Here is a 57,671-nt window from a genome sequence, read left to right as displayed (position 1 = left end):
GCAGGTCCTCCGCAAAACCCCGGCTCGACCGAGCTGCCGGTGACGATAATTTCGAAAAAGAATTCCTCGAATATGTCGACAGTGCTCTTCGCCAAGTTTCAGGCGTGCGATTCGTTCGCGGAACTGGCGCAAGCCGCGATTCCGCGGCGATGTCACCCGTCGACCCGACCTGCGCAAACCCGTCAGAATCGGTTGAAACGCCCATAACATCACGAACGACACATTCTTCGTCCATTGTAGAGATACGGTGACTCTGCGCTGATTAAGCCGGTTGGACTATTTCCGCTGGTGGATCGATTTGACAGGGTGATCTCGGGTTCGTCGGGGGCCTGGCCGGGTGAGGGCTGCTCTTGTACGAGGGGGATCACGTGAGTGTGTTCGGTGCGCCTTGGCGCGCGCTTTTCCTGGCTGCCGTCGTCGGCGCCGCCGGTCTGCCGGTGCTGGCGGCACCGGCCGCGTCGGCCGCGGTTTCGGTGCCTGACCAGGCGCAGGACGAGGCGACGGCGTCGGCGTGGGCGCGGGCGGCCGGCAAGCAGATCTTGGTCACGTCGAAGACCACCGAGACGTCCCAGACCGTGGCGAACCCGGACGGTTCGTGGACGCTGACCGAGTACGCGCACCCCGTGCGGGTCAAACAGGGTCCTGAGTGGACAGCGATCGACACGACGCTCGTGCGCAACGCCGACGGGTCGGTGACGCCGAAGGCGACGGTGCTGGACCTCGCGCTGAACGCGGGTGGCACCGGCTCCGCGGCCAAGCCCATCGTGCAGGCCGGCGAGGCGGGCAACGAGGTCGGTCTCAAGTGGACGAACGACCTTCCGGAACCCTCCCTGTCCGGGGACACCGCGACCTACGCCGAGGTGCTTCCGGGCGTCGATCTCACGGTCCGCGCGCTGCCCGAGGGCTACGCCGAGAACCTCGTCATCAAGTCCCGGGATGCCGCGCGGAACCCCCGGTTGCGCGACATCGCGTTCGGCCTCCACACCAAGAACACCACCGTGTCCGCCGCACCGGGCGCGGGACGCGCCACGCCGACGTCCGGCGCCCGGCCCTCGGACGGCCTGGAGGTCAAGGACGCCACCGGAGCCGTCGTCTTCACCGGCGACGCGTCGCGCATGTGGGACTCCTCCGGCGCGGGCTCCGAAGCCGAGCGGCAGCTGGGTGAAGGCGGTGGCCGCCGCGAGGCGGTCATGGGCGTGCAGGTCTCCCCGGAGGCGGTCGCGATCTCGCCCGACCAGGCCTTCCTCGCCGACCCGGCGACGCGGTACCCGGTGACCCTCGACCCGGACACCTGGTGCACCACCTGCGGGATGCAGGCGCACGCGGTCGTGCAGTCCGGGTTCTCCGACGCGCACAACTACAACGTGTCCGACGGCGCCCTGTCCGATCTCAAGGCGGGCTACGAAAACGACGACAACGCGGGCACTTCGCGGTCCTACCTGCAGATGAACACCGCGCAGATCGCCGGGGCCGTCGTGCATTCGGCCAGCCTGAACACCACGGTCACGCACACCTACAACTGCTCGAACGCGGCGGACACCGACCTGTGGCTGACCGGACCGTTCGGCGGGGACATCACGTGGGGCCACCAGCCGGGCTGGAGCTACTACATGTCTTCGGTGAACGTGGCCAACTGCGGCAACGCGCCGAACGTGACCGGGCAGTTCGACGCGACCCACGCCGCGAAGGACGCGGCGGCGGGCCGCTGGCCGAACGTGTCCCTCGCGCTGGTGGAGGACGGGCAGGGCGGCGGCGTGGCCACCTGGCGGCGGTTCGCGCTGAACCCCTACCTGCAGGTGAACTACGACTCGGCGCCGAACCCGCCGACGGCGCTGTCCATGCAGAGCGGGCAGCTGCCGTGCACGAGCGGTCCGAACCGGCCGTGGGTGTACACGAAGAACCCGCAGCTGGCGGCGAAGGTGTCCGATCCGGACGGTGGCACGCTGTACGCGAAGTTCTCGGTGGCGTACGGCGCGCTGGGACACAACGTGTACGCGCACGACAACGGCGGGAACATGGTCGCGGTGGGCACGCCGGGCCAGAACCAGCAGGCGACCGCCCAGTTGGCGGCGGTGCCGGCGGGGTGGATCAACGAGGACGGGACCTACAACTGGTCGGTGCAGGCGACCGACAACGAACTGTGGTCGAACACGGTCGGCGGCTGCGAGTTCACCGTCGACAGCAAGGTCCCCGCGCAGCCGGTGGTGGCGATGCCGTCGTGGACGCACCCGGCGGTGCAGGGAGACCCGGTCGAGTTCAGCATCTGGACCGGGATGGCCACCGAAAACTTCTACGACATCGACCACTTCATCTACACGACCGACGGATCCGAGCCGCAGGTCCAGGGTTCGCCGAGCGTTCCGGCGACGCAGTCGACGGACGGCGACGGGAAGATGGTCGCGGTCGGCGGGATCAAGGCGACCGCGCTCAACGGGAACCAGAACTTCATCAAGGTGAAGTCGGTCAACAAGGCCGGCACGGCGAGCCCGGACGCGCTGTGCGTGGTGCTCCCGGATTCCAACCCGGCCCTGGACCCGGCTTCGTGCTCGTACCACGTGGAGCCGATCACCCCGGGAAAGAACCTCGCGGCCGCGTGGAGTGCCGACGAGCCCTCGGGCACGACGCTGGCGGACACCGCGGCCGACACGCCGGGCAACGCGGGCGTGGCCGCGCACCCGATGACGACCGTCGGCGGGGTGACTTCGGGTCCGGGCTACGACCACGGGAACAGCTGGACGCACCCGGACACCAACGGCTACAGCGAAGGCACGAAGGGCGCGATCAGCCTCGACGGCACGACCGGCTACGCGAAGACCGCGGACCGGGTGCTCGACACGTCGAAGGCGTTTTCCGTGGCGGCGTGGGTGAAAGTGGTCGACACGGTGAAGTCGCAGGCGGTCATCGTGCAGGACGGTGCGCAGACGGGGACGTTCTCTCTGCAGTACAGCCAGGTGAGCAAGACCTGGGCGGTGCGGTTCACGAACGCCGACCAGGCGACCACGACGGATGTGCGGGCGGCGGCGAGCGGCCCGGCGCAGGCGGGCGTGTGGACACATCTCGCCGTGACGTACGACCCGCCGACCCAGGTCGCCACGCTGTACGTGGACGGCGTGAAGCAGAGCACCGTGGTGACGCCGGTGTGGTCGGCGTCGGGTCCGTTGGTGCTCGGTTCGGGGAAGGTGAACGGGGGCCGCTCGGACTTCCTGCACGGCCAGATCGACGACGCGCAGGCGTGGCAGCGGACGTTGTCGGCGGCGGAGGTGCGAGACCTCGCGAACACCGCGGCACCGGTGGCGAACTACAGCTTCGCCGAAGGCTGTGCTCCGGAGCTGACGGCGGGGACGTCGCGGGTGACGTCGTTGCAGGCGGCGTGGATGCTGGGCGAGAAGACCGGTGCGACCGCGAAGGACGCGACCGGTAACGCGAACGCGATCACGTGGGCGGGCGGGTACACCTGGGTCGACGGCCGCAGCGGCGGCGGGGTGCAGCTGGACGGCACCGGATCCGGCTCGACCGCCGCTTCGGTGGTGGACACGACGCAGTCGTTCACGGTGTCGGCGTGGGTGAAGGCCGATGACCTGAACAGGGATTACACGGTCCTGTCCCAGAACGGCGCCAACACACCGGGTTTCGTCTTGCGCTATGCGAAGGACAGCAACCACTGGGCGTTCGGGATGAACCCGTCGGACACCGCCGGAGCCGCCACCCGGTGGGCAACCGGAACCTCCGCTCCGCAGGCTGGTGCGTGGACCATGGTGACCGGCACGTTCGATCGCGGCGCGCTGCGGATCAGCCTGTCGGTGAACGGGAAACAGGAGGCGAGCACGGGCGTGCCGGCAGTGTGGGACGCGGCGGGCGCGTTCGTCCTGGGCGGCGAACCCGGGGCGAAGAACCTCTTCAAGGGCGTGCTGGACCAAGCCCGGGTCTGGGGCAAGGCGCTGAGCGCCGACCAGGTCGCGGCCATGGCCGGTGCCCGGTACTACGACACGGTCACGCAGGGCAGCGCCACCGCGACCGGCGGCGTCTCGCTGGCCACGGAACCGGACGGCAGCGGCAATCCCGCCGGCTGCGCGGCGAAGTTCGACAGTTCGTGGACCGGCCACATCGACGCGGCGAAGCCGGCTGACCTGCGCACGGACAAGTCGTTCACGGTCGAGGGCTGGGTACGCCACGACTGGACGGCCGCGGACGTCTCGGCGCGCGGCGCGGTCGACAACGTCGCACGCACCCTCATCAGCATGGACGACGGCCAGGCGTCGCCGTTCATCGTGGGGTACCAGCCGTGGACGGACTCCGGCGGCGCGGTGCACGGCCGGTGGTCGTTCCTGCTGCCGAGCGCGACCGTGGACGGGAACGGCACGTCGATCGAGTTCAGCGACTCCGACGTCGTGAACAACACGTGGACGCACCTGGCGGCGACCTACGACTTGAGCACCGGGACGATGGCGCTCTACGTCAACGGCGTCCGCCAGGCGGGTGTCCTCTACACGCCGACGGGTAACGCGTCCGGGCTCACGGCTCGCGCGGCGACGGGTGGCCTTCTGGTCGGCGAAGCGGTGTGGACGAAGGTGCACACCAACTACTTCTACGGCGGTGTCGCCGGGATCCGGGTCTACTCCGGGGTCCGCAGCGACACCGGCATCGTCATCGACAAGAGGGTCGACGACCCTGGCGCCCTCTTCGGTGTCCGCCACTGAATCCCGTACCGGCTTCCGCACACAGGGGTAGGTTCACATGATCGTCAGACGTGCGCGTTTCCGCCTGCGGGCGACCGCGGCCGGCGTCGTCCTGGTGCTGCTCGGCTCGGCGCAGTCGGCCGGTGCCGCGACCGGCACGGGCTGGCACGGCCTGGGGTGGGATCTCCCGCCCTTGCAGCAGACAGCCTCGGTGAAGGGCGCGGACGGCGGCTTCCTGCCGGTGGCCCAGCCGAAGGCGATGGCACCCGCGGCCGTCGCGCAGGTCACCTGGCCCGCCGCCGCGAGCGCCGACGTCGACCTGTCCGCGCCGGGCGGCACCGGCCAGGTCGCCGTGGCGCGAGGCCGGCAGAAGCAGGCACCGGCCGCGGCCGCGAAGGGCACGGTGAAGGTCACCACGCTCGACCAGGCGGCCGCGGCCAAGGCGGGGATCAAGGGCGTCCTCATGCAGGTGGCACCGGTGTCCGGTGACACCGGCGGGCCGCTGCGGATCGATCTCGACTACCGGAGCTTCGGCGCCGCGTACGGTGGTGGCTTCGGCGACCGGCTCCACCTGGTCCAGTACCCGTCGTGCCTGCTGACCACCCCGGAGAGACCCGAGTGTCGCGTCGGAACGCCGGTGGCATCGGACAACAACAGCCGCACGCAGCACGTGGCCGGCGAAGTAGCGATGCCCGCCACCACGGTTCAGGCCGGCACCGCCGACGCGAACACCGTCACGGCGAAGTCGGCGGTCGTCGCGGCGGAGGCGGGCACGGCAGGGGGCGGCGGCGACTTCACCGCGACCGCCCTCAAGCCCGCCGGGTCGTGGACCGCGGGCGGTTCCGCGGCCGACTTCCGGTTCTCGTACCCGATCGCGACGCCCTCGACACCCGCGGGCTCCGGCCCGACGGTCGGCTTGGACTACTCGTCCAGCTCGGTCGACGGGCTCACCTCGGCGACGAACAACCAGGCTTCGGGCGTCGGGGACGGCTGGGACCTGTCCGGCGGAGGGTTCATCGAACGCTCGTACCGGGGCTGTTCGCAGGACCTGGGCGGGAACAACAACCAGACGAAGACCGGTGATCTGTGCTGGTTCAACGACAACGCGACGATCTCGTTCTCCGGTGCGAACGGTGACCTGATCCTGGACAAGGCGACCGGCGCCTGGCACCCGAAGGACGACGACGGGACGCGGGTCGAGCGGTTCACGAACACGGTGAACGGGGACAAGTTCAACGAGTACTGGAAGGTCACGACTCCGGACGGGACGCAGTACTTCTTCGGCCTCAACCGTCTCCCCGGCTGGGGGAGCGGCAAGGCGGAAACGCAGTCGACCTGGACGGTTCCGGTGTTCGGGAACAACACCGGCGAACCGTGCAACGCCACGACGTACGCGGCGTCCTGGTGCCAGCGCGCGTGGCGCTGGAACCTCGACTACGTCGTGGATCCGCACGGGAACGCGGTTTCCTACTACTACCAGCCCGAAACGAACTACTACGGGCTCAACCGCAACGCCTCGACCGCGAACAACCCGGGCACGGTCTACACCCGCGGCGGCTACCTCACGAAGATCGAATACGGCTTCAACACCAACGTCGCCGACGTCTTCAGCCACGCTCCGGTGCAGGTGCTCTTCGACACGGCTGAGCGGTGCGTGCCCAGCGGCACCGTCACGTGCGACCCCGGGCAGCTGAACCCCGGCACGGCGAAGTCGTGGCCGGACGTGCCCTCCGAGCAGATCTGCGCGCCGGGCGCGGTGTGCGTCTACGGCTCGCCGACCTTCTTCTCGCGCAAGCGGTACACCAAGATCCGGACCCAGGTCACCGACGGTGGCTCGGGCTGGAAGCCGGTCAACGACTGGGCGCTCGGTCAGTCGTTCCCGGCGACCGGTGACGGCAGCCCGGCGGCGCTGTGGCTGGACTCGATCACCCAGACCGGCCGGGTCGCGAGCCCGTCGACCGTCGGCAACGCGATCACGCTGAACCCGACGACGTTCCACGGGATCGTGAAGGCGAACCGCGTCAACGCCAACAGCCAGTACACGGCCATCACGCGGTACCGCATCGACGCGATCACCAATCCGCAGGGCGGGGTCACCACGATCACCTACGCGGACCCGGAATGCGTGTCCGGGGTCAAGATGCCGGCCAGTCCGGAGTCCAACACGCTCTCGTGCTACCCGATCTACTGGACGCCGGGCGGGGCCACCGACCCGATCCTGGACTGGTTCAACAAGTTCCGCGTCACCGACGTGCTCGAGGACGGCCGGACCGCGCTGTCCCAGGTGAAACGCACGCACTACGACTACCTCGGCGGAGCGGCGTGGCACCACGACGACAACCCGCTGACCGACCCGAAGTACCGGACCTGGTCGGACTGGCGCGGCTACGGTGACGTGAAGACGACGGCCGGGCAGGCGGGCAGCGACCCCGCCGGACCGCCGGTGGTCACCGAGTCGATCTTCCTGCGGGGCATGGAAGGCGTGCCCGTCACCAGCGCCGAATGGAAGGAGTCGGTGACCGACCGGAAGGAACTGACCGGGTTCAACCGGGAGACCATCGCCTATCTGGACGGCAAGGCGATCGGCGGGGTGCTCAACGACCCCTGGGTGTCGGGCGCGACCGGCACCGACGCGGACGGCCGGACCTCGGCCCACGTCGACACCGAGACCAGCCGGACCCGGACCTGGCTGAACGCGGCCGGCACCTGGCGGGTCGCGCGCAAGCACACGACGTTCGGCGACTACGGCCTGCCCACGGAGGTCCAGGACGAGCCGGACACCGCGGACGCCGGGCAGACGACCTGCGCCATCACGCACTACCTGGCGAACACGACCGACTGGTTGCTCACCTCGTCGAGCCAGGTGCAGAAGGTGTCCGGGCCGTGTGACGACCAGGCCAACCCGCCGGGCCCGGGCAACATCATCGCCGACACCCGGTCGTACTACGACGACCAGAACTTCGGGGTGGCGCCCACGAAGGGCAACGTGACCCGGGTCGACGGGCTCAAGTCGTGGCCGGCGGGCGGTGCGGAAACCCTCCAGGCGCCCGCTTCGACTGCGGTGTTCGACGTCTACGGCCGCCCCAAGAGCAGCACGGACGTGCTCGGCCTGACCACCACGACGACCTACACGCCGGCGAACGGCCCGGTCACCAAGGTCGCCACGACGGGACCGCCGATCGGCGCGGCCAATGCGACGCGGCTGACCACGACCAAGGAATTCGACCCGGTCTCGGGCGTGCTGGTCGGTGAGACGAACGGAAGCGGGCTTCGCTCCGACGCGACGTACGACGCTCTCGGGCGGCTGCTGGCGGAGTGGAAACCCGGCCACAGCAAGGCGGCCAACGGACCTGCCGACGTGACCTACGGCTACACGGTCAGCAACACCGGACCCAGCACGATCGCGACCGGCATGCTGCTCGCGAACGGGAAGTACGCGACGTCGTACAGCATCGTGGACGGGATGGGGAGGGCCGTGCAGACCCAGGCGCCGTCACCGGACGACGGTGGCGGGCGGGTGGTCACCGACACGATCCACGACTCCCAGGGCCGTGCCTGGAAGGCGCACAACACCTACTGGAACAGTGCCGCGCCGGGCTCGACGCTGCTGGTGGTGCAGGACAACGCGGTCCCGAACACGCACGCCACGACCTACGACAGCGCCGGACGGCCCGTCGCGCAGGCGTACCTCGCCAAGGGCACGGAACAGTGGCGCACCACGATGGTCCCGGACGGCGACCGCACCACGACGATCCCGCCGGTGGGCGGGACCGCCACGACCACGATCACCAACGGCCTCGGCCAGACGACCCGGCTGCTGCAGTACAAGGATCCGGCGAAGACGTCACCCGGCTCGCCCGCCGACACCACGACGTACACCTACACGCGCAGCGGCAAGCAGGCGACCATCACCGACACCACCGGCAAGAACGTGTGGACGTTCGCCTACGACCTGAACGACCGCAAGATCTCGTCGACCGATCCGGACACCGGGACGACGACGTTCACCTACGACGACGCGGGCAGGCTGGCCAGCACGACCGACGCCCGGCACCGGGTGATCAGCTACGCCTACGACAACCTCGGCCGGAAGACCGCGGAGTTCGACGGCGACGTCACGTCGGGCACGAAGCTGGCCGAGTGGACCTACGACACCTTGGTGCCGGGGCTGTCGACCGCGTCGATTCGCTACGCGGGCGGCAAGACCTACAAGAAGGAGGTCTCCGGCTACGACACCGCCGGACGCGCGACCGGCAGCACACTGACGATCCCGGCGGAGGAGACCGGGCTGGCGGGGACGTACCGGTTCGGGATCACCTACGACCCGAACTCCGGGGCCGTGCGCACCACGACGAGCCCGGCGATGGGCCGGCTGCCCGACGAGGAGATGTCGTTCGGCTACTCCCCGCTGGGCAGCCCGCTGACCATGCTGGCGACCGACTCGAGCGGTGGCGCGACGCAACTGGTGTCGCTCACGAAGTACAACCCGTTCGGGCAGGTGCTGCGGACCAACCTCCAGGACCCGGCGAACCCCAACCAGGTGTCCGTCACGAACACCTACGAGGACGGCACGAACCGGCTGGCCACCACGCAGGCCCAGCGGTCGACGTCGTCGAACTACTGGATCGCCAACCGCGTCTACACCTACAACCAGTCGGGCGGCATCACGAAGATCGCCGACACCCCGGCCGGCGCGACCGCGGACACCCAGTGCTTCCAGCAGGACTACCTCCAGCGCCTCACCCAGGCCTGGACGCCGTCCTCGGGTGACTGCACCACCGCGCCCACGACGGCGGGGGTGGGCGGTGCGGCGCCGTACTGGACGTCCTGGACGTTCGACGACATCGGCAACCGGAAGACGCAGGCCCAGCACACGGCGGCCGGGGACGTCACCACGACGTCGACCTATCCCGCGTCGGGTGACCTGCAGCCGCACGCGGTCCAGGCGATGACCACGTCCGGACCGGCGGGAACGACGCAGTCCGGGTTCGCCTACAACGAAAGCGGGAGCACGAAGAGCCGGGGCCCGGACGGCGCGGCCCAGACGTTCACCTACGACGCCGAAGGACGCGTCGCGACGGCGACCGAACCCAACGGAACGAGCAGCACCTACCTCTACGACGCCGACGGCGCGCTGCTGATCGCGCGCGAACCGACGGGCACGACGCTCATGGCCGGGGACACCGAGCTGACCGTCCCCACCGGCGGGACGAAGGCGCTCGGCACCCGGTCCTACAGCTACAACGGGCAGGTGATCGCCACCCGCAAGGGTGACACCGGGCTAGCCTGGAAGCTGTCCGATCACCTGGGCACGACTTACGCCACGGTGGACGCGGGGAACCTGGCGGTGTCGAAGCGCTGGCAAGACCCGTACGGCCTCACCCGCGGCGCGCCGCCGTCCACCTGGCCGGACAAGCACGGCTACGTCGGCGGCTACCAGACGACGACGGGGCTCACCCACCTCGGTGCGCGCGACTACGACCCGGCGACCGGCCGCTTCCTGAGTGTCGACCCGGTGCTCAACCCGTCGGACCCGCAGTCGATGAACGGCTACGGCTACGGCGACGCGAACCCGGTCAACCTGTCCGACCCGTCGGGCCTGTACGTCGTCGGCGGTGAGGACCCGAACACCGGAGTGCCGTACGGCGTCAGCTACAACGACCACGGTGGCGCGACGCTCGTCGGGATCTTCCCGGAGAGCGAGCTGGCGGGCGCGGCCCTGCTCAACCCGGGCCAGGCGGCGAAGCAGCGTCAGTACTGGCAGCGCCAGCACGCCGCCGCGCGGCGCAAGAACTGGGTCGTCCACCACTCTCCGGTGGTCCGGGACTGGCACCCGATGCTCAACCTGTTCAAGCTCTACGCCACCACCCCGGGCACCGACTACTGGAACCCGGACCGCGGGGACGTGGGCGACGGAACCACGGGCAGCACGTGCTTCGGCAAGCTCGCCTGCAAGAAGGCCGCCGAGTACCTGGAGCAGCACCAGGACGACATCGACGGTGCGCGCACGATCGCGGCGATGTACTGCCTCGAACACGCCCAGGAATGCGCCGCGGACGAGAAGCAGACGAACAAGAACGCGGCCATCGCCATGATCATCGACAGCCTCACCGGTATCGCCGCCGGCATGGCCGCGGGGGAGGCGTTCGCGGCCGAGGAGGCCGGGTTGTTCGGCTGCAACAGCTTCGTCGCGACGACGCCGGTGCTCATGGCGGACGGCAAGAGCAAGCCGATCGACCAGGTGAAGGCCGGTGACCAGGTCAAGAACGCCGCCCCGGGCAGCGATCTGCGCCAGCGTCACGTGGTCACCGGGGTGCACGTCACCGACGACGACCGTGATTTCGTCGATGTCGGCGTCGTCGGCGCGGACGGCGCCGGGTCGATCACGACCACGGCTCACCACGCCTTCTGGAACACCACGACGGGCGGCTGGACACTGGCCGCCGACCTGAAACCCGGCGACCGGCTCAGCACCCCGGGCAACGGCCACGCGAGGGTGGTTTCGCTCGTGCGGCACACCGGCGCCGTGCGGACGTTCAACCTCACCGTCGACGGCGTGCACACGTACTTCGTGCTCGCCGGGGCCACGCCGGTGCTGGTCCACAACGCGCCGCCGAACTGCTTCGTCGCCGGCGGCCCGAGGATCCGGCCGGCGACGGACATCACCGTCGACGGTGAGGGGCTGGTGCACCCGCCGTCAGCGGACGACCTGGGGACGCTCAACGTGCGTGGCCTGTCGGTGTTCGACTCGGTGGAGAACCTCAAGGCTTCAGGTCTGACGGGTCAGGTACGGGCGCCGAACGCCGACCTGCCCGATGGGCTCGGCATGGTGGCCGACGGCGCCGACGTCGGCGGCCCCATGCCGAACGGTCACTCCACCATCTACCCGGCGACGAGCATGTCGTTCGAACAGTTCGACGCGCTGGTCAAGGGGATGAACTGGCAGAATATCGGCGTCAAGCTGAAGTGACGGACAGGAGATCGATGGCGATCGAGAAGTCGGACGACGAGCTGTGGGCGGCTGTCGTGGCAGCGCAGCGTGAGGTCGCCCGCGCTCGTGCCGACTTCCACCGGAACGCGGGAGCTCGCCGTGACGTGCTCGCGGCCGCGCTGCGCAGCCCGGGCTGGGATCGCCGGGCGGCCCTGGAGTTCCTCCCGGGCCTGGCGAACGACGTTCCGGCATTGCTCGACGAGCTGCTGGACTGTGCGCTGTCACCCGGCTGGGCACCTGCGGTGGGAGGCGCGATCAAGGCGAGGCACCCGGACGACGTCATGCCGGAGCTCCGGCGGCTGATCCGCGAGCGCCTCGAAACCGCCGACGCCTCCGATTACCGGCGGCTGGCGGAATTGCTCCGCTGGCTGGACGACGGACAAGGGCTGGACGAACTCGTCGCGCGCGCCGACGCGAGTGAGGACGGGGAGATCCGCGAAGTGGGCCAGGACTTCGAAGGCCGCTCAGCCGAAGCGTGAGTAGTCCTACCCCGCCCCTCGACCAGGCTCGGGGACCTACTCGAACACCCCGTAGCCCGGGACGGCGTGCGCCCGGACGCCGTCCATGTCGAGCTCCACGCCGATGCCGGGAGTGTCGGGAAGCGTGATGTAGCCGTCCTTGACGATCGAGCCGCTCCCGTCGGGTGCGTGGACGTAGCTGTCCCACACTTCTCGTTCCTCGAGCGCGTGCCATTCCTGGACGAAGAAGTTGGGGATCGCTCCGCACTGGTGTGACGTGGCCATCGTGCCCAGCGGCGTCGACACCAGGTGCGGGGCGAACGGGATGTAGTGCAGCTCCGCGAGGTTGGCGATCTTCTTGGCCTCGGCGAGGCCGCCGCACTTCGGGACGTCCGGCTCGATGACGTCCACGGCGCCGCGTTCGAGCAGCTCGCGGAAACCCCAGCGCAGGTACAGGTTCTCGCCCGCGCAGATCGGCGTGCGGGTCTGTTCGCGCACCCGCACCAGCGCGTCGACGTTCTCCGCCGGCAGCGGCTCCTCGAGCCACATCAGGCGGAACGGCTCGAGCTCCCACGCGATCCGGCACGCGCTCGGCACGTCGTAGCGGGCGTGCAGGTCGATGGCCAGATCGACGTCCGGTCCGATCGCTTCCCGGACGGCGGCCACGCGCTCGACCATCGAGCGCAGCTCGGCGGCGTTGACCGTGTGGTTGAAGGCGTCGAACTTGGCCGGGTGGCGCAGGTCGTCGATGTCGAACTTGATGGCGGTGAAGCCTTCGGCGACCATCCGCTGGGCCCGGTCGACGCACCCGGCGACCGAGCCCGCCGGGTCGTCGCCGTCGCCGCAGTCGGCGTAGAGGCGGATCCGGTCGCGGAACTTCCCGCCGAGCAGCCGGTGGACCGGCTGGCCCGCGGCCTTGCCCGCGAGGTCCCACAGCGCGATCTCGATCCCGGACAGGGCGATCACGAACACCCCGCTCTGCGCGCCGGCGAAGACCTTGCTGCGGCGCAGTTTCTCCCAGCACCGCTCGACGTTGCGCGGGTCCTCGCCGATGAGGAGGGGGGTCAAGGAGCTGATCATTCCGACGACGGCGCCCGCGCCGGCGTCGGGATTGGCTTCGCCGAACCCGCTGAGGCCCTCGTCGGTGTCGATCCGCACCAGCGTGGCCTGACCGTGGTAGGCCACCACGGCCGTCGTGACGTTCACGATCCGCATTGCTCTCCTGCCGCAGGGTAGTGCCGAAGAACGGGACTGTCGCGATGTCTTACTTGTCCTATAAGCTGATGACATGCAAAGGAGACAAGAGTCTCCGGACGCTGTCAAGGTCCGGACCCTTCCGGTGCAGGTGGCGGCCCACCTGACCCGGCGCATCGTCCGCGGCGAAATCGAGGACGGCCGGGCCCCGTCGGAGCTCGAGATCTCCCAGGAGTTCGGGGTGTCCCGCGTGGTGGCGCGGGAGACGCTCAAGATCCTCGCCTCGCTCGACATCGTCGACGTCGCGCAGGGCCGCCGCGTCGTCGTGCGCCCCCGCGCGGAGTGGGACTACCTGAGCCCGTTGCTGATCGAGTGGCTGCCGACGGAGATCGTCGACGAGCTGCTGCAGGAACTGCACCAGATGCGCGCACTGCTCGAGCCCGAACTCGCCGCGATGGCCGCGGCCAGCATCACCGACGAGACGCTGGAGCGGCTCCGGACGGAGATCGACCGCATGGCGGCGCTCGAGGCGGACCCCGACGCCTACCTCGAGGTCGACCACGAGTTCCACATGGAGATCTGCCGGGCGGCCGACAACCGCATCCTCGACCGGATCATGTACTCCGCCCGCTGGCTCGGCTCGGCCAGCCGGCGCGTCACCAACGAGGCGCCGGCCGGGCTGCACCGCGCCACCGCCCAGCACACGGAAATCTACGAGGCGCTCGTGGCGCGCGACCCGGCAGCGGCCCGCGCGGCGATGCGCAAGCACCTGAGCAACAACTACTCCACGCTCGTCGCGGAGAAGAAGCAGCGAAGCAAGCGGGCCGCCCGGCGGCGTTAGGCGCACTGCACGACCGAAATCCGCCAACCGTTGACGAGGACGGACGAGGCATGGCAGCTTCAGCGATCCCGCCGATCCGGCTGGGGCTGATCGGCACCGGTCTCGCGGTCGAAAAACTGCACTGGCCCGCGTTGCGCGGGCTCACCGACCGGTTCGAGGTCACCGCCTTCACCGACGCGTCCACCGAGCAGTGCCAACGGTTCGCCGGCTACAGCGGGACCGATCCCGCCCGGGCCGCCGCCGACCGCACTGCGTTGCTCGCCCGCGAAGACGTGGACGCCGTGCTGATCTCGGTGCCGATCCCGCACCTGTACGAGGTGGCGCGCGACGCGCTCGCGGCAGGCAAGGACGTCCTCTGCGAGAAGCCGACCGGCGTCGACGCGGCGCAGGCCGCGGCCTTCCTCGCCCTGGCGGCGGGGCACCCGGACCGCACTTTCGTGGTGGGCGAGAACTTCTTCTACCGCGACGACCTCCGCTACGCCCGCGCCTTGCTCGACGACGGCGCGATCGGCCGCCTGCACCTGATGGCGTGGCGGCACGCCGTGCGCCTGGTGCCCCGCGAGGGCGGGTTCACCGGCACCCCGTGGCGGCACCGGCCGCAGTACCGCGGCGGCGTGCACCTCGACGCCGGCGTGCACCACATCGCCCAGATCCGGCTGCTCTGCGGCGACATCGCGTGCGTGCACGGTGCCCTGCAGACGGCCAACAGCACGATCGACGCACCGTCGGACCTCGCGCTCAACCTCGTCTTCACCGGAGGCGCCATCGGCAACTACACCGCGTCCTACCCCGAGATCCCCGTGCCGCCCGAACCCAACGAGATGCGGCTGTACGGCACCGAGGGCGTGCTCGTGCTCGCCGGATCCGAGTCGGAGCGCCGCGTGACGCGCTGCCGCCCCGACGCCACCACCCACACGACGGTCTTCCAGGGCAGCGACAACGGCTACCGCGCGGAGCTCGTCGACTTCGCCGACGCCGTGCAGTTCGGAGTGCGGCCGGTCGGCAGCGTCGCGCAGAGCGTGGCCAACGCGATGGTCGTCCAGCGGGCGCTCGACTCCGCGGAACGGGCGGCGGTACTGGCGCTCGACCCCGTGCCCGGCGCGGGCCAGGTACCGCTGTGGCGGCCCCGTGGCTCGGCCGGGCTGTTCGACGGGCTGCCAGGACAACGCATCAGCAGTTCGGCGTCCTTCGCCGCTTGAGAGACCCGCAGCGTGGCGCTCGCCCCGCTGTCCCGCCGGTTGCAGTGTCGCCCCGTCGGTACGCGTCCGCTCGATCGGACGCGAGAGGAGTGGTCATGGAAGAAAAAACGGAGTGGTCCAGACGTACCTTCCTCGGGGTGAGCGCGCTGGGCGTGCTCGGTCTGGCCGGGTGCGGGAGCGGCCCCGCCCCCGCGCCGCAGGTCGACGTCCAGGTGCCCAAGGCACTGCTGGATGAAGCTTCTAGGCTCCGCGGCGGGTCGGTGGGGATGCTTTCGCAGAAGCTGTACTCGGAGGCCGCCAACAAGGCGCTGGACAAGTCGCTGCAGGTGTTCGCGCAGGCCACCGGCACCACGATCCGCAACGACCTGGTCTCCGGCGACGCCGGCGACATGGTCGCGAAGATGGACGCCGAGGTGAAGGCGGGCACCAACCGCGATCTGGCCTTCGTGAGCGACCGGCGGTTCGTCGGCCAGCTCCACAACCTGGGCGCCCTCACCGACCTCACCGACGTGGTCAACGAGATGAAAGCGCTTTACGGGGACCCCGCGACGGAGGCGAACGACTACTGCGTGTTCGACGGCCGCTGGTTCGCGATCCCGTACCACTTCATCGCGTCCGGGATGTACCTGCGCAAGGACTGGTACCAGGAGAAGGGCCTCCCGCTCAAGCCCCACTACACGTGGGAAGAGCTGCGTGACAACGCATTGGCGGTTTCCGACCCGGGGAAGCGGCGCTTCGGCTGGGGTCTCACGGTGAACCGCTCCGGCGACGCCAACGGTTTCATCGCGAACGTCATCAACACCTACGGCGGGGCGATCGCGGACAACACCGGCACGAAGGTCGTGTTCAATTCGCCGGAGACGGTCGAAGCCGTCACGTTCATCGGCGACATCTACACGAACCCGAAGTACCAGCCGATGCTGCCACCCGGGATCGGGAGCTGGACCGACTCGAGCAACAACGAGAACTGGCTGGCGCAGATCCTGGGGCTGACGCTCAACCAGTTCAGCGTCTACGCCGACTCGAAGACCAAGAAGAACCCGGTCTACGCCAACACCCACGTGTTCAACGGCGCCACCGGACCGGCGCTCGACCGGCCGCTGGCGTACGGCGAGTCCAACTCGTTCGTCGTGTTCAAGGGGGCGAAGAACCCCGATCTCGCCAAGCTGGTGGCGAAGTTCATGGTCGGCGGGAGCGCGCTGCTCGGTGTCGCGAAGGGAGCACCGTGCCTGGTCAACCCCTCGTGGGACAAGGTGTGGGACTCCGATCCGTACTACACGAGCGGTGACCCGGCTTTCCCCGCGTTGCGGGAGCAGACCCGCGCGCAGCTCCCGGTGACCACCAAGACCGGCTACGCGTTCCCCCAGACCCCCAGCCCCGGCGAGCAGGCCGCCACCGCCGCCTACCTGCTGACCGACATGATGCAGTCGGTCATCCAGGGCACCCGGCCGGCCGATGCCGTCGCCGCGACCCACGGCCGGATCGTGCAGATCTTCGAGCAGCAGGGGTACCGGCAGTGACGCTCCTTCGTCCGCGCCCGGCGCCGGCCCGTCCGGCGCCGGGCGCGTCGTCCTCGCTCACCCCGACCCAGCGGCGGCTCGGGCGCGACTGGCGCCTCGCCGCGGTGTTCATCGGGCCGACGCTCGTCCTCGTCGCCGGCCTGATCCTGGTCCCGATCGTCAGCTCGATCTTCACCAGCGTGACCGAGCGCCACGGTGCGGAGACGGTCTTCGCCGGGCTGGACAACTACACCGCCCTGATCGACGACGCCCTGTTCCACAAGGGCGTGCTCAACTCGTTCGTCTTCACCGCGTACGCCGAGATCTTCAAGGTGACCTTCGGTCTCATCGCGGCGTTGATGCTGCACCACATGCGCCGCGGCAAGGCGATCATCGCCGGGGTGATCCTGCTGCCGTGGGTGATCCCGACGGTCGTCACGGCCTTCACCTGGCGGTCCTTGCTCGACCCGATCTTCGGCAGCGTCAACGTCCTGCTCACCGAATCCGGGATCGGGCCGGGCCTCGCCGCGATCGGGCTCGTCGACAAGTGGCCCGCGGAGTGGCTGTCCGATCCCGCGCTCGCGATGCCGGCGGTCATCCTGGTCAACGTCTGGAAGGGCATCCCCTTCTTCACGGTGACGTTCCTCGCCGGCCTCAAGGCCATCGACAGCGGTCTCCACGAGGCGGCGATGGTGGACGGCGCCTCGCCGTGGCAGCGCTTCGTGCACATCACGCTGCCGGGGCTGCGCCCGGTCATGATCGTGACGGTGCTGCTGTCGTCGATCTGGACGTTCAACAACTTCGACCTGATCTGGCTGATGACCCAGGGCGGCCCGGGGGACGCCACCGCGCCGTACGTGATGGTGGCCTATTCGAAGGCCATCCAGCAGCTGCAGCTGGGCGCGGGCGCCGCGGTCACGTTGGTGATGCTGCCGATCATCGCCGTCCTCGTGGTGGTCCTCGTGCGGATGATGCGCCGCAGCGACCAGCCGGGCGCAGCCGACCTGGGGCGCAGGCGGCTCAGTCCCGCTCAGCGCCGGGCGCTGCCGTGGGTGATCGTCGTGGCCTCGGTGCTCGTGCTGGTCTGGGCGTCGCCGCAGATCGTGGGGAAGGCCGCGCTCGTGCTGGGCGTGTTCGTGCTGCTCGCGGCCGTCGTCGGCCGGGTGGTCTCCGCGCTCGCCGCGCGGAGCAAGCGGCTGGCCGCACGCCTGGTCGGGGGCACCGGCTCGGGGGTCGCGCTCGTGGGCCTGCTGGGCTTCGTGCTCGCCCCGATCTACTGGATGACGATCACGGCCTTCAAGTCCGACGACCAGATCGTCGCGCGCACCGACGACCTCTGGCCGACCCCGTGGAGCACCGAGCAGTTCACCAACCTGTTCACGGGCGCGTTCGGCACCTGGTACGTCAACACGATCCTGGTGTCGGTGGCGTCCACCGTGATCGCCCTGATCTGCGCGGCGCTGGCCGGCTACGCGCTGGCACGGCTGAAGTTCCGGGGTTCGGAGAGCTTCACGGTGACGATCCTGCTCACCTACGTGATGCCGGGCGCACTGCTGTTCATCCCGCTGTACCAGCTGATGAGCGGGATCGGGCTCAACGACTCGTTGTGGTCGCTCGTGCTCGCCTACCCCACGTTCACCCTGCCGTTCGCGACGTGGCTGCTCGTCGGCTACTTCAAGTCGATCCCGGCCGACCTCGAGGAGGCGGCGTTGGTCGACGGCTGCACGCGGTTCGGGGCGTTCCGCCGGATCGTGCTGCCACTGGCCAAGCCGGGCCTGCTCGCGGTCGCGCTGTTCACGCTCACCAACGCGTGGAACGAGTTCCTGTTCGCCTTCGTGTTCATCACCAAGGACGAAAACAAGACGCTGCCCGTCGGCATGCAGTCGATGATCTTCAACGACGTCGTGCCGCAGGGGCAGCTGGCCGCGGCGTCGCTGCTGGTCAGCATTCCGGTCGTGCTCATGTACGGGTTCGGGCAGCGGTTCCTGACCGAGGGCCTCACCGCGGGGGCCGTCAAGGGATGAGCGAGATCACGGAGGAGCACGTCGCGACGGCGTCGCGGCCGAGCGACCTGCGCATCACCGACCTGCGGGTCGCCAACCTGACCGGCGTGCCGTTCCGCTCGTCGATCATCCGGATCGACACCAACCAGGGGCTCGTCGGCTACGGGGAGGTGCGCGACCAGGCCAGCGCCACCTACGCGCTCGTGCTCAAGAGCAGGCTCGTCGGGGAAAACCCCTGCAACGTCGACAAGATCTTCCGCAAGATCAAGCAGTTCGGGTTCCACGGCCGCCAGGGCGGCGGGGTCTCCGGCGTCGAGATGGCGCTGGTGGACCTGGCCGGCAAGGCCTACGGAGTGCCCGCGTACGCGCTGATCGGGGGCCGGTTCCGCGACGAGATCCGCTGTTACGCGGACACGCCGTCGCTGCCGGACCCGCACGCGATGGGCGCCCGGCTGGCCGACCGCAAGCAGCGCGGGTTCACGATGCTGAAGATGGACGTGGGCATCGACCTGCTGTGGGACGTGCCGGGGGCGCTGATCGCGCCGCCCGGCGCTCGCGAGGACGTCACGACGATGCACCCGTTCACCGGCATCCAGGTCACCGCGAAGGGCATCGACCACCTGGTGTCCTATGTGGACATAGTCCGATCCGTCGTCGGCTACGACGTCGCGCTCGCCGCCGACCACTTCGGTCACATCGCCCTCGACTCGTGCATCCGGATCGGCCGCGCGCTGGAGCCGTTCACCTTGGCGTGGATCGAGGACCTGATCCCGTGGCAGCTGACCGATCAGTGGCGCCGGCTCACCGAGGCGGTCGCCGTCCCGACGTGCACGGGGGAGGACATCTACCTGCTCGACGGCTTCCGGCCGCTGCTGGACGCCGGCGCCATCCGCGTCGTGCACCCCGACCCGGCGACGGCGGGCGGGATCGCGGAGACCAAGCGGCTCGGCGACTACGCGCAGGAGCGCGGGATCGCGATGGCGCTGCACCTGGCGGCGTCGCCGATCGCGACGATGGCGTGCGTGCACCTGGCCGCGGCCACGGAGAACTTCCTGGCCCTCGAACACCACGCGGCCGACGTGGAGTTCTGGAGCGACCTCGTCACGGACCTGCCCCGCCCCCTGATCCAAGACGGCCACATCACGGTGCCGGACACGCCGGGACTGGGGTTCGGCGACCTCGACGAGGAGCTGATCCGCCGCCACCTCGACCCGCGCGACCCGGTGTTCTTCGCCGAAACGACGCACTGGGACGCCGAATCGAGCCACGACCGGTTGTGGAGCTAGGCGCGGCCCTGTTCGGCGCGCCACCGTTCGTACTCGGGCCGGGCCTCGTCCGACAGCGGGTAGTACAGCCGCATGTCGCCGCCCTCGGACAGCCGGATCCGGGAGAACTCCTCCCATTCCGCGTGTTCCTGAGCGTGGGCCACCAGGGCGGGGGCGAGCTTGACCGGCACGACAACGGCCCCATCGTCATCGGCGACGACGATGTCACCCGGCTCGACGAGCGTGCCCCCGCAAGCGATCGGCACGTTCACGGCGGCCGGGACGATGTCGGTCTGGGCGTGGAAGTTCGGGGTGGCGCCCCGGATCCACAGCCCGAGCCCGAGCTGCTTGGCCTCACCGGTGTCGCGCAGACACCCGTCGACGACAACGCCGGCCCCGCCACGGCCTTTGAAGTAGGTCAGCATCATCTCGCCGAACACACCGCTGCTCATGTCCCCGCGAGCGTCGACAACGATCATGTCCCCGGTCTGGGCGTGGTACATGACGTGCCGGTGCAGCTGCTTCTCCGGTTCTTCGTACTCGTCGACGGGGTAGAGGTCCTCCCGCTTCGGCAGGAACTGCAGCGTCAGCGCGGGGCCGGCCACGCGCACACCGGGCGTCACGGAAACCGGCCCCCGGATGAAGGCACTCCGAATACCCATCCGGCTGAGCTCACCACTGGCGGTGGCGCTGCCAATGGCAGCAAGCGCCGCACTGAGTTCGGCGGGCGGGCGAACGATGTCGTGCGTCTCAACCACGTCGTAGCTCCCTGGGGTGCGCGCTGACCGCAACTGTCTTCGAGCCTAGTCCGACGAACCGCCTTTCGCGACGCCATCGAGAGGACCGATCGCCACCGACCCGGAAACACCCGACCGGGAACACCATGAACAGCAATGAGGACGGCCAGGCTCTCACCGCACAGGGTGCAGCGTTGCGCGAGGAAGACCGCGGGTGCCAAGCAGGTGCTCGTCGATGCGGTAGCCCAAGGGCAGACGCACTTGGCGGGTCTGCTCGGCGATGTCGCGGACGACCTCGAAGACGACGAGCTGGCCGAGTCGTCGTATCGACAGACGGTCGACACGGGGGACATGGAGCGAGTCGACCCTCGGTGACGAGCGAAGACGCCAGGCAGCCGTTTGTACCAGCCAGGTCACCCGCAAGTGGCCGTCGCAGGGCTGCCGGAATCACGACACGATAGGGGCGTCGAGACCGCGGATTTCCCGGGTGACTCGGAGGCGAGGCCGTGAAGAAGATTGTCCTGGCCCTGGTGGTCGGTTTGGCTGCAGTTGGATTGAGTGCACCCGCGGCCGCCGAGCCACGGTTGGACAGTGTGCGAGTGTGGAACGAGTTCGCATTGGCCGCGGTACGCGCGACCCGCGCCACCGACGCCGACGCCGCCCGCACCTACGCGATGCTCAACGTTGCCGTCTACGACGCGGTCAACGGACTCGCCGGCCCGGGACGCGCCCACGCGCTGATACCCGGCCCCGGCCCGCGCGGCGCCGATCCCCAGGCCGCGGCCGTCGCCGCGGCACACGGCATCCTTGTCCGGCTGGACCCCGACCGAACCGCCGGCTACGACACCCGACTCCAGGCCGACCTGGCCCGTCTGCGTCCCGGCCACCAGCGCGACGCGGGGGTGCGCTGGGGACGTGAGGTCGCCCAACGGGTGGTGGCCTCCCGCGCCGACGACGGCTCGGCTCCGGTGCAAAGTCAGCCCGCCGGCTCCGGCCCCGGTGTCTTCCGAGCCGAGTGGTCCGGCACGCAGTACCGCAACGTTCGCCCGTTCGCCGTCGGCAACCCCGCGGTGTACATACCGGGTCCGCCACCTGCCTTGGACAGCCTGGACTACGCCGCCGCTTTTGCCGAAGTCGCGCTGCTCGGCGACGCCGGGATACCCGCCCCCGACAAGCTCGCCACCTACCAGTTCTGGTCCGTGCCGGCCGGCACGGACCAACCCGCCGGTGAGTGGGTGAAGATCGCCCTGACCACGTCTCACGGCCTGTCGTTGTCCGCTTCGGCGCGCCTCATGGCGTTGCTGACGACGACGCTGGCCGACACCACGGTTCCCACCGTGGGCACCAAGTTCACCTACCGCCATTGGCGTCCCGCCACGGCGATCCACGAGGCGGATACCGACGGAAACCCGTCGACGCAGCCGAACCCGAACTGGGCTCCACGGGCCGGCAGCACGGGCGGATCACCGGAATACCCATCCGGACACAGCTCGTACAGTGGCGCGGCGGCTGCCGTGCTGGCCGGGTTCTTCTGCACGGACAACATGCGCTTCACGCACACCACGGACACCGCACCGGGCGGCCAGGCGCGCACCTACCCGAGTTTCTCCGCGGCCGCCGCCGAGGCCGGCCGGTCGCGGGTATTCGGCGGACAGCACTTCGAATTCAGCAACCAGGCGGGTTTCGCCATCGGCCGCGGCGTCGCGACCGAAGTCCTCGCCACCCGGCTGCTGAAGCGAACCGGCCCCACCCACCACGGCAGTTGTCCATTGTAGATAAACCGGGTTCGACCTGAGCTGCTCGGGAAGTCATCGTCGCCGCGGGACCACGTTTCCGGAGCGGCGCGTATCCGGTGGCCAGGCAGGATACGCGCCGCCGGCACGTCGCGGGATTCCCTCGTCGTCAGTTGAGCTTGCGCGTATCGGCGGGCAGGCCGCCGCCGGCGTAGACGTCTTCGGCCAGCTTTGCCAGCGCGGTCAACGCGACGTTCTGGCTCCACGGGCCGTAGGAGACGCGGGAAACGCCGAGTTCCTGTGCGCGGGCCAGGGGGATCGAGCCGGGGATGCCGATGAGGTTGATCTTGCGCTCGCCGAGTTCTTCGACGAGCCGCGTCACCTGGTTCTCGTCGAGCTTGCCGGGCACGAAGAAGTTGGACGCGCCCGCGTCGAGATAGGCGCGGCCACGGGTGATCGCCTCGGTCATGGCGGTCTCTGGGTCGGTCTTGAGGAAAGCGTCGGTGCGCGCGTTGAGGACGAAGTCGATGCCGGCTGACTGTGCGGCCGCGACGGCGGCTTCGACGGCCTTCACCGCTTCGTCCAGCGGCTTCATCTGGTCTTCGAGGTTGGCGCCGACCGCGCCGACCTCGATCGCCCTGGCCACGGTGCCGCCCGGGTCTCCGTAGCCCGCTTCGAGGTCGGCGGTGACCGGCAGGTCACCGGCGGTCCGCACGATGAGAGCGATCTCGGCGATCATTTCGTCGCGCGGGATCTTCTCGCCGTCCGGGTAGCCGCGGGAAGCGGCGATGCCGTGACTGGGGGTCGCGAGTGCCTTGGTGCCGGGTGTTTCGGCGACGACTTTGGCGGTGATCGCGTCCCAGACGTTGACGACGAGCAGCAGTTCCGGCGCGGTGTGCAGCTCTTGCAGGAGAGTGGCCTTCTCGGCGGTCGAGATCATGCTGTCCAATGTAGGCGTGACACTGCAGGTCCGCCGGAAAGCCGGGGGACTACGCCGGCGTGCCCTTCGCGGCGATCCGCTGTCCGCGAGCCAGGCCCGTGATCGGCCGGCTGGCCGGGGCGGGCCCTGAGAAGCTCCACCCGTGGGGACGCCCGGCCGGAGCAGTCCTGCTGGGTGAAGCAAAATGGCAGGCCACCACGCTCAACACCGTGGGGATGGCCCTCAGCCTGCCTGGGGGACCACGCCACCGCCCCGCTCTCGGTGCCGGTGCCGGTGAACGAACTGGTGTTGCCGTCCCGGTTCCCGGGGCGGCTCGGTCGTCAGGGAGCCTCACTGAGCCGGGACGCACGCAGGAGGCCGAGCTGGTCGGCGCCGCTGGTTCCCGGGGCTGCCGTGTAGGTGACGATGCGCAGGTCGACGCCGGGCACGGTCAGCACGTCGCAGTCCAGGGTGACGTCACCCAGCTCGGGATGGCTGATCGTCTTGAGATCGCCGGTGAGCTGTCCCATGCCCGCCACTGGCCACAGCTCACCGAAGAAGGGTGAGGCCGCCCGCAAGCTGTCCACGAGCGCCGCCAGTTCCGGGTCGGCCGGGTAACGGGAGATCGCTTCGCGCAGGTCCGCGACGATCGCGGTCTCGAAAGCGTACGGTCCGGCTGTCGAGGTGACCGGGCGCAGGTGCCAGCGGCCCTCGCCCGTGCCGAAGAGGGCGCGGGCGAGGTTGCGTTCGGCGGGCGGCAGGCCGGACGGATCGCCGTGCAAAGCCGTCCACATGTCGTTCCACCACAGCAGGCTCCAATCAGCGGCGAACACGCCGATCGGGAGATCGCCGAGGCGCTCGACCAGGCGGCGGATGCTCGGCGGCACGTGGGTGCCGACGGTCTGGTCGCGGGGCGCGAGCAGGCCCGCAGCACGGAAGAGCTGGTCGCGTTCGGCAGGGGAGAGCCGCAACGCGCGGGCCAGGGCGGAGACCACCTGGACGGACGGGTTGGTGGCCCGGCTCTGCTCCAGCCGCAGCACGTACTCGTGGGAAAGACCGGCGAGCTCGGCGAGCTCCTCGCGGCGCAGGCCGGGGGCGCGCCGGCGAGCTGACCGGACGTAGCCGGCATCAGCCGGGTCGAGGCGGTCGCGCCAGCCGCGCACCAGGGCACCGAAGCTCAGGTCGCTCACTCCCCCATGATCGCACCGGGCGTGTCCTGCACCACGGTCACCATCCGGGCGAGCGCGGCTCGCATGTAGCGGGTCCAGAGCGGCTTGAACGGCCCGGCGACGATCCAACGGCGGCCAGGCAGCGGCTGGAAGTCGTAGGTCCACCGGATCGACGTGCCGGTGCCGTCGGGGAGGAACGACCACTCGCCACGCACCCCGGAGACCAGCTTGGCCAAGACGTTGGTGAAGCCGCTGAGCTCGTAGGCGAACCCGTGTCCGTCCACGACCTCGGTGAGCCGTTCATCGGCCTTGGAGCCGTCGGTGAACCAGGTCTGGCGCGAGGTCCCCGGCCGGTCCCAGACGCCGGTCTGGTCGCGCACCTCCGCGACGCCGGGGAACGGTCCCCACGGCTTGAACACCTGGGCGAGGTCGATCGGCACGATGACCCGGTGGGTGTGGGCGGGGCTGGACGCCGTACGGGCGAAGACGGTGATCGGAACGCTCTTTTTCGTCATGCCACCAGCATCACGGGCCGTGCCCGCCCGAGGCAGACACCTGTCAGTACATACCCTCGAGGTCTCGCCGTGCCGACTAACGCCCTCAACAGCGATGTTGAGCCTTGCTGCCCGAGTTCGCTGCGTTCGGGGGTGGGCGCGGATGGTCAGTGTGCCCGTTCCCAGATGGGCAGGCGGAAGGTCGCGTAGGTGAACTTGCCGGTGATCTTCCCGGCGGAGTCGAAGTGGAAGACGTCCAGGCCGTGCCATTGGACGCGGCCGCCGTAGCGGAGCCGGGCGAACCACCGCAGCGGCGGGATCGCGCGTTTGCCGTGCGCGCCGGTCAGGTCCAACCGGCACGCCCATCGGATCGTCGCCCGGGCGCGGGACTCGTCGATCACCTGGTCGTAGACGTCGAAGGTCATCGCGCCGTAGCGGCCGGCGAACTGCGGCGCGAACGCCGCCCGGATCGCGGGGAGGCCGCGCAGTTCGGGGCCGCGGCCGGGCAGGTAGCGGGCGTCCTCGGCGAAGAAGGACATGACCCGGTCGAGGTCGGGGTCGTTGAAGGAGGCCACGAAGGCGTCGATGGTCTGGCCGAGATCGGTGCTGCCGACGGTCATGTGCGTGCCGTTTCGGTGGGGGACTGTTCGGGCCGAGGTTATAAGAACAGCGTAACTTTAACAAGAGAACGTTGTTCTGCTAAGTGCGGGGGGTTAGGGTGGTGACCGCCATGGAAGCGTCGTTCCAGCGGGCCAGGCGCCCGGAGCAGAAGAACCAGCGGCGGGAGACGATCCTCGCCGCCGCCGGCGATCTCGCCCGGGCGTCGGGCGTGGCCTGGGTCAGCCTGGGCGACATCGCCGCGGCGGTGGGGCTGGCCAAGTCCAACGTCCTGCGCTACTTCGGCACGCGCGAGGAGATCTACCTGCAGCTGACGATGCGGGAGGGGGCGGACTGGGCGGCCGCCGCCGGCGCCGCGCTGCACGGGGCGAGCGGATTTTCCGCGGCGGCGGCGGCCTTGGCCGACGCTTACGCCGACCGGCCGTTGTACTGCGACCTCACCACGCATGCCGAGACGATGCTGGAGCACAACGTGTCGGTCGCGGTCTTGGAGGTCTACAAGCGGTGGGCCATCGACACCTACTTCACCCTGGGTCGGCAGCTCACTGCTGCCTGCCCCGAGCTGACCGGCACGGACGGGGCGTCCTTGGTCATGGCGGCCAGCGCGTTCGTCGCGAAACTGTTCCCGCTGACCCGTCCCTCGGCCGCACTGCGGGAGCTGTACGACCGCGAGCCGGAGATCGCCCGGGTGTTCCCCCCGTTCCGGCCGACGCTGCAGCACATGATCGCCGCGACCGCGGCCGGGCTGCCGGCCACCCACTGACACGGCGTCGAGTTCGCGGCGCGCGTTCTCCGTCGCTGCGTCGTTCTTCACGCCGTCGAGCACTGCCTGGCCGAGCCGTTCGGCGCCGGTGCGCGCAGCGCGTTGGCAGCCGCGGTTGATCAGCGTCATCAGCGACCCGATGTGCCCGGTCGACCGCGCGAACAGGTAGTCCGACAGGTTGTCGGTGAGCATTCCCGGCGGCTTCGGCGAGCACCAGGCGCTGCTCGATCGCGAGCAGCACGGCGCGCCACTGCCGGCGGTGCGCGGCGGTGTCGATCAGGAACGGCTGCATTCCGAGCCGGGTCGTGCGGCGCCCGGACTGCGCCGGCACCGGGTTGCCGGCCGCGTCGACCTCGTCGAGCAGGCCGCGCTGCGCCAGTCCGACGAGCGCATCGAACGCCTGCCGTCCGGGGACGACTCGCCGCTGGGCCGGTGGTTCGACCAGGGCATTTCGCTGTCGGGCGGGGAGCGGCAGAAGATCGCGCTGACCCAGGCCTTCCAGCGGGAGGCGCCCATTTTGATCCTCGACGATCCGACGTCGGCGTTGGAGCCCAAGCAGGCTGAGCGGATTTGCTGCTGGAGCGGGGAAGGTGGCGAAGTACGGCACCCATGAGGAGTCGATGGCGGCTCGGGGTGGGTATGCGGAGTTGGTCACCTTGCAGGTGCGGGCTTATCTGGATGGGTTGCCGGACTGAGTTATCGTCGGTTCCGGGGAGGGGCGATGATCAGTGGTGGTCTCGGGGTGGGTTCTGTTGTGGACTGGCCGGGGCGGCGTTCGTTGCTTTGGCGCGGTGCTCTTATCGTGAAGTGCCGTGAGCTGGTTCGGTGGGGGCCGTTGGGGTGATGGCAGGGTGGGTCACGTCGTGAAGCGGGTTGACCTGGTGCTCTGCTGGTTCATCGTGGGTGGGGTCGTGTTGTCGCCGCTGTACAACACGGCGTTGGTCCGGGCTCAGCTGATCGGCGACGCGCTGGTGGGGTCGTATGGCACCGTCGCCGTGTTGTGTGCCGGGCTCGCGCTCGCGTGGCGAGCGACGCTGCAGCGCGGCCACCTGCGCGCCAACCCCGCCACGCTGACCTGGGCGGACTTCGACGGCCGGCGCCCTTCCGTCCTGACCCGGCGCCTGCTGGGCGGTTGGGCCGTGCGGTTCGGCGTGGCCGGGTACTCCTTCGTGGTCGCCGGGGTGCTGATCGGGTTTCCGTCCGACCTGGTGGGACCGCTCGCGCTGTACGTTGGCGTGGCGGCGTTGGCCCTCGCGATGGCCCGGCGACGGATCCCTGGGGAGGGCGCGCTGCCGTTCGTGCCGGCCGTGCTCGGGGTGTTCCCCGGGAGTCCGCTGGGGGTTTTTGCGGGTGTGGCTTGGGCTGCCGCGCTGGGGTTGGCGTGGGGGCCTTCGGCCGCGGCGTCACGCGAGCGGCTGGTTCGCGGCTACCGTGAGCTTTCGGCGCGGAACACGGCCGCGACGTTCCTCGATGTCTGGGCACTGCTGCCGGCCGGGCGACCGGTGCCGTGGATCAGGTTGGGTGGGCGTCACCCAGCGTTGCGTTACGTCGTGGCGGGGACTCTCGCGCGGCGCCACGCGCTGGGGTTGCCGGTGTTCCTGGCACTCGCCGTGACTGCGGTGCACACGACGTTCCCAGCGTTGTCGTCCGTCTGGCTGTTCGGCCTCTTCGGGTACGTGTCCCTGCTGCCGTTCGCGGCGCCGATCGCCCAGCTGCACCGCTCGGCGGCGCTGCGGCGTTGGCTTACCGCGTCCGAGCTTCGGCTGCGGTTAGCGATGGCGTGGGTGCTGGTCGTTTTGGCGGCGGTGTGGACGTTGGTGGTCGCGTTGCTGGGTGTGCCGGTGACGGTCGGTTCGGTCGTGGCGGTGCTGGTGGCCGCGTACGCCGCGGTGCGGTCCGTGACCCGCGGCCCCCTCGACTTCGGTTCGATGAACCTCGTGCTCTACGAGGGCGTCCTCATCCCGACGGGCCTCCTGCGGCAGCTCGCGCGTGGCCCAGACCTGCTGGTTGTGGGGCTGCTTCTCTGCGGTTTGCTGCCTTAGGATCGACGTGTTGTCGTAGTGAGTTCCTCCGGCAACGGCAAATCCACCCTGGCCCGGCGCCGTGCTTGACGTCCCCGTCACCCACCTCGACCACCCGTACTCGCGCCCGGGCTGGGTGCTGGCGCCGGCGTCGGAGGTCCGCGACGCTGTCTCAGCGGCATGAGAGCGCGTTCACGCACAGTGATTGACCGCGGCGCGACTGAAGCGCCACACCGACGCGAACGCCGCGGCAGATCGATGCGAACAAGATCGCGACCGCAGTCTCGGCGCTGGGCTCGCTGGCCGCTGTGGGGGTCGCTGTGTGGGCTGCTTTACGAAGCCCCTTCCGGGCAAACTCCGCAGGCCACGTCGCAGCGCGATCGGAACCTGTGGGGCTCGAAAAGTCGTCGCTGCAGCTCAGGCGGTGTATCGGTACTCGTCGACAACCGCGACCGTCGTGTGGTCAACCGCGCAGGCTCCACCGTTGGTTCGCGCCGCCGTTGCACGACCAGAGGATGATCTTCGTGCCGCCGGCCGTCCCGGCGCCGTTGGCGTCCAGGCAGAGGCCGGACTGCACGCCGGTGATGGTGCCGTTCGAATTGACGTTCCACTGCTGGTTCGCCTGGCCATGGCAGTCCCAGATGATCACCTGGGTGCCGTTGGTCGTGCCCTGGCCGTTGGCGTCGAGGCACTTGGTGCCGTAAACCTGCAGCTTCCTGTCGGACGGATAAGTCCAACGCTGCTTGTCGACGCTCTGACAGTCCGCCAGTTGCGCCTGGGTTCCGTTGGCGGTGGAGCCGTTCGGCACCTCGACGCACCGGCCGGACTGGCTGCCCACGATCTGGGCACCCTGCTGCGGGGTTCCGCCGGGCGGGGCGTACCGGGCGGCCGTGATGTTGGCCTGCACGGCTTCCTCGGTGGCGTTCGACGGGTAACCGGCGGTCAGGACGCCCTCGTAGAAAGTGCCGGCGCCGGAAACGCTGTTGTCCCCGCCGATGCCGAGCAGGATCGCCCCCTGCTTCCTCATCGGGTGGTAGCCGCTGGGGCGCGGTCCGTCGAACACGGTCGACAAGCCGCCCGACTGCGCGTTGCCGCTCCGGATGGCCCAGTGGTTCGGTTCACCCTTGACGATGGCGGTGACGAAGCGGTGGTTGATGGTCGGGTTCGGGTTGTGGCCCGGGTTCACACCGGAGAACAGCCCCCACTCCAGGTCGGCCATGACCCACGGGCCGGGGCCGTCGCCGTAACCCCACTGCCGGTCGGCTCCGAAGTAGACGGTCTCCATGATGGCGGGCGAGTCGGCCTGGTTGTTCGTCTGCGCGTTGCCGTAGTCGAAGCAGCACCAGTTGTTGTAGTGGGCGCCGTCGACGACGGCGTAGATGCCTTCGGGCTGGTCACCGGTGGCGACGCCGTTGGTCCTGTTGTTGCGGTAGCCGGTGCCGGGTGAGATGGAGACGCCGTAGGCCTTCTGCCCGCCGACGGTGGTCGGGGCGGCCGTGGCGTCGGCGAGGTTGTCCCATCCGCCGGGGGCGGGCCCGGGCCAGGTGCCGGGAGGCGCCTGCGTGAGGTGGTTGCCCCGGCCGGACTGGTCGTAGATGACGGTGATGAGGCAGGTCGTGCCGGTGCAGAAGGAATCTTGGAGTGCGGCGTTGGCCGTACCGCCCGCGCTGAGCACGCCGATGTCTCGCGTGGTGTTGTCCGACGAGCGCCTGACCTGGTAGAGCGCGCCGTTGTACGTGCCGTACAGCGCACGGGTGGTGCTGTGCGCCGCCACGCACGGCGTGCCGCCGGCGGCGTAAATGTCGCATGGCCCGGTCGTGGCGGCTTGGGCCTCGGGATGGACGGCCGTTCCCGCGGTGACGGCCAGGGCGAACGTGGTGGCGACGGTCACCGTGAGGCGGCCGGGTCGGCGTCTCATACCTGTCGATGTCCTTCGTGGGTGCCCTGCTGGGCGAGGGTGGGGTGGGCCATGGCCTGAGCAGAGGTCCACGAGTTTCTCCGGGCGCGGAGAGGCCGGATCGTCATCGTGATTTCGGATCGGTTCGCACCAGCCTGATGGCGGGGACACGCGCTGGTGATCCGCCGAGCCGGCGTCGCGGCGGTCCGCGCGGCCGGGCCACGGCGACACACGCGGGCGAGGGAGATGACGGTAGTTCGTCGTTGAACCATGACGACTCCGAACAGGTCGGGAAGACTCGAATCGGTTCGACTTCCGATAGATGGTAAGTCGTTGATTGACGCCATCGCAATACTCTGATCTGTCGAATCGGTTCGGTCTCTTCGACGGCGGCGAGTCCTGGTCCTACCTCGCCGTCGCGCACTGCGGCCGGCGAGGTCGCGCCGATGCGCGTTCCGGCATCTCCCGGTCCTTGCGGAGCTTCCCCGGCGTCTCCGCCACTCAGATCAGGACGCGGCACTGATGGCTGGGGATAATGGTGCGATGTACCGAGGTGTTCTCGCGTCCGGCAGACGGTTCGCGGTGCTCGCAGGCTTGATCACGGCCGCGAGCCTGATTTCCGGGTGCGGGCCCGAGCAGGCCTCCGCCCCGCCACCTCGCCCCTGTCCCGGACCCTCCGGGCAACCGGCGCCGTACAACAAAGACGCAGCGCCCTTCAGCGGCTTGGCACCGCATTTGGCCACCCTGATCAAGGCGACGTCCGGCTACCCCGCCCCACACGACGGCCGTCGGCTGCTGTGGAGCTCGTTCGCGCCGAAGCTTCCGGCAGCGTGGGAACCAATACCAGAACCCAGCTCGGACCCGGACCAACGGCAGGTTCAAAACGGGCAGCACGGTGCCATCTACGCGTCAAAAGTACAGCTGGTGGTGTGCGAATACCCGATTTCCCTGGGCGACAGCAGTGTCGGCTACAGCTGTGGCCCGTACCAAGGCGGAGTCGGTGCGATCGCCGTGCATCGCCTGCGATACCGCTACGAAGTACGGCAAGCGCGAACTGCGGCGCTGGTCGGCACCTTCGAGCTGGACAGTGACGCATACCGCACGCCGGTCAACCTGTTCTGCCCCGATCGGGTCGACGCCGAAGCCGCCGAGAACGCCGTGGTGGCCGAGGTCGTGGCGGACGAAGCGCTCGCGACAGCGCTACGGCCCTACATCGGATCCTCGCAGCCCTGACCGCGCCGGCGCGGGAGGCTGAGGACTCCGACTGCTTCACGACCGGCGGCATCGTCACGGCCTCATATCTGCCGGCCCGGCGAAGGCCGGCAGGCTGCCGGTGGCGGGACGCGGCCGCACCGCGGGATTGCGCGAATGGCGCGACGGTGCGATGGTGCGGGTCTGGCCAGAACACTCTACGCATCGGACACGACATGGAATTGCTGACGCCCTGGGACGGTTCGAGGGTCGGGTTGGACCAGGATGAGATGCGTCGGCACAATCGCGGTGCTTTTCTTCGCCTTGTGCACCTGAGCGGCGGAATCTCGCGGGCTGAACTCGCGAGACGGATGAACCTCAATCGAAGCACGATCAAGACGTTGACGGCGGAACTGAGCGCGGCGGGCCTGGTCCGGGAGGTGCCGCAGACGGACAATCGTCACCAGGGCCGCCCGTCGCTCATCGTGCGGCCCGAGACTCGGCGTTTCCACGTATTGGCGTTCGACGTCGCGGTGGACCGGTTGGTCGCCGCCCGGATCGGCCTCGGCGGTGTCATCCTGGACCGCAAGGTCGCTGCCCGGCGCCGGTCCGGAGTCGATCTCGACTATGTGGTCACGACGCTCGCGGAGCTCGGCCGCCAGCTGACCGAGGCGGCGCCGTCGACGTCGACTTGCGTGGGACTGGGGGCCTCGTACTGCGGAATGATCCGTCCCGACGACGGGACCGTCCGTTTCGGCCCCGACCTCGGATGGGTCGACCAGGCGTTCGGCGCCGAATTGGCACGCCGGCTGGGGCTGGGACTGCGGGTGCCGGTGGGAAACGAGGCGCATCTCGGAGCGGTCGCGGAGCACCTTCGCGGGGCCGGGATGGGGGTGCAGAACCTTGTCTACCTGCACGGCGACGTCGGCGTCGGTGGCGGGATCATCGTCGGCGGCACGGTGCTGGACGGCGACGCGGGGTACGGCTGCGAGCTGGGCCATATGGTCGTCAACCCGCACGGCGGGCGACCTTGTGGCTGCGGCTCCAGTGGGTGCCTGGAGGCGGAAGCCGGTGAACGGGCCTTGCTGGACGCCGCACGCCGACCGGCGGAGGTCTTCGGTCGTGACGCCGTGCGGGCGGTGGCCGACGACGCGGCCGCGGGTGATGCCGACGCTCGAGACGCGCTCGATTACATCGGGGATTGGCTGGGCATCGGCGTGGCGAACCTCATCAATCTCTTCAATCCGGCCGTGGTCGTCTTCGGCGGAATGTTGCGGGATGTGTACGCCGGTGTATTGCCGCGAGTGCGCAGTCGCGTCGAACGCAATGTGCTGCCGGTGGCGAAGGAAAAAGTGCGCCTGAGTGTGTCGGCTCTCGGGGACGACACCACCCTGATCGGCGCCGGCGAGCTCGGATTCTCGCGGCTGCTGCGCGATCCATCGAGGGAAACGCCGCGGGTTTCGCCGAGCGCTTGGTGATCCGGCCGCGGCTCGCTTCGACGACGAGATCGCACAGTGACCGGGACGCTCTACCGGTAGATGTCGCGGAGCTTTGGTGATGTTCGTGGCGCCACCCCGGCGCCGGTGATGCGCGGCGAAAGCGGACGATGCGACCGGCGGCGACGTCGTCGGGTTCGAGAAGGACTCCGGTTTTGGTCCAGCGGCCGAAGACGGCGTAGCCGGTGTGGCGCGGGTTCCGCAGGATCGACCGGACCGCGCTCCCGAGCCGGCGATCGCCTCGGCGGTGTGGCCCGGCCGGCAGCCTGTGGTGACCACTCGCGTCGAGGTGGGTGAGCGGCCGGTCACCGGTACCGACTTCCTCTGAGCCGTTCGTGTGACCCCGTGGTAGGCGGCTCAACCGCCGACGGCACCCGGGCGTGGGGGCAGCGTCAACCGACCTCCAAGGGGGAGTCCCATGCTCAAGCGAACTCTCGCGCTGCTGACGTTGCTCTGCACGGCCATCACGCCCAGCCTGCTGTTCTCGGCCACCGTGGCCCACGCAGCGACCCCCGATCGAGTTGCTCTTGCGGCCGTCGCGTCGCCGAAGTGCTCAGGCACGGACACCCACGGCAAGATCCGTTTCCAGGTCTGCTTCCGCTGGAACTGCGACAGCACGAGGTGCAACGTGCTCGCCTACCTCGGGCTGATCAACACGGCCACGAGCGCCCGCACCGTCAAGTGGCACCTCCACTACGGCATCGACGGCGGCCCCTACACTCTCGAAGACGAGGGGTCGGCTCGGTTGACCGCGGGCGAACAGCGGACCATTTACTCCACGAACCCCCGGCAGACGAGGCTCTGCGTCCGGAACGAAGAGAACCTCCAGGTCGAATACGACAGCAGCGGGTGGAGCCTCGCGGCGATCACCAGTGAGTTCATCGGCTGTCTGTAGGTGCAGGCCCGCCGGCGAGCAAGGAGCGACGTTCTGAGCGTCTCCCTCTCGAGCTCGACGACGAGCTGATCGAGTCGCTGCTCGAAGAGGCCGTTCAGCCTGCAAGACCTCGCCTCGCCGACGCCGGCGCGCGGCGGCCGCACCCCGAGCCGGTGGACGTGCCCCACTTGCTCGATCAGGTGGCGGCGGCGCACCGGCCCCGCCGACCCGGTGCGGCTGCGGCAGGCCGTCGGCAATCTGGCGTCCAGCCGGCCGCGCCGGCGGGCAGCCCACCGGCCGGTGGGCTGCCCGCGGCCACCGCCTTCGTCCCGTGCGGTGCGACTCTGCACGGCAAGCCCTGCAGTCCGACAGCTCATCCGGGGCAGATCACAGCGCACAGGCATCCTCGCCGCCCGAACTACCGTGGAGGATCCCGGTTTATCCTGCCCTGACTTTCCTTTTGTGACCCGGTTTGCGCGTCAGTGGCGGTTTCCGTGCGGTGCCCAGATCCTGAACCGACCGCTGTCGTAGAGCAGCCCGAGCTGGTAGAGCATGCCGTCGTAATAACGGGCTCGCCCGGTCGGGACCGGCGTGTTCCAGAAATCACGGACAAAGGCGTTCTTGTCCGGATCGGTGGCCGAAATAGCCGATGTCGAATTCATCGCCACGAGCCCTTCGGCGTGCGCGGGTTCGTAGGTGTTCTGGCCGGCGGTCAACGGTGTGCCGTCGAGGTGGTACCGGCTGACGTAGGTGCTGACCCCCTGGCCCTGGAAGAAACGCTCCAGCGTGTTGGAGTACTGCGTCTCCCAGGGGCGGACGCCGTACCAGGAAGCGTCGACGTTGGCGTTGGCGATGGCACGCCACGCGTCTTCCTGGAAGTTGTGGTCGTAGGCGTTGTCGGTCACCGTCTCGTTCGGCCGCAGGTACGGTGTGCCGTCGAAGTGGGCGTAGTCCGGTGCCAGTCCCGTCGCCGGGTTCGCGGCGTTCTGCAGCAGTTTCTCACCGGCGGTGTACGCCTTGTCCCACAGGCTGCGGTCCGCCGGGTCGGCCTCCGCGAACACCTTGTAGAACCCGGTCAGGCTGTATGAGGGGTCGGTGAAGCCGACGGCGCCCGGCGGCGAGAACGTCGGCAGGAACGACTGGTGGTCGAACATGTCGACGCCGCCGTGGTCGGACTCGTGCCACATCGCGTGCAGGATCTGCTTCGCCTGCTGTCCGTAGTCGTAGGTCCCGGTGCCGTCGCCCCAGCGGCCCGACGCGAAGTCGAGCGCCGCGGCGATCCACTGGTCGCCGTCGGGCGCCACGCCGGTGTCGATGATCTTCCCGGTCGTGTCGGTGTGCCAGGCGAAGTAGTACTGCTCGGGCCCGCTCTGGAGCTGCATCTTGGTCTTGGCGAAGTTCCACAACGCGTCGAACTCCTGCTTGTGGCCCAGCTGCACCGAAATCATCATGGCGTAACCCATGCCTTCGGTGCGCACGTCCTGGTTGCCGATGTCCTCGACGTAGGCCAGGTCCGGGGCGAGCTGGTAGTACAGCGTCTGGCCGTCGAACCGGTCGGCGCCGGTGCCGGGGCTGCCGTGGAAGAGCTGCTGCCAGGTGGCTTCGATCTTGGCGTCGACCTGTCTCTTCGAGTAGCCGGCGCGGGCGAACGCGTCGGGATAGGGGCCGGCGTGCAGATTTCCCGGCGGATTGTGGGCGGGGGACGGTGCGGCGAATGCGGTCGCGGATACGGAGGACAACAAAGCGACGGTCGAGAGAATCAGGGTGCTGAGTTTCGCTGTCTTGCGCACACGACACCTCCTCGTGTCAGGGCGGGCACGGTGGCCGTGAGGCCGTCGTCAAACTAAGAGCCGGAGATAGCGACAGTCAATAGCCAACCCTGGCCAGAAAGGGGGGAGGTTATTTCAAATCCGGGGCTAACCTTGCTAACGTCACCGGAGTGGAATCGCGACAAATGCGCAATCGGCGCGCAGTTCTCTCCGCGGCACGATTCGGGCGCCCGACCACGCGCCTCGAGATCGCGCGCACGACCGGGCTCTCGGCCGCCACCGTCTCCGGCCTCGTCGCCGACCTGATCGCCGACGGCGTCCTGGTCGAACTGGAGCGGCGCGTCCCCGCCGCGGGGGTGGCGGGCGGGCGCCCGGCCGCGGCGCTCGCGGTCAACCCGGCGCTGGGCGTGCTGATCGGCGTCCACCTCGCCCACGCGGGGGTCCGGATCCTGCTCGCCGGCGTGGACGGCACCGTGCGCGCCGGGCACACCCACGAAATCGACGTCGACCACCGGCCCGGCGACACCCTCGAGTACGTCGCTTCCACGGCACTCGACCTCGTCGCCGACCTCGAAATTCCGCACCGGGAGCTGCTGGGCGTCGGAGTGGCGGTCTCGGCCCCGGTGCTGCTGCATTCGCAGGCGCTCAGCTCACCGCCGATGCTGAACGACTGGGGCGAGGTCGACATCGCGGCGCGGCTGGGGAAGCGGATGGGCCTGCCCGTGCACCTCGGCAACGACGCCGATCTCGGCGCCCTGGCCGAATGGCGCCTCGGCGCGGCGGTGTCCGCGGACAACCTCATCTACGTGATGCTGTCCGAGGGCGTCGGTGCCGGTCTCGTTCTGCAGGGACGGCTCTACGAGGGCGACGCCGGTGCCGCGGGGGAGCTCGGGCACGTCACGGTGGTACCGGACGGGCAGATCTGCCGCTGCGGCAGCCGGGGCTGCCTGGAGACCGTCGTCGGGGCCCGCGCTCTGGCCACCACGCTCGCCCACAGCCACGGCCCCTCCTTCAGCTTCGCCGACCTGATCTCGCTGGCGCAGCGGGGAGATCCCGGTGTCCGTCGCCTGCTCGGCGACGCGGGCCGGGCCGTCGGCACCGCGCTGGCCCCGGTCTGCACCGTGCTGAACCCGAAACTGGTCGTCGTCGGCGGCACTCTCGCGCAGACCGGCGAGCCCCTGCTGAGCGGCATCCGGGAAACGCTGGCGCGGGGCGTTTCGCCGGTCACCAACCGGACACCAGAGGTTGTCCCGGGCGCACTGGGCAACGACGCCGAAACGCTCGGTGCAGTGATCACAGCGAACCGGTTCACCGACCTCGGCTGAGGGCCGTCACGAACGGCGGTCACGGCGTTCCGGCATGATGAGCGGGTGTCCCGTCGTCAGCTCCGCCCGCATCAGGTGTGGCTGATCGGCGTTCCGCTCAACCTGCTGCTGGCCATCCCGTGCGCCTACCCGGTCGCGTTCGCGATGCTGGGGACGCAGGTCCTCGCGGCTGAGCTCGGGTGGGGCACGATCGACCCCACTGTGGTCGACGACGGTGCGGGTTTCGTGATCGGGCTCGGCCTGGTCTCGTTGGTGTTCGCCGGGTCGGTCGTGGCCGGCCTGAATGCCCTCTTCGCTTTCCGCGCACCGCAGCTCAAAGCGGGCCGTTACTGGCTCGCGGTGGCCCTGCTGGTCGTGGTTCCCGACATCGTCTACTGGACCACCCGCTAGGAAGAAGCACGGTCTCGGTGACGCCCTCAGCCCCGACGCGCACCAGGCGATCGCCGAGCAGACCCACGGTCCGGTCATCGCCGCCATCTCGCAGCTGCTCGACGCCGGCAAACACGACGGCACCATCCGCGCCGACGCCGATCCCCGCGACTTTCTGCAGCTCACCGGCGCCCTTTGGCGGGCCGCCTCGGGGCCGGAGGACCGCTCATCGTCGATGCTCGCCCTCACCCTCGACGGGTTGAGCGTTCACCGGCGCCGGTGAACGACGGATATCACCTGGATCACGCTATCCGATGAATCTGTGCATGCCGCGGATCGCCGGCCGTTCACGCCGGCTCCGGCCCGCCGGTTCCGGTGGTGCTGACGCGCGTCGTCCCGGTCGAGCGCCTGGCCGGCGGACTGCGGGTGGCCGCTCCACCCAGCAGTGGCAGGACGCTGATTACAGCGTCTCGCCGTGATTTGTCACGCCCGCCGAAGTGGTTGTCGCGTAGCGGAAATCCCGGTGACCTGTCAAGCCGTCGCGAAACACCTCGCCGTCCTCGACCGCGTCGGCCTCGTTCACGGCCGCCGCACTGCGGGCCGTGAAAGCACTACGCAACTGTGACACTTTTGCGTGAACTGCCACACGGGACGCCGACGGTTCGCTACAGTCCTGCGTGGCTCCGATCGGAGCAAGATCAAGCGGGGGAAGGTACGCGCACATGCGGGGAACACTGATCATGCTGGCCTGCCTGGGGGCCGTGCTCACGGCCGCCGGCTGCGGCGGCGGAATCGACGGCTCGGCCTCGGCACCGAGCGGGTCGGCGCCCGCCGCGCAGCCTCCGACGTCGGCCGCGCCCGAGGCGAAGACCGCCGACCCGCCCATGGCGTTCGACAAGAGCGCACCCGTCGGGCTCCCGGCCGGCGCGCTGCGCGCCAACGTGGCGGGCAACGTCACCTCGACGTTCATGACGCTGCGCGATCGCACCGGCTACATCATCACCGCCACCGCGCTGAACGTGGTCGACGTCCTTACGGGACAACAAAAGTGGACGGTCCCTTTCGAACGCCAGCCCGGTGACCCGTACAACCAGAGCGGTCCGTTCGTCAACACCACCGGGCCGCGTCCGCCGGCGGTCGGTGACAGGTTCGTCGCCGCCGCCGTCCCGGTCCTCATCCCGGAGAAGGGCACCACGCCGGCCTACATCGCGCTGTCGGTGGTCGCGGCCGACGTCGAAAAGGGCACCAAGGTCTGGCAGTCCGAGACCAAGGTCTCCGAGGACCAGTACGCCAGCGCGAGCAACGCCGTCACGGAGGTCGTCGCCATCACCGACAAGGCCGTGGTCGCCAGTTATGGCCGCTCGGACGAGGAGCACGTTACGGTCGCGCTCGACCCCGCCAGTGGCAAAACCCTGTGGGAGCGCAAGGACTACGCTGCCGGCAGCGTGTCCGGCGACGTCGTCGTCGGCGCCGACTACAACGTCGCCGAAAACTCCTCGATGGTCCAGGCGACCGCGCTCGACCTGGCGACCGGCCGGCAGAAGTGGGTCGGCGCCGCGCAGTCGTCCTCGGTCATCGTGACGCCCGCCGGCCCGGCGCTGGTCGTGCTCACCCGGACCGACTACGGCAACGGCCACCCGTTCCTGTTGTTCCTCGACCCCGCCACCGGTGCGGAGACGCTCAAGGTCGAGGGCGAGAAGGACTTCGGCCCCACCTCGTACGGAACCTGCTCGTACGACGAGCAGTCCGTGGTCTTCTGCGACGCGCGCGGGGTCTTGACGGCCTATGACGCCAAGACCGCCGCGAAACTCTGGACGCTGCCCGACAAGGCCGCCAACCGGGTGGCCCCCGACGTCATCACCGCGTGGCACGGAGCCCTCTACGGCTGGACCGCCGGTCGTCAGCCGATCGTGCTGGACGCCAAGACGGGCAAGGACCTTGCCACCGACGACGTCGGCGTCGTCCCGGCCGTGGTCAGCAAGTACGCCGGCATCGGGGTCGGCGACGACGGCGTGCCCGTGGCGTACCCGGTCAAGAACTAGTTTTCACCGACTTGAAAGGCGATCCATTGTCCGCACGTTCAGTTTTCTTGCTCGCCACGGGCGTTGCCCTGCTGATCTCCGGCTGCTCGGGTGGGGGCGGCACCTCGGCGGCGCCGGCGTCCTCGAGCACCGCCCCACCGCCGGCGACCACGTCGGCCACCGCGGCACAGACCACGACCACGCCGCCCGCCCCGTCGTCGACGACGACGGCGAACGCAGGGGCGGTCGAGCGCTACGAAAACTTCCTGCACGCGGTGGGCAACCTAGACGTCGCCACGGCCTGCGAAATCGCCGCGCCCGCGGCCAAGACGGCCGAGGACGAGGGCATGGGGCCGTGCGAACAGACGTTTCCGATCACCTTCGCGATGTTCAGCCCGGCGCAGCGGAAAGCTCTGCAGGGCGCCACCGTGGACCGGGCCCGCATCACCGAGTCTTCGAAGAAGGTCGAGATCCCGGCGAAGGCGGTCAAGGCCACTGCGAAGTTCACCGACAGCGACCTGGGTGACGCCGTGCTGGAGCTGCGCAACGGAAAGTGGTACGTCACCGACTGAGCCGCGCGGCGGATGCTGCAGTTCGTGGCGGTGGTTTCAGCTGGAGCGCGAGCCCGCCGGAAGAACCGGACGCGGCCGCGTTCTGGGCCCAGGTCGGGGTACACCCTCCGCCCCTGCGAGTTCGTGCTCGCACCAGGAAGCAGCCGGACTGCGCATCGAACCCCTCTGGCCGAAATGGTGGTGACACCGCAGCCAGCGAATGGGCTCGGTCGCGGTCGTCAGCCTCGCAACGCCAGGCCGAGCTCATCCCGAAACCGGATCCTCCCGGTCATGCGCCCAGCAGCTCCGAGGCCGGCCCGCTGAGCTCGTCGTTCCCGGTGAGCGCCCGGATCAGCGGGAGCGCCGTACTTCGCGGCGATCGCGGTCAGTGGCTCCATCCGACTCACCTTAAGCCCGTGACAGTCCGGGCCATTCTGGACGGTTCGAAGACTGTTGAGCTTCGTCGCACCCGGCTTCAGGCGCCGGCAGGAACCCGGCTGCTTCTCCGGTCATGTCGGAGTGGCAACGGTGGAAGCGGTTGAGTCGGCGTCGCCAGGTCAAATCCGGCGACGGCACCGTCTGGCGGTCGGTCTCGACCGGAGTGAGTTCGATGCGTACTTCGAGGACGCGCAGCGCGCAACAGCGCTGATCATCAGTTCGCCGCGACGGCTTGCTGAACCTCCGGACCTGGCTGTGCGGACCATAACCAGTCGAGTGCTGAACAGTGTGACCCGGCGTAGCCCCACGTCGGGTATCAACGGCGGGCCAGGGACAGGGGGCCTCGCACGACCAGGTCGAAGCGGTCAACCAGTAACGAGAGCGCTACGACGAGTTCGACGCCAGGCTCCGGCATCAGCGGTGATCCGGGCCAGGCGGAGCTCATCGGCACCCAGGTCGCCATGGGCGAGAGTCATTGGCCACTCGTCAAGTACTGCGCCGGGCCTGGAGGAGTTCCAGCGCAGTCCATTGGGCGGACCGTTGGGCTGTGTCAGCCCTGGTTGCCTGTGAGGCTGCGGATATGGCACTCAGTGAAGAGGACGTTCGACAACTCGCCAACGAGTTGTGGCGAGCGGAGAGCGATGCGGCGCCGGTCGTACCCCTCAGTTCCCGGTATCCCGGCGCAAACGTCGACGACGCCTACCGGATCCAGCTGGAAGGGATCCGGCTCCGGGTGGGGACGGGCGACGTCGTGCGTGGGCACAAGGTCGGGCTGACGGCTCGCGTCATGCAGGAACAGTTCGGAGTGGACCGCCCCGACTTCGGTCACCTGCTCGGTTCGATGTTTCACCCGGAAGGCGAGCCGCTCCCCGTGGACGCGTTGATCGCGCCGCGGGTGGAGCCGGAGCTCGCGTTCGTGCTGAAGGCGCCGTTGCAGGGGCCCGGGGTGACCGTGGCCGATGTGCTCGCGGCGACCGACTTCGTGCTGCCGGCGCTGGAAATCATCGATTCGCGCATCCAGGACTGGAAGATCGGCATCGTCGACACCGTCGCGGACAACGCGTCCTCGGCCAGGGTGGTCCTCGGTGGCGTCCGAACCCGGATCGAAGACGTGGATCCTCGCCTGATCGGGGTGGTGCTCCGGCGCAACGGTGAGATCGTGGAGACCGGCGCCAGCGGCGCGGTGCTCGGAAACCCCGCACAAGCCATCGCCTGGCTGGCGAACACCATCGCGAGCCGAGGTCGTTCCCTCGACACGGGCGACTTGATCATGCCCGGTACCTGCACCCGGGCGGTCGACATGCAGCCGGGTGATGCTTCGGGACGGCGCGATGGTCGCCGGCTACCTCGGCGACCCGCAGGGCATCGCACGATCCCTCTACGGCGCCGGTTGTGCGGTGATCGAGAAGCACACGACATCCGGAGGGCGGCCGGCTTGATCGGACCGTTCCAATGGACGGATCGGACAGCTGAAGCGGGCACGCGTGGCTGCGAGGATCGCGAGCATGGCACTCAGCGACGAGGACGTACGACAGCTCCCGGATAGCCGTGGCGAGCCGAGACGGGCACGACACCGGCCGTCCGGCTCGGCCGGTGAGCTGAGCAAGGTCGGCTGAGCCCGTGAGGTCGGTCGTGAAGCGACCTGGCGGAGAGGGGTTTCTTCCGGCGCGGTTTCACGGGCGGACCACGTTGGTGCTGCTGCTGGCGGGGGCCCTTTTCGCGCCGTTGGTGGCATTGGAAGTGTTGTTCACCCGCCCGTTCGTCGCTTCGACGTTCGCCAGCATCGCGGCGATCGCGTTCCATGATGTGGCGCGCTATTGGCGGGAGAGGCGCCGGATCTTCCTCTGCTACGCCGCGGCCTTCGCGCTCGCGAGTTCGCTCTCCCTGGGTGCCGCGGCGGTCTCATTGCCTTTCGTCGTTCCTGCGACCGTCACGGCGGTGCTGGTGCTCGCCAGCCGGGCAGGGCGTGCCTACCCGCCGCTGGCCTGCGTCTCCTTCGCGGTGCCCGCGAGTGGTTCGCTCCAGTCGATCGCCGTCGACTGGGCGGCCGCGGCTGCCGCCGCGGTGTACCTGTTGACTGCGCTGGTACCTCTCACCGGTCTCGTGAGCCGGGTCCGGACGGAGGCCTGATCCGCCGCGACGCCGAGGTCGCCGACGGCAGCCGCATCCCGTAAGTGGCGTTCGGCGACCAGTGGAGGCGTCTTGCCACCGGCCTTGGCGAGGCAGCGGGCGTACCGGCGGCAGCTCATCGATTGCGGCAAGTGCCTGCCGGTAGCGACGTAGTTCCGCGCGCTCTGCAATGGCGGGTTACTCGCTGGCCGGCCTTCGCCGCTCAGCAGGAACCCCGCGATCGGGTCCCGCTCAGCCTGGGGCGCGCTGACCTGGTGGTTCGGCACGCGAAAGCTGTCTGCACAAGTCACGTAGCAACCCCTTTTGCGCCGTCCCCACATGATACGAACTTCATATGATATGGTTCTCGTATTGGATAGAAGGAAGAAGGTAACCCGGAACGGGGCCACCGCCCGGGGGAAGGGATTGCCATGATCGTGCTCACCGGGGCGACCGGACTCGTCGGACGCCTCCTCGCCGCCGAACTCGCCGAAAGCCACGAAGTCCGCGCCATCACGCGCTCGCCGCGGAACGCCGGGTTGCCCGCCGGCGTCGAGGTCGTCGAAGGCGACCCGCAGCGGCCGGAAACTCTCGCCGACGCGCTGCGCGGCGCGGATGCGGTGTTCCTCCACTCTCGCGCCGTCGGCGATGCCGCCCACGGCGTCGTCGCGCAGGCCCGGGAACTTGGCGTCCGCCGGGTCGTCGCGCTCGCCGCGGCCAATGTGGACGACCGGCTCGACGCGCAGCCGTCGCGCTTCCGCGGCGACCGCAACAAAGAGGCCGACGACGCGGCCGCGACGAGCGGTCTCGACTGGGTCAGCCTGCGGCCCAGCGCGTTCGCCCTCAACGCGCTGACCGCCTGGGGCAGCCAGATCCGCGCGGGCGACGACGTCCGCTACGTGTACGCGGGCTTCGAGGAGTCGCCGCTGGACGAACGCGACCTGGTCGCGGTGCTCGCGAAGGCCCTCACCGATGACGACCTGCTCGGCCGACGCGTCGACCTCACCGGCCCGGCGTCGCTGTCGCACGAGGAAATGGTCCGGCAGATCGGCGTCGCGCTCGGGCGGCCGCTGCGGTTCCACGAGGTCCCGGCCGAGCTCGCGGCGCGCGGCATGGTGGCCAACGGGCTGCCGGAGCCGTTCGTCACCGCGATGATGGCCCGCTACGCCGCGCACCGCACGCGCCCGCAGTTCCCGCCGACGCCGGAACTCGAGAAGATCCTGGGCCGGCCGCCACGCACCTTCGCCGAGTGGGCCGCCGACCACGCTGACGACTTCGACGCGGCGAGCTGATCGACACGGAGGTCACAGTGCCCGCAAATCGTGAGAAAGTCCGGTTCCGCAGCGGGGGTATGGAGTGTGCCGCCTGGCATTATCCGGGGACGAATGGCGGTTGCGTCGTCATGGCCGGTGGCTTCGGGGTGACCAAGGAACCGGCGACGGACCTGTTCGCGGGCCGGTTCCACGACGCCGGCTTCACCGTTCTCGCCTTCGACTACCGTCACCTCGGGGAGAGCGACGGGCAGCCCCGCCAGGTCGTGCGCGTTCGTGAGCAGCTGGCCGACTCGCGCGCCGCGATCCGGTTCGCCGCGACGCTGCCCGGTGTCGACCCGACGCGGGTGGCGCTGTGGGGCTTTTCCTCCTCAGGAGGTCACGTCTTCCGCGTCGCGGCCGGCGATACGCAGCTCGCGGCGGCCATCGCCCAGACACCGAACGCCGACGGCCTCGCTGTCTCCCGCAACGCAGCCCACCACCAGAAGCCGCTCGCCATGCTCGGCCTCACCGCCCGGGGAACCCTCGACGCCCTCGGGAGCCTCATCGGCCGCCCACCGCTGCTGGTACCGCTCGCCGGCAGGCCGGGAACCGTCGCGGCACTCACCACCCCGGACACCCTCGACGGCGACCGAGCCCTCAACCCGGGTGGCCGGTACCCGGACTGGCGGCAGGAAGCCGCCGCCCGATCAGCGCTGGCACTCGGCCTTTACCGCCCAGGCCGGCACGCACACCGAATCTCGGTTCCGCTGCTCGTCCTGATCTGCGAGCAGGACCGATCGGCCCTGCCCGGACCCGCGATCCACGCGGCCACGCGGGCACCACAAGGCGAACTGGTCCGGCTGCCCGGCGGCCACTACGCCCCCTTCCTCGACGGCCACGACCAGGCCGCCGAAGCCGAACTGTCGTTCCTGCGTAGGCACCTGCTCGACCCAGCACCGGCCACCACGCCGCCCCAGAGCGGTTCAGGAAGGAAAAATGCATGCGTCCAGCCGGAAAACTGATCCTGTCCCTCCTCCTTGCCTTCGGTCTCCTGTTCACGGCGGCACCAGCCCAAGCCGACGAACCCGATGCGCTGAACTGGCCGCATCCCCGGTTCCTCACCTACAACGTCTGTGGCGGCGTCTGCTCCCTCTACCAGGGCTCGAGAACCGCGTGGCGCGACACCATGGTCGACGCGATGGACCACTGGGACGCCGATCTCGTGATGTTCCAGGAAATGTGTTACGGGCAATGGACCCTGCTGCGCGACACTCTCGCGAACCGCACGTCCGGTCCCGCCTACGACTCGGTGTGGGGCGCGGCGCTGCCGGCGAACTCCGGTTGTAAGAAGTGGGGCACCGACACCCGCTATGGCCTGGCCATCTTCGGCAAGGGCAAATCCGGCACGATCGACAACGGTTCCCGCAGCGTCGTCATGCTCCCCAACCCGAGCGGCGGCGAGCAGCGGATCCTGCTGTGCGCCAAGACCACCCTCGCCGGGCGCGGCGTCCGCGCGTGCAATACGCACATCGACTACCAAGGCCGCGATCCCGAGGCGCAGATCGCGCAGGTCGCCGTGCTCACCCGCGACTACGCCGGCCGGGGAGAGCCGGTGGTCCTCGGCGGGGACTTCAACGTACTCCCCAAAGACGTCCGGTTGACCCCGCTCTACGACCACGGCGGCGGCACCGGCATCTTCCAGGAAGTCGACGAGAACGACAAGTCCGAGTTCACCGGCGCGGACTGTCCCCAGTCCGGCGACCGGTGCCGCAGCGGGGAAGCGACCGCTGAACCGTCGTGCTCACCACGTGTATCCGATCCCGGAAAGATCGACTACATCTTCCTGAGCGCCTACTGGTTCACCACCGTGCGCGGTGACGCCGCGGCCTGCACCGCGGGAATGTCCGACCACCACCTGCTGCGGGGTGCCGCCGCCTGGGAACACTGACCACCCGCGCCGGCTGCGTGCGCACCGGCCGACCTCGGTTAGTACATCGAATACCGGCACCTTGGCTTCGGCCGCACCTTGGTGGTGGCCGCCGTGGCTCGTGCCCGTCTCACCCGGTGGACGACACCGCTGCCGGACGGCCCGGTGGCGAAGTCGTTCGTGCCCGGATCGCCATACGCCGACCCGGTCAGTGCGCCCGGTCTCCTCGGCGATCTCGCGTCGCGCGTTGTTCTCGAGCTTCTCGCCGGGCTCCTGGCTGGTAGTTCTCTTCGGTGCGTTGGTCGATGTCGAGGGAGTCGAGCCAGGCGGGGGTGAATTCGGCGATGGTGGTGCGGCCGTCTTCGGGGCCGATCCGGGTTCAGGTGCGCTGTTCGTGGAGCATCGTGCGATGTGGTCGTCGGCGCTGCTGACTCGCTCGGCCGCATCGGCGGAAACAGAACGGCGGTGATCCGCTGCCAACCGCGAGGCTGGTTCGGGTCGGTGGCGGAGCCCTGGCCGACCCTGCGAAGGTGACGCGTCAGAGAACCTTTGGTGATCCACCTGTTCAGGGGGACGCTGCTGGGGCACTTTTCGTGACCCCATTTCGACGCCATCTGGCAGTTCAGCCACTCGCCAGTAGTAGAACTTCTACTCCTCACTGCCAGTGAGAGTCGATCATGGCCCTGACCTGCGGAGATAAAGAATCGCCTAGTCAGATCATGCGCTTCGGTGCCGTTGCTTGCAACCGTGTGTTGTTGAGTGCAGTTGTAACAGGGGGTTTGGAATGGCGGCGCTCGTATCGAACATCCGGCGCAGCCTGCATCGACACGGGGCTTGGATCCACCCGAGCACTACGAGGCCGAGCCAGGTCGTGTAGCCGGCCCGCTCTCATGAGCGGCGTTGCTTGAGGGACCCCTCCTGGGTTGAGGTGCCGCTGAGAGCGGCTCACCGGGACGCACGCTCTGCGGCTCCTTATCGCACACGTCGCCTGACCAGCGATGTTCGTCGTGGGGTGACCTAACCTGAACGCTTTGGGCGGGCGTTGGCAAAGACGGGGTGTCAGGGCGAAGCGAAACCCGAGGAGCTTCATGTCGTCAGACGCGGAACTGATCGGTAGGTCGCTGCGCGGAGATACCGATGCTTTCGTGGAAGTGATCAGCCGGCACGAGACCGCGCTCGGGAACTACCTGGCGCGCAGAGTGGGGCGGCAGGCAGCCGAGGACGTGCTCGGCGATGTGTGGGTGGCGGCTTACGAGTCCCGTGCGAACTATGACCGTTCGTACCCCGAAGCGAGGCCTTGGTTGTACGGCGTCGCGCTGAACAGGCTGCGCCGGCACTGGCGGTCCGCACCGGCCGAGGAGCCGGCGTCGGACCTGACCGGCGTGGCGAGTGACTGGGATCCCTGGCCGGCGGTGGATGTCCGCGTGGACACGCAGGCACTGCTGAGCAGGGCACTGGCTCGGCTCAAACCGGAAGAGCGGGAAGTGCTGGGCCTGGTCGCCTGGGAGGACCTGACCGTCGCCGAGGCCGGGCGGGTGCTCGACATTCCGGCCGGCACGGCCCGCCGCCTGTTGCACCAGGCGCGCAAGGCGTTGCGTAAAGCCCCCGAAGTGGTCGCGCTGCTGCAAGTCCCGACAACGTGAAAGACAGCCCATGGATGAAATGGATCTCATGAAGAATCTGCGTGACGTGCCGTCCCCCGGTCCCGAGGCCTATGACCGTGCCCGCACGGCACTGCAGACGGCGATGGGGGAACCCGTGGCCACGGTCGTGCGACCGAGGCGCTGGTTCTCCTGGCCCAAGGTCGGCGTCGCCGCCGTGGGCGCGGCAGCCGTCGCGGCGGCTGTGGTGATGGGTACGTCAGGCGGCAACGTCCCGGCCGGCCCGTCCGGCGCGGCCCCGCAGGCGGTCGAGGCCCAGCAGGCGGTCGAGGCGCCGCTGGTGAAGCTGGCCTCCGCGGTCCAGGCAGCCGGCACGCAGCCAGGAGACGCGTCGCTGATCATCAACACGAAGTTCGGGCCGGACAACAAACCGGACCTCTACTACACCCTCTACACCGACAAGGGCCAGCAGTTCACGGGCGACTCGGCGAAGACCCTGGTGGACGCAGTCGCCAAGGGCCACGCCGAGCCTGCTGCGCCGTACGAGGGGAAGGTGATGGCGGCGGCCCGTCTTGCCGCGAACGGCGACGTGGACAAGGCCAGGATCGCGATGATCACCGCGTCCAACAATGCTCTGGGAGTCGGCCTGAGCCCCGCCGAGGCCGACAAGGCCTGGGCGGCCGCCCAAGCGGAGACCGCGGAGATGTTCCGCAAGGTCGGCAAGCCGGTTCCCGCCCCCCAACCGCGTCCGACGGGCAAGGACCTGGAAAACCTCATCAACAACCACTTGTGGAGCAACGCCGAACACGCGCTGTTCGCCAACGCCGCCGATGCGGAGGTCCGCGCGGGCGTGCTGAAGCTGTACGCGACCATCCCGGACATGATCGTCGGCAAGACCAACGTCGACGGCCAGGCCGCGCTGACCCTCACTGCGCCCCCCGCCATCCTGGGCGGCAGTGCGGACGTCCTCACCATCAACGCCGACAACGGCCTGCCGATCCGTGAGGAGATCACCTCGGCGGAATCGTCCAAGCGCTATGTGGTGAACTACAAGTCCTCCCGCGTGACCCTTTCCGACGTGGCCGCGGGCAAGATCTGATCTTCGTACCGAACTGTCCTGGGAGGGTCCGAGATCATCTCGGCCCTCCCAAGACAGTTCTGTCTGGGCGTCGCCGCCGTTCTGCGTCCGGTAGCTGCTCATCTGCCGGAGTAGTGCGAGTGAGCTTCCCCAAGATCGTGGGGCCCGACCTTGGCACTGTCGCGCCTGAAATGCGTGTCGTCGTCGGAGTCCGGCGGTTGCCTGGCAAAGCTCGTGAGACTCACTTGGCGGGATCGCCCGCACATCGGCATGACCGGACGGCAGCCGGTCAGCCGGCACGTCAAAATGTGCCGATGAACTTCGAGCATCTCAGCAATGATCGACTCAACGAGGCCGGTGCTTACCTTGCGGCCGCCGAAGCAGTTCGCCAGACGCCTCATCCGGTCGACCTCAAAGCTGAGGACCGACGATGGCTACTCACCGTCAACCACAAGAAGGCGAGAGTGTTTTCTCGCCGGATCAACACAGACCGCCCGTTACGGCGAGCGACCGATCAAGACGTCGGAGGCGTGCACGCGGTGATCTTCGTCGATCTGAGTACCTCCTTGCCGGGCTTCTACGTCGTCCCACCCGAACACTCCACCACCGGGCTAGTCGACCAACACCGCGACGATTGGGAGCTGTTCGACTGAGCAGCGAGGCGGTTCGACGCGTTCACTGCGGTGGTCTGCCGGCCCGTACCGATGGGAGCGGAGACAAGGTGCTCGGTGGTGCTCGCTTGCCGACGTTCGGAGTTGACATCTCGCCGCCGCCCCTGGCCGCAGGGCCGAGCGGCCAGGGGTAGCGGTCGACGCCGCGGCAGCAGGCGAGAACCGGGTCGTCCGATCAGGCCCGGTTCAGTTGCCACTGCTGGTTGGCCCCGCCGTTGGCGGCCCACTGCACGACCTGCGCCCCGTCGCTCGTCGCCGCGCCGTAGACGTCCGCCAGCAGTCCGCTGTCGTGGCTGACGATGGTGTAGTAGCCGTTGCCGGTGGACCGCAGGTACCACATCTGGTTGGTGCCGCCGTTGGGCGTCCACTGCTGCAGTTGCAGCCCGGCCGTGCTGCTGTTGGCGTTGACGTCGAGCACCTTTCCGCTCGGGACGTACTGGAGGGTGTAGGAGCCGTCGGAGGTCGTGGCGATGGTCCAGGTGGCGGTGCCGCTCTGCTGGACCACCTTGGCACCGTCCGCGGTGGAGTTGCCCGCGACAGCGAGCGGCTTGCCGCTGTTGCGGTTGACGATGCGGTAGTTGCCCGGTGCGGGTCCGTCTCCGCCGCTTCCCCCGAGGTTGAAGTACTCCACCGCGTCGGTGAAGACGGGGCTACCGGACTTCGTGGTCGACAGCTGCAGGTACACGCGGTTGCCGGTGGCCGGGGTGGTGAAGGACACCGGTTGGGTGACCCGCGAGCCGAGCGGGACGGTCAGGGTCGTGCTTCCGGACGCGACGACCGCGCCGTCCGGCGCGTCGAGCCGCGCCGTCCAGGTGAGGCCCACCGAAGTGTCGGCGAAGTCGTCGTTGAAGACGGTGATGTTGCGGGTGACCGTGGCGTTCCGGGCGTAGTTGGGCACGGCCTGCGGCAGAGGGAAGGTGCCGTTGGAGTCCGAGACGCCGGAGGCCGACCAGAACGGCAGGTCGACCGCGGCCACCGGGTTGAACGCCGCCTGCACGCGCTGGATCTGCGGGTTGCTCCAGGGGTCCGGGAGGTTGTCCGCGCCGTAGACGGGGCGACCGCCCTCCTCCGGGGTGAAGTCGGTGGTCCGCACTCCGGGCACGACGCCGGCCCAGGCGGACAGCAGTGTGTACGGACGCAGGTCGGTGGCGTTCTTGCCGCGCTTGGCCAGGGTTGCCGTGGCGAACCACTCGAAGCCCTGCTTGGTGTTGCAGGCCGGCCAGATGTACTCGCCCTCGCCGTCGGGCCGCCCATTCACGGTCTTCAGGCCCTCCCCGTACCTGCCGAAGCCGTCGACGTAGTGCGGGAACACCGCGAAGTTGGCGTACGTCATCCCGGGATACCCGTTGAGATTCCCGTCGACGCCCACCTCGGCAATGACCGGCCGGGTGCCATCGTTGCCGTTGATCGCCGCGTACAGGTCCTTCTCGAACTGTTCGGAATCCTGGCCGCTCTGGTTCGGCTCGTTGACCTGGCTCCAGCGGATGACCGCGGGGTGGTTGCGGTCGCGCAGGACCAGCGCACGGGCGTGGTTGACCATGTTGTCGTGCCCGGCGATCCAATCCTGCTTGCCGGAGGAGCCGCGAATCGCGGTCTCGCCGATGATCATCAGGCCCATCTCGTCGGCCACGTCGAGCATGTACGGGCTGGCGGGCTCCTGGTGGATGCGGGCCACGTTGTAGTTGAGCCGCTGGTAGTTGTCGACCGCCTGCGGCCAGCCGCCGTTGCCGGGCGACGGGGGCAGGAAGCCGGGCAGGGTGTCGTAGGCGTCGCCCTTGCCGCCGTTGTTCACCCGGTCATAGTCGGCACCCTGGAGGTTGTCGCCGCGGAAGTTCACGCGCACGCCGTTGAGGTAGTAGTAGTCACCGTTCTGGGTGGCCTCCCGGAACCCGAACCGGTACGTGGCGTCGCTGGTGTGCCCGTCATCGCCGACGGCATGCACCGCCAGCCGGTGCAGCTGCGCCCGGTACCCCGACCGGTACGGCACGTTGGGCCACCAGTACGAGGTGCTGTCGAGGTTCCACGCGACCGGCCCGACGGTCACGGTCACGGTCGAGTGGGCCGCCACGGTGACCGTACGGCTGGGCAGTTCCGGGTAGCTGAAAGCCGTTCCGTTGTCGGACGACAGCGACCCGGTCAACGTCACCGACCGGGAACTGCCCGACGTGTTACGCACCGACACGTCGTAGCTCAACGTCTTGTTCGCCACCGACGTACGCACGAATGTGTCGCTGACGTACACCGCCGGGTACGTCCGCAGGAACGCCGAACGGTAGATCCCCTGGGGGACCGCCTCGGACCAGTCGGCGGCGTCGGGCACCAGGTACCGGCCGTTGGACGCCTTCAACGCGCCGCGGCCCTTCACGGCGACGCTGATCGTGTGGGTGCTACCGGGGGCCGCGTAGGCGGTGATGTCGAAATTCGACGGCGTGAACGCCGTGGTCTGCGTCGCCACCACCCGGCCGTCGACCGACAGCGTCGCCTGGTGATTGACCGCTCCGAACTCGATCCACGTCGACTGCGGCTGACCCGAGTCAGGCACGGTGATGGTGCGCGAGTACACCGCCTCGTTCACGTCGGTGAAGCCCTGCTTGTACCAGCCGCCGCCGGGCACGGTGATCGAGGTCGCCCCCCGACCCGCCGGCGTGAAACTCCACGTCCCGGCCAGGTCGACCGAAGCGATCGCGGCGGCGCCGGCAGCTGCGGCCGCGGGGGCTGGCTGTGTTGCGACGGCCGGCTGTCCTGCGGCGGCGGGTTGTACCGTGTCGATGATCGCGAGGAGTGTGGCGCCGGCCAGCGCTGCGCGGGCGAGGCGCTGGGATAGCGTGCGAGGGTTGTTCTGACGCATCAAGAAACCCCTTTCGAGGGTGTCGCGTCTACGGGGATACACCGATCATCGGACCCATCGTCACTACCCGCCGGGGCCGCCAAAATGGAGAGGTCCACTATGGACTCGTCTACCGGCTCCATGCCCGCGGAGCAGGGCATCGGTCGGTAAGCAATCGCGTTCGAACCGGTTCGACAGAACGATAAGCGGGGTCGACTCGTGGTGTCAAACACGTCTATGGCTTGCGGCGAAAGAAGAGCGCAATCCCGTGAAACTTTCAAAGCCGCAACTGGATGCTCCGCCGTCGGCGGTCCACTGGATGACCCGTTCTCCGTCGTTAGTTGCGGCGCCGGAGACGTCGGCTAGCGGCCGGTTACGCCCGTCGTTGGGCACGTACGACCCCTTCCGTTACGTGAGCTGGACATCGCGGGCGATGGTCGGCCTGCTGCGTTCTCGCGGCGCGCGTGGGAATCGACGGCAAGGTTTCGGTGTTCGGTCGGTGTCCGGATTCGGCTCGCGGCGTGATGCTGCCGCTTACGCCGCTGGGTTGGAGGTGGATCGGCGTCGGCGGGTGTGGATCGATCCGGCCGACAGCGCCGTGACGGTCGCCGAGTGGGTGGCGCGGTGGTTCCGGTCGCTGGATCTCGATCGGCGGACGATCGAGACCTACCGGAGCCGGCGGCGGTGCCACATCTTGCCGAAGTTCGGGGACGTGCCGCCGGGTGCGATCACGGGGCTGGGCGTGACCGAATGGGCCCGACAACTGGAACGGGACGGGTTCGCTCCGTCGACAGTGAGCTCACAGCTGAACCTCCTGTCGATGCTGCTGACCGATGCCGCCGATGAGCGGCTGATCCCGTTCAATCCGGTGCGGCGGCGGAGGCGTCGTGGCCGGCGGTCACGGCGGGCGGTGCCGGAGCGGGTGTGGGCGACGCCGGAGCAGGTGGTGCGGATCGCCGAGCAGGCCGGCGTCCTCGGCGGCCCCATCGCGCGGCTGCTCATCATCACCGCGGCCTGGACCGGCTGCCGGTGGGGCGAACTCGCCGGCCTGCACCGGGACAACGTCGATTTCCGGCGTGGTCTGCTGGTGATCGATCCGTTGGTGGGGGCGCTGCACGAGTCGGGGTCGATGCGATGGCTCGGTCCGCCGAAGACCCGGGCCTCCGCCCGGCCGATCGCGCTGCCGCCCTTCCTGGTCGCACTGCTACGCGAGCACCTCGCCCGGCACCGGCATGAGTTCGTATTCACCACGCCGAGCGGAACCTGGTTGTGGCGCTCGACGTTCCTGCGCCGCGTCTTCCGCCCCGCGGTCGACGGCACCGAGGCGTCCGGGACGAAGGCGGAGTGCGCGGCGGTCCGGCCGGGCTTGACCTTCCACGGGCTGCGGCACAGTCACAAGACGTGGCTGATCGCCGGCGGCGTGCCGGAGATCGCCCAGGCCCGCCGGCTCGGTCACCACCTGGACAACCGGGTCATCGAGACCTACTCCCACGTCGCCCCGGAGGTCGAGCAGCGGCTGCTCGAGGACCTCGAGCGCCGCTGGCACACCGCGGCACCGCCGCCACCGACACCGAGTGTGGTCGAGGGTGGGCGGATGGCGCCGGTTGTCCCCCTCTTCGCCACGGTGGGGTCACCCGACGGACGAGCCCGGGAGCAGCGGGAACACCGCACCGCCGCCGCGCCGGGGCAGTGCTCCAGTTCTGCCCCAGCAGGAGCACAAGATCACGCCGCAAGCCGATCACCGAAGATCGAACCGACACTGCAGAAAACCCCTCCGACCAGCCCGGAAGACTGAAACGAAGGGGTTCATTGCGATGTGGAGCTAAGGGGACTCGAACCCCTGACCCCCTCACTGCCAGTATGGGCCGAACATGGCCCTGACCTGCGGGTATGGAGAACCTGCTGGTCGCGTGGCGCAGTTGGCTGCCGTTGAGTGCGGTCCTGTGCAGTTGGATGCGGTTGGCATCGTGGCTGTGCTCCAGGTTTGCTCCACATTAATTGGCGAGAGACCGTCGCTGGCGGCCTGCACGGGTTTGTTCTGAAACTCGTTCAGGGAGGCTGCGCGTGGCGCTCAGTTGGGTTCGCACGTGCGGCAGAGTCACGCTCGGGCGCGTTACCTCCCGGTGATTTCCGCGATCATGGTGTCCATCGTGTCCCTCGGCGCTGCGGCCAGAAGGCCTTCAACTATGCCTTGACAAGCGTCCTCATCGCGGCATGAGAGTGCATTCGTTGGGTCATGGAATCTGCGTGCCCAGTAGCGGTTCGTAGTTGGCATGTGGCTAGATCCGACGGCTCGGCTGGCGGGACGCCCAAGACCGACGTGTTTCAGGCCGCCCGGGTCGTGCTGCGCTACGACTCGGCGCACCTACGGCCGACCGTCCCCGCTACGAGGCCGAGCTGACCAAGCTGGCTGCCTGCAAACGTGGCCCCCGCTGCCGCACTTGAGTCAGTCCGCGCTACGGCATAGTCGAGGTGCGGACGTGCCTAGCATCGATCCGACGAGTCACTTGCGTTCATGCGCACATTCTTCAGCGCCCGTTCGTCACCTCGCGGATGAGCTGAACGACCTCGGGAGCCGTGTCTACGTTCCGGACGTTCGGCAGAGTGATCGACTTGTCGTCGGATGCGAACGCCTGTTCCGGATGTGACTTGGCAGCAGCGGTGACTGCGTCGTGCATATCGCCGCCTGTGGTGACGACCAGGCGGCAACGGAGGGCGAGAACGCCGTTGAGAAACGGCGCGATCGTGTCGGGCCGCCGGTTCGGGGAGATGAGGTGTTGAGCGTTCACCGGTTCGCCCTTGGTCTCCGCCTGGATTGCTCGCCAGATCTCCGGTGCGTCGCCTGAGGAGGTGCTGGCGAGGCAGATGCGGGCATTGCGCGAGATGTTGGCATAAGCGACTGGCTGCGGCGCAGGCTCGGCGGGGCGCAGGAGAACGGTCGCTGTGACTCCTGCAACAGCCAACAGTACACCGAGGACGGCCCAATGCAGTCGTTTCACGATTTTCCCTTTCCGCGAACGACCCGCCGGCGCAAGAACCAGCCGAGCGTCATCGCCGCAACTGCGGCGATGACGCTCGCCGTCCACGGCCAATGCGAGGTGTTCGTATCGGTTGTGACGGCGGGAAATCCGGTTGCCGTCGTGGGTGCCGAGGTCAAGGCCTTCAGCGGGTTCACGATGCCGAATCCGTAGTGGTCGTCATGGGTGGCGTCGCCGTGACGATCGGCGGTGTCGATCAGCTGCCGGATGACCCGCCCTGCAGGAAGGTCGGGCCATTTCGACCAGACCAGCGCGGCGGCGGCAGCGACGTAGGGCGCGGCGTAGCTGGTGCCATCGCCACGGAGGTATCCGCCGTGGTTGTTCGCGGACGCGATATCCGTGGCCGGAGCGGCCAGTGTCGCTTGTGGACCTGATTGGCTATCCGGCCAGAACTCGTTACCGGAATCGACTCCGGTGACGGCGACCACGCCCGGGAAGTAAGCCGGATATGACGGAGGATTTCCGTCGCGACCACTGTTCCCGGTGGCCGCGACGACGAGGGCGCCGCGTTCGAGAGCGTGGCCGACTGCGGAACGCAGATTTGGGTCGGGTACTGATATCGATTCGGAGATAGTGATGATCCGGGCGCCGTGGTCGACGGCGTAGATGATTCCCTCGGCGAGTGAGACCGGTTGTGTCTCGCCATCGATTGTGACTCGTACAGGGAGAATCTTGGCGTCCGGCGCCAGGCCGATCATGCCGGCACCCGCATCGTTCTTTCCGGACCCGGCGATGATCGCGGCGATCGAAGTTCCGTGCGAGTCCCGGGAACGGTCCGACTGACCGCTGTCGCCGGCGACACCGGCAAAGCCGGTGCCCGGGAGAACCTGCCCGGCCAGGTCCGGGTGGTCAGCCTGGCAGCCACTGTCGAGGACCGCGATCGTGGTCCCGCGGCCTCGTGCCATCGCCCACACTTGTTCCGCGCGCAGATGTTGGGAGTCCAACGGCCATTCGGCTTCGCGCTCACCGGCCGCCGACGCCGGCGTCACGGTCATCACCATCATTCCGGCAAACAGGACAAGGAACAACTTTCTTCGCACCAATGAAATCCTCCCGCCTCGTGCAGTGTGGAGCATAACCGTTCAGGTACCTCAATGGACTAGTCCAAAACGGACCTTCCGGGACAAGACGGTTCCACGTATTGACTTTCCGATCTCAAGTGTCTGATTGTTGCGTTGCTGCGCCTCCAGAGGGGGAGTGCGCCCGATACTGGGGACGTGGTGGGCGTGAGCCGCTGGCGTGTGCGATTTTCCGGAAGGGCGCAAAGAGTCGTTAGCTGGTTTCTCGCGGTCGTGCTGATCGCCGGGCTGACTGAGTCGGCGGGCATCGCGTCGGCAAGCGTGTGGACGCCACACCAGGCTTCCGGCACCGCGGCCGGAAAGTCACACCAGGCGCCATCGGCACTGTCGACGAAGCAAAAAGGGCGCCCGCCTGGAACCAAGCCAGGAGCTCCGGAAGCCGGTCCGCAGCTGCCTGCGGTGACCCCGCAGCTGTCCAACTCGGAACGAGCGACGTCCACGGCGGGGAACGCGGACGCGCGCACACCGACCCGGAAGCCGAAGCAACGGTCGGAAGTCGTCTCGGACCGGACTCCCACGACGAAAGTCTTCGCCAACGACGACGGCAGCTTCACCGCGCGGGTCTACAGCACCCCGGTGCACTACCGAACGGCGACGGGGGCATGGAACGACATCGACGCCACCCTGGTCCGCGGCGGCGACGGTGCCTGGCACGAAAAAGCGAACTCGCCGGGCGTCACGTTCGCCGCGACGGCCAACGCACCAGAGCTGGTCTCCGTGCCGCTGACCGGCGGGGCGTCGATCGGGTTCTCGCTGCAGGACTCGGCACCCGCGGCCGGCGAACCCGACGGCAGCGCGATCACCTACCCAACGGTTCGGCCGCACGCGGACCTCAAGTACCAGGCGACCGCTGTCGGAGCCAAGGAGACCCTCGTCCTGCACGACGCGTCCGCGCCGACCAGCTGGAGCTTCCCGCTGCATCTGACCGGCGTCACCGCGAAGCTCGGCGCCGATGGTCGCAGTGTCGAGTTTTCCGACGCGACGGGCCGCGTGGTCGACACGATCACCAACGGCTTCATGGAGGACGCCAAGGTCGATCCGCGTTCGGGTGACGGCGCGATGTCCATCGGCGTCACCTACGCCCTGGACACCGCCAACGGCCAGCAGGTGCTGCGGGTGAGCCTGGACCCGGTGTGGCTGCGGGACCCGGCGCGTGTCTTCCCGGTCGCGGTCGATCCATCGGTGTCCGACCTGAACACAGTGTCCTCGACGTATGTGATGAGCCCGTACAAAAACAACTACAGCAGTGACGCCGAACTGAAAGTCGGGACGTTCAACGGCGGAGGGAACGTCGCCAACTCCTACCTGAACTTCAACGTCGGCGCGGCTCTCGCGAACAACTACGTCGAGGCCGTCACCCTGGACCTGGACGAAATCTGGTCCTACTCCTGCTCGCCCCGCCCCGTGTACGTCGCGCCGATCACCAGCGGCTGGTCGGTGTCGTCGATCAACCAGTACCCCGGACTGTCCTACGGCGGAGTGATCGGCAGCAACAGTTTCGCGGGCGGCACCAGCTGCGGCGGCCCGGTGTGGCAGTCGATCGACCTCGGCGACAACCCTTCCGCCGCCGGGACCCA

General features: G+C 68.9%; 42 protein-coding genes and 1 pseudogene (1 of these 43 cut by a window edge). 31 read left to right on the top strand and 12 right to left on the bottom strand.

Going from position 1 to position 57,671, the window contains the following annotated elements; translation table 11 throughout:
- The first annotated feature begins 368 nt into the window (after window positions 1-368).
- The 3 genes from ACH54P_RS21905 to ACH54P_RS21895 are packed head-to-tail and all read left to right on the top strand — an operon-like array spanning window position 369 to window position 12,146.
- Window positions 369-4,697: a LamG-like jellyroll fold domain-containing protein gene (locus ACH54P_RS21905; RefSeq protein ID WP_489915574.1), complete on the top strand. Its 4,329-nt coding sequence runs from the start codon at window positions 369-371 to the stop codon at window positions 4,695-4,697.
- A 37-nt stretch (window positions 4,698-4,734) separates the two neighbouring features.
- On the top strand, window positions 4,735-11,646 hold the full coding sequence (locus ACH54P_RS21900) for an RHS repeat-associated core domain-containing protein (RefSeq protein WP_489915572.1): 6,912 nt from the start codon (window positions 4,735-4,737) through the stop codon (window positions 11,644-11,646).
- A gap of 14 nt (window positions 11,647-11,660) precedes the next feature.
- A complete protein-coding gene (locus tag ACH54P_RS21895) occupies window positions 11,661-12,146 on the top strand; it encodes a hypothetical protein (protein ID WP_489915570.1) in 486 nt (161 codons plus the stop codon).
- 36 nt (window positions 12,147-12,182) lie between these two features.
- On the opposite strand, the gene ACH54P_RS21890 is transcribed toward ACH54P_RS21895, so the two are convergent.
- Window positions 12,183-13,340 carry a mandelate racemase/muconate lactonizing enzyme family protein gene (locus tag ACH54P_RS21890; protein ID WP_489915568.1) on the bottom strand — a complete coding sequence of 386 codons (1,158 nt, stop codon included), beginning with the start codon at window positions 13,338-13,340 and terminating at the stop codon, window positions 12,183-12,185.
- Window positions 13,341-13,413: 73 nt separating this feature from the next.
- Here ACH54P_RS21890 and ACH54P_RS21885 point away from each other — a divergent pair, with 73 nt between their 5' ends.
- From ACH54P_RS21885 to ACH54P_RS21865, 5 genes are all read left to right on the top strand, one after another.
- Window positions 13,414-14,160: a FadR/GntR family transcriptional regulator gene (locus tag ACH54P_RS21885; RefSeq protein WP_489915566.1), complete on the top strand. Its 747-nt coding sequence runs from the start codon at window positions 13,414-13,416 to the stop codon at window positions 14,158-14,160.
- A 50-nt stretch (window positions 14,161-14,210) separates the two neighbouring features.
- The gene (locus ACH54P_RS21880; RefSeq protein WP_489915564.1) at window positions 14,211-15,359 is read left to right on the top strand and encodes a Gfo/Idh/MocA family protein; all 1,149 of its coding nucleotides are present in this window, start codon (window positions 14,211-14,213) and stop codon (window positions 15,357-15,359) included.
- A 95-nt stretch (window positions 15,360-15,454) separates the two neighbouring features.
- On the top strand, window positions 15,455-16,879 hold the full coding sequence (locus ACH54P_RS21875) for an extracellular solute-binding protein (RefSeq protein WP_489915562.1): 1,425 nt from the start codon (window positions 15,455-15,457) through the stop codon (window positions 16,877-16,879).
- Window positions 16,876-18,882: an ABC transporter permease gene (locus ACH54P_RS21870; protein ID WP_489915560.1), complete on the top strand. Its 2,007-nt coding sequence runs from the start codon at window positions 16,876-16,878 to the stop codon at window positions 18,880-18,882. The genes ACH54P_RS21875 and ACH54P_RS21870 overlap by 4 nt, the downstream gene beginning before the upstream one ends.
- Window positions 18,879-20,147, top strand: coding sequence for a mandelate racemase/muconate lactonizing enzyme family protein (locus tag ACH54P_RS21865; RefSeq protein ID WP_489915558.1), 1,269 nt, complete (start codon window positions 18,879-18,881; stop codon window positions 20,145-20,147). Before ACH54P_RS21870 ends, ACH54P_RS21865 begins: the two co-directional genes overlap by 4 nt.
- Here the strand turns inward: ACH54P_RS21865 and ACH54P_RS21860 are convergent.
- Window positions 20,144-20,884, bottom strand: coding sequence for a ribonuclease activity regulator RraA (locus tag ACH54P_RS21860; protein ID WP_489915556.1), 741 nt, complete (start codon window positions 20,882-20,884; stop codon window positions 20,144-20,146). The two genes, ACH54P_RS21865 and ACH54P_RS21860, sit on opposite strands and share 4 nt — an antisense overlap.
- A gap of 485 nt (window positions 20,885-21,369) precedes the next feature.
- Between ACH54P_RS21860 and ACH54P_RS21855 the strand changes: the two genes are divergently transcribed.
- A complete protein-coding gene (locus ACH54P_RS21855) occupies window positions 21,370-22,638 on the top strand; it encodes a vanadium-dependent haloperoxidase (protein WP_489915554.1) in 1,269 nt (422 codons plus the stop codon).
- 127 nt (window positions 22,639-22,765) lie between these two features.
- On the opposite strand, the gene ACH54P_RS21850 is transcribed toward ACH54P_RS21855, so the two are convergent.
- The 4 genes from ACH54P_RS21850 to ACH54P_RS21835 form a co-directional block, all read right to left on the bottom strand.
- Window positions 22,766-23,536, bottom strand: a complete 771-nt coding sequence (locus ACH54P_RS21850) for an isocitrate lyase/PEP mutase family protein (protein ID WP_489915552.1) — start codon at window positions 23,534-23,536, stop codon at window positions 22,766-22,768.
- A 320-nt stretch (window positions 23,537-23,856) separates the two neighbouring features.
- Entirely contained in the window at window positions 23,857-24,705 is an 849-nt protein-coding gene (locus tag ACH54P_RS21845; RefSeq protein WP_489915550.1) for a helix-turn-helix transcriptional regulator, read from the bottom strand.
- On the bottom strand, window positions 24,702-25,199 hold the full coding sequence (locus ACH54P_RS21840; RefSeq protein WP_489915548.1) for an SRPBCC family protein: 498 nt from the start codon (window positions 25,197-25,199) through the stop codon (window positions 24,702-24,704). Before ACH54P_RS21840 ends, ACH54P_RS21845 begins: the two co-directional genes overlap by 4 nt.
- Window positions 25,200-25,345: 146 nt before the next feature.
- Entirely contained in the window at window positions 25,346-25,798 is a 453-nt protein-coding gene (locus tag ACH54P_RS21835; RefSeq protein WP_489915546.1) for a YybH family protein, read from the bottom strand.
- Window positions 25,799-25,908: 110 nt separating this feature from the next.
- On the opposite strand from ACH54P_RS21835, the gene ACH54P_RS21830 reads away from it, so the two are divergent.
- The 3 genes and pseudogenes from ACH54P_RS21830 to ACH54P_RS21820 all read left to right on the top strand — a co-directional run bounded on the left by ACH54P_RS21830 (window position 25,909) and on the right by ACH54P_RS21820 (window position 28,601).
- On the top strand, window positions 25,909-26,559 hold the full coding sequence (locus ACH54P_RS21830) for a TetR/AcrR family transcriptional regulator (RefSeq protein WP_489916560.1): 651 nt from the start codon (window positions 25,909-25,911) through the stop codon (window positions 26,557-26,559).
- A 331-nt stretch (window positions 26,560-26,890) separates the two neighbouring features.
- Window positions 26,891-27,254 (top strand): annotated as a pseudogene (locus ACH54P_RS21825) (ATP-binding cassette domain-containing protein); the annotation flags it as partial.
- 168 nt (window positions 27,255-27,422) lie between these two features.
- A complete protein-coding gene (locus ACH54P_RS21820; RefSeq protein ID WP_489915544.1) occupies window positions 27,423-28,601 on the top strand; it encodes a hypothetical protein in 1,179 nt (392 codons plus the stop codon).
- A gap of 442 nt (window positions 28,602-29,043) precedes the next feature.
- On the opposite strand, the gene ACH54P_RS21815 is transcribed toward ACH54P_RS21820, so the two are convergent.
- Window positions 29,044-30,498: an arabinofuranosidase catalytic domain-containing protein gene (locus tag ACH54P_RS21815; protein ID WP_489915542.1), complete on the bottom strand. Its 1,455-nt coding sequence runs from the start codon at window positions 30,496-30,498 to the stop codon at window positions 29,044-29,046.
- A gap of 714 nt (window positions 30,499-31,212) precedes the next feature.
- On the opposite strand from ACH54P_RS21815, the gene ACH54P_RS21810 reads away from it, so the two are divergent.
- The 3 genes from ACH54P_RS21810 (at window position 31,213) to ACH54P_RS21800 (ending at window position 34,059) form a co-directional block, all read left to right on the top strand.
- Window positions 31,213-31,710 carry a hypothetical protein gene (locus ACH54P_RS21810; protein WP_489915540.1) on the top strand — a complete coding sequence of 166 codons (498 nt, stop codon included), beginning with the start codon at window positions 31,213-31,215 and terminating at the stop codon, window positions 31,708-31,710.
- 194 nt (window positions 31,711-31,904) lie between these two features.
- Window positions 31,905-33,146, top strand: a complete 1,242-nt coding sequence (locus tag ACH54P_RS21805) for an ROK family protein (protein ID WP_489915538.1) — start codon at window positions 31,905-31,907, stop codon at window positions 33,144-33,146.
- A gap of 436 nt (window positions 33,147-33,582) precedes the next feature.
- A complete protein-coding gene (locus tag ACH54P_RS21800; protein WP_489915536.1) occupies window positions 33,583-34,059 on the top strand; it encodes a hypothetical protein in 477 nt (158 codons plus the stop codon).
- Between the two features lie 458 nt (window positions 34,060-34,517).
- On the opposite strand, the gene ACH54P_RS21795 is transcribed toward ACH54P_RS21800, so the two are convergent.
- Window positions 34,518-35,777: a family 8 glycosyl hydrolase gene (locus ACH54P_RS21795; RefSeq protein ID WP_489915534.1), complete on the bottom strand. Its 1,260-nt coding sequence runs from the start codon at window positions 35,775-35,777 to the stop codon at window positions 34,518-34,520.
- A gap of 215 nt (window positions 35,778-35,992) precedes the next feature.
- Here ACH54P_RS21795 and ACH54P_RS21790 point away from each other — a divergent pair, with 215 nt between their 5' ends.
- Genes ACH54P_RS21790 through ACH54P_RS21780 form a run of 3 tightly spaced genes read left to right on the top strand, consistent with a single transcriptional unit; the run spans window position 35,993 to window position 37,784 of the window.
- A complete protein-coding gene (locus ACH54P_RS21790) occupies window positions 35,993-37,132 on the top strand; it encodes an ROK family transcriptional regulator (RefSeq protein ID WP_489915532.1) in 1,140 nt (379 codons plus the stop codon).
- Window positions 37,133-37,177: 45 nt separating this feature from the next.
- Window positions 37,178-37,522 carry a hypothetical protein gene (locus tag ACH54P_RS21785; RefSeq protein WP_489915530.1) on the top strand — a complete coding sequence of 115 codons (345 nt, stop codon included), beginning with the start codon at window positions 37,178-37,180 and terminating at the stop codon, window positions 37,520-37,522.
- Window positions 37,416-37,784, top strand: coding sequence for an SbtR family transcriptional regulator (locus tag ACH54P_RS21780; protein WP_489915528.1), 369 nt, complete (start codon window positions 37,416-37,418; stop codon window positions 37,782-37,784). The genes ACH54P_RS21785 and ACH54P_RS21780 overlap by 107 nt, the downstream gene beginning before the upstream one ends.
- A gap of 177 nt (window positions 37,785-37,961) precedes the next feature.
- Here the strand turns inward: ACH54P_RS21780 and ACH54P_RS21775 are convergent, their stop codons facing one another.
- Complete coding sequence (locus tag ACH54P_RS21775) at window positions 37,962-38,084, bottom strand: hypothetical protein (protein WP_489915526.1); 123 nt, start codon at window positions 38,082-38,084, stop codon at window positions 37,962-37,964.
- A 139-nt stretch (window positions 38,085-38,223) separates the two neighbouring features.
- Between ACH54P_RS21775 and ACH54P_RS21770 the strand changes: the two genes are divergently transcribed.
- The 11 genes from ACH54P_RS21770 to ACH54P_RS21720 all read left to right on the top strand — a co-directional run bounded on the left by ACH54P_RS21770 (window position 38,224) and on the right by ACH54P_RS21720 (window position 49,132).
- Window positions 38,224-39,543 carry an outer membrane protein assembly factor BamB family protein gene (locus ACH54P_RS21770; protein ID WP_489915524.1) on the top strand — a complete coding sequence of 440 codons (1,320 nt, stop codon included), beginning with the start codon at window positions 38,224-38,226 and terminating at the stop codon, window positions 39,541-39,543.
- A 47-nt stretch (window positions 39,544-39,590) separates the two neighbouring features.
- Window positions 39,591-40,094, top strand: coding sequence for a hypothetical protein (locus tag ACH54P_RS21765; protein WP_489915522.1), 504 nt, complete (start codon window positions 39,591-39,593; stop codon window positions 40,092-40,094).
- A gap of 997 nt (window positions 40,095-41,091) precedes the next feature.
- Window positions 41,092-42,057, top strand: coding sequence for a 2-keto-4-pentenoate hydratase (locus ACH54P_RS21760; protein ID WP_489915520.1), 966 nt, complete (start codon window positions 41,092-41,094; stop codon window positions 42,055-42,057).
- Window positions 42,058-42,200: 143 nt separating this feature from the next.
- Window positions 42,201-42,641: a hypothetical protein gene (locus tag ACH54P_RS21755; protein WP_489915518.1), complete on the top strand. Its 441-nt coding sequence runs from the start codon at window positions 42,201-42,203 to the stop codon at window positions 42,639-42,641.
- Between the two features lie 410 nt (window positions 42,642-43,051).
- Window positions 43,052-43,912 (top strand): NAD(P)H-binding protein, encoded by an 861-nt coding sequence (locus ACH54P_RS21750; RefSeq protein ID WP_489915516.1) that lies wholly within the window; start codon window positions 43,052-43,054, stop codon window positions 43,910-43,912.
- Window positions 43,913-44,040: 128 nt separating this feature from the next.
- Window positions 44,041-44,895 carry an alpha/beta hydrolase gene (locus ACH54P_RS21745; RefSeq protein ID WP_489915514.1) on the top strand — a complete coding sequence of 285 codons (855 nt, stop codon included), beginning with the start codon at window positions 44,041-44,043 and terminating at the stop codon, window positions 44,893-44,895.
- A complete protein-coding gene (locus ACH54P_RS21740) occupies window positions 44,874-45,821 on the top strand; it encodes an endonuclease/exonuclease/phosphatase family protein (RefSeq protein ID WP_489915512.1) in 948 nt (315 codons plus the stop codon). Before ACH54P_RS21745 ends, ACH54P_RS21740 begins: the two co-directional genes overlap by 22 nt.
- Window positions 45,822-46,047: 226 nt before the next feature.
- Window positions 46,048-46,269, top strand: a complete 222-nt coding sequence (locus ACH54P_RS21735) for a hypothetical protein (protein ID WP_489915510.1) — start codon at window positions 46,048-46,050, stop codon at window positions 46,267-46,269.
- 619 nt (window positions 46,270-46,888) lie between these two features.
- On the top strand, window positions 46,889-47,443 hold the full coding sequence (locus ACH54P_RS21730) for an RNA polymerase sigma factor (RefSeq protein ID WP_489915508.1): 555 nt from the start codon (window positions 46,889-46,891) through the stop codon (window positions 47,441-47,443).
- Between the two features lie 10 nt (window positions 47,444-47,453).
- Window positions 47,454-48,500, top strand: a complete 1,047-nt coding sequence (locus ACH54P_RS21725; RefSeq protein ID WP_489915506.1) for a hypothetical protein — start codon at window positions 47,454-47,456, stop codon at window positions 48,498-48,500.
- A 293-nt stretch (window positions 48,501-48,793) separates the two neighbouring features.
- A complete protein-coding gene (locus tag ACH54P_RS21720) occupies window positions 48,794-49,132 on the top strand; it encodes a hypothetical protein (RefSeq protein ID WP_489915504.1) in 339 nt (112 codons plus the stop codon).
- A 193-nt stretch (window positions 49,133-49,325) separates the two neighbouring features.
- Here the strand turns inward: ACH54P_RS21720 and ACH54P_RS21715 are convergent, their stop codons facing one another.
- Entirely contained in the window at window positions 49,326-51,998 is a 2,673-nt protein-coding gene (locus ACH54P_RS21715; RefSeq protein WP_489915502.1) for an RICIN domain-containing protein, read from the bottom strand.
- Window positions 51,999-52,410: 412 nt separating this feature from the next.
- Here ACH54P_RS21715 and ACH54P_RS21710 point away from each other — a divergent pair, with 412 nt between their 5' ends.
- Entirely contained in the window at window positions 52,411-53,772 is a 1,362-nt protein-coding gene (locus ACH54P_RS21710) for a tyrosine-type recombinase/integrase (RefSeq protein WP_489915500.1), read from the top strand.
- Window positions 53,773-54,505: 733 nt separating this feature from the next.
- Here ACH54P_RS21710 and ACH54P_RS21705 read toward each other — a convergent pair.
- A complete protein-coding gene (locus ACH54P_RS21705; protein ID WP_489915498.1) occupies window positions 54,506-54,976 on the bottom strand; it encodes a hypothetical protein in 471 nt (156 codons plus the stop codon).
- Window positions 54,973-56,055 carry a S8 family serine peptidase gene (locus ACH54P_RS21700; protein WP_489915496.1) on the bottom strand — a complete coding sequence of 361 codons (1,083 nt, stop codon included), beginning with the start codon at window positions 56,053-56,055 and terminating at the stop codon, window positions 54,973-54,975. Before ACH54P_RS21700 ends, ACH54P_RS21705 begins: the two co-directional genes overlap by 4 nt.
- A gap of 177 nt (window positions 56,056-56,232) precedes the next feature.
- Here ACH54P_RS21700 and ACH54P_RS21695 point away from each other — a divergent pair, with 177 nt between their 5' ends.
- Window positions 56,233-57,671, top strand: partial view of a GH-E family nuclease gene (locus ACH54P_RS21695; protein WP_489915494.1) — the 5' end (the start) only. The gene runs 8,200 nt beyond the window's last position; 1,439 of the gene's 9,639 nt are visible here — the first part of the coding sequence; it begins with the start codon at window positions 56,233-56,235; its stop codon lies beyond the right edge, outside the window.

It is taken from the genome of Amycolatopsis sp. N2S4-7, assembly GCF_058119595.1.
The sequence above is the reverse complement of the archived record's forward strand: the minus strand, read 5'-3'. Positions and strand labels throughout refer to the sequence as shown.

What these genes read in the sequence shown, in the direction of transcription:
- ACH54P_RS21875 (WP_489915562.1), top strand. Translation starts at nt 15,455, where the DNA reads ATGGAAGAAAAAACGGAGTGGTCCAGACGTACCTTCCTCGGGGTGAGC.
- ACH54P_RS21725 (WP_489915506.1), top strand. Translation starts at nt 47,454, where the DNA reads ATGGATGAAATGGATCTCATGAAGAATCTGCGTGACGTGCCGTCCCCC.
- ACH54P_RS21720 (WP_489915504.1), top strand. Translation starts at nt 48,794, where the DNA reads ATGAACTTCGAGCATCTCAGCAATGATCGACTCAACGAGGCCGGTGCT.
- ACH54P_RS21730 (WP_489915508.1), top strand. Translation starts at nt 46,889, where the DNA reads ATGTCGTCAGACGCGGAACTGATCGGTAGGTCGCTGCGCGGAGATACC.
- ACH54P_RS21750 (WP_489915516.1), top strand. Translation starts at nt 43,052, where the DNA reads ATGATCGTGCTCACCGGGGCGACCGGACTCGTCGGACGCCTCCTCGCC.
- ACH54P_RS21850 (WP_489915552.1), bottom strand. Translation starts at nt 23,536, where the DNA reads ATGATCTCGACCGCCGAGAAGGCCACTCTCCTGCAAGAGCTGCACACC.
- ACH54P_RS21895 (WP_489915570.1), top strand. Translation starts at nt 11,661, where the DNA reads ATGGCGATCGAGAAGTCGGACGACGAGCTGTGGGCGGCTGTCGTGGCA.
- ACH54P_RS21830 (WP_489916560.1), top strand. Translation starts at nt 25,909, where the DNA reads ATGGAAGCGTCGTTCCAGCGGGCCAGGCGCCCGGAGCAGAAGAACCAG.
- ACH54P_RS21885 (WP_489915566.1), top strand. Translation starts at nt 13,414, where the DNA reads ATGCAAAGGAGACAAGAGTCTCCGGACGCTGTCAAGGTCCGGACCCTT.
- ACH54P_RS21780 (WP_489915528.1), top strand. Translation starts at nt 37,416, where the DNA reads ATGCCCTCTTCGCTTTCCGCGCACCGCAGCTCAAAGCGGGCCGTTACT.
- ACH54P_RS21800 (WP_489915536.1), top strand. Translation starts at nt 33,583, where the DNA reads ATGCTCAAGCGAACTCTCGCGCTGCTGACGTTGCTCTGCACGGCCATC.
- ACH54P_RS21760 (WP_489915520.1), top strand. Translation starts at nt 41,092, where the DNA reads ATGGCACTCAGTGAAGAGGACGTTCGACAACTCGCCAACGAGTTGTGG.
- ACH54P_RS21840 (WP_489915548.1), bottom strand. Translation starts at nt 25,199, where the DNA reads ATGACGAAAAAGAGCGTTCCGATCACCGTCTTCGCCCGTACGGCGTCC.
- ACH54P_RS21715 (WP_489915502.1), bottom strand. Translation starts at nt 51,998, where the DNA reads ATGCGTCAGAACAACCCTCGCACGCTATCCCAGCGCCTCGCCCGCGCA.
- ACH54P_RS21835 (WP_489915546.1), bottom strand. Translation starts at nt 25,798, where the DNA reads ATGACCGTCGGCAGCACCGATCTCGGCCAGACCATCGACGCCTTCGTG.
- ACH54P_RS21865 (WP_489915558.1), top strand. Translation starts at nt 18,879, where the DNA reads ATGAGCGAGATCACGGAGGAGCACGTCGCGACGGCGTCGCGGCCGAGC.
- ACH54P_RS21805 (WP_489915538.1), top strand. Translation starts at nt 31,905, where the DNA reads ATGGAATTGCTGACGCCCTGGGACGGTTCGAGGGTCGGGTTGGACCAG.
- ACH54P_RS21710 (WP_489915500.1), top strand. Translation starts at nt 52,411, where the DNA reads ATGGTCGGCCTGCTGCGTTCTCGCGGCGCGCGTGGGAATCGACGGCAA.
- ACH54P_RS21890 (WP_489915568.1), bottom strand. Translation starts at nt 13,340, where the DNA reads ATGCGGATCGTGAACGTCACGACGGCCGTGGTGGCCTACCACGGTCAG.
- ACH54P_RS21880 (WP_489915564.1), top strand. Translation starts at nt 14,211, where the DNA reads ATGGCAGCTTCAGCGATCCCGCCGATCCGGCTGGGGCTGATCGGCACC.
- ACH54P_RS21740 (WP_489915512.1), top strand. Translation starts at nt 44,874, where the DNA reads ATGCGTCCAGCCGGAAAACTGATCCTGTCCCTCCTCCTTGCCTTCGGT.
- ACH54P_RS21770 (WP_489915524.1), top strand. Translation starts at nt 38,224, where the DNA reads ATGCGGGGAACACTGATCATGCTGGCCTGCCTGGGGGCCGTGCTCACG.
- ACH54P_RS21900 (WP_489915572.1), top strand. Translation starts at nt 4,735, where the DNA reads ATGATCGTCAGACGTGCGCGTTTCCGCCTGCGGGCGACCGCGGCCGGC.
- ACH54P_RS21790 (WP_489915532.1), top strand. Translation starts at nt 35,993, where the DNA reads ATGCGCAATCGGCGCGCAGTTCTCTCCGCGGCACGATTCGGGCGCCCG.
- ACH54P_RS21815 (WP_489915542.1), bottom strand. Translation starts at nt 30,498, where the DNA reads ATGAGACGCCGACCCGGCCGCCTCACGGTGACCGTCGCCACCACGTTC.